The sequence below is a fragment of the Mesorhizobium sp. M0601 genome (assembly GCF_040320845.1).
Classification (GTDB): Bacteria; Pseudomonadota; Alphaproteobacteria; order Rhizobiales; family Rhizobiaceae; genus Mesorhizobium.
Genome location: NZ_JAMYQK010000040.1, coordinates 1 through 55,401, shown reverse-complemented (window position 1 = coordinate 55,401; position 55,401 = coordinate 1). Strand labels below are relative to the sequence as shown.

The 55,401-nt window shown below is 62.4% G+C and carries 56 protein-coding genes, 2 pseudogenes and 1 riboswitch (1 of these 59 only partly in view); of the genes and pseudogenes, 21 read left to right on the top strand and 37 right to left on the bottom strand.

Annotation, left to right across the window (positions count from 1 at the left end):
- A protein-coding gene (locus NKI41_RS26870) for a hypothetical protein (RefSeq protein ID WP_352542956.1) crosses the window boundary here: on the top strand, positions 1-16 show its end. The gene continues 302 nt to the left of window position 1, outside the view; 16 of the gene's 318 nt are visible here — the last part of the coding sequence; its start codon lies off the left edge, out of view; the stop codon is at positions 14-16.
- 143 nt (positions 17-159) lie between these two features.
- On the top strand, positions 160-402 hold the full coding sequence (locus NKI41_RS26865) for a hypothetical protein (protein ID WP_352542957.1): 243 nt from the start codon (positions 160-162) through the stop codon (positions 400-402).
- A 794-nt stretch (positions 403-1,196) separates the two neighbouring features.
- On the opposite strand, the gene NKI41_RS26860 is transcribed toward NKI41_RS26865, so the two are convergent.
- The 9 genes from NKI41_RS26860 to NKI41_RS26820 all read right to left on the bottom strand — a co-directional run bounded on the left by NKI41_RS26860 (position 1,197) and on the right by NKI41_RS26820 (position 11,771).
- Positions 1,197-2,210: an ABC transporter substrate-binding protein gene (locus tag NKI41_RS26860; RefSeq protein WP_352685829.1), complete on the bottom strand. Its 1,014-nt coding sequence runs from the start codon at positions 2,208-2,210 to the stop codon at positions 1,197-1,199.
- 687 nt (positions 2,211-2,897) lie between these two features.
- Positions 2,898-4,142: a response regulator gene (locus NKI41_RS26855; RefSeq protein ID WP_352685828.1), complete on the bottom strand. Its 1,245-nt coding sequence runs from the start codon at positions 4,140-4,142 to the stop codon at positions 2,898-2,900.
- On the bottom strand, positions 4,060-4,425 hold the full coding sequence (locus NKI41_RS26850; RefSeq protein ID WP_352685827.1) for a response regulator: 366 nt from the start codon (positions 4,423-4,425) through the stop codon (positions 4,060-4,062). Before NKI41_RS26850 ends, NKI41_RS26855 begins: the two co-directional genes overlap by 83 nt.
- Positions 4,422-7,076 (bottom strand): GAF domain-containing protein, encoded by a 2,655-nt coding sequence (locus tag NKI41_RS26845; protein WP_352685826.1) that lies wholly within the window; start codon positions 7,074-7,076, stop codon positions 4,422-4,424. The genes NKI41_RS26850 and NKI41_RS26845 overlap by 4 nt, the downstream gene beginning before the upstream one ends.
- Positions 7,042-7,626 carry an SCO family protein gene (locus NKI41_RS26840; protein WP_352542843.1) on the bottom strand — a complete coding sequence of 195 codons (585 nt, stop codon included), beginning with the start codon at positions 7,624-7,626 and terminating at the stop codon, positions 7,042-7,044. The genes NKI41_RS26845 and NKI41_RS26840 overlap by 35 nt, the downstream gene beginning before the upstream one ends.
- Entirely contained in the window at positions 7,623-8,633 is a 1,011-nt protein-coding gene (locus NKI41_RS26835) for an ABC transporter substrate-binding protein (protein WP_352685825.1), read from the bottom strand. Before NKI41_RS26835 ends, NKI41_RS26840 begins: the two co-directional genes overlap by 4 nt.
- Positions 8,634-8,666: 33 nt before the next feature.
- Complete coding sequence (locus tag NKI41_RS26830) at positions 8,667-9,674, bottom strand: ABC transporter substrate-binding protein (RefSeq protein ID WP_352542841.1); 1,008 nt, start codon at positions 9,672-9,674, stop codon at positions 8,667-8,669.
- A gap of 45 nt (positions 9,675-9,719) precedes the next feature.
- On the bottom strand, positions 9,720-10,727 hold the full coding sequence (locus tag NKI41_RS26825; protein ID WP_352542840.1) for an ABC transporter substrate-binding protein: 1,008 nt from the start codon (positions 10,725-10,727) through the stop codon (positions 9,720-9,722).
- 30 nt (positions 10,728-10,757) lie between these two features.
- Complete coding sequence (locus NKI41_RS26820) at positions 10,758-11,771, bottom strand: ABC transporter substrate-binding protein (RefSeq protein WP_352542839.1); 1,014 nt, start codon at positions 11,769-11,771, stop codon at positions 10,758-10,760.
- A gap of 1,151 nt (positions 11,772-12,922) precedes the next feature.
- On the opposite strand from NKI41_RS26820, the gene NKI41_RS26815 reads away from it, so the two are divergent.
- Positions 12,923-13,234, top strand: a complete 312-nt coding sequence (locus NKI41_RS26815; protein ID WP_352596123.1) for a DUF736 domain-containing protein — start codon at positions 12,923-12,925, stop codon at positions 13,232-13,234.
- Positions 13,235-13,316: 82 nt separating this feature from the next.
- On the opposite strand, the gene NKI41_RS26810 is transcribed toward NKI41_RS26815, so the two are convergent.
- The 3 genes from NKI41_RS26810 to NKI41_RS26800 form a co-directional block, all read right to left on the bottom strand.
- Positions 13,317-13,850, bottom strand: coding sequence for a Ros/MucR family transcriptional regulator (locus tag NKI41_RS26810; RefSeq protein ID WP_352685824.1), 534 nt, complete (start codon positions 13,848-13,850; stop codon positions 13,317-13,319).
- A gap of 324 nt (positions 13,851-14,174) precedes the next feature.
- Positions 14,175-14,942, bottom strand: a complete 768-nt coding sequence (locus tag NKI41_RS26805) for a transposase (RefSeq protein WP_352542836.1) — start codon at positions 14,940-14,942, stop codon at positions 14,175-14,177.
- 92 nt (positions 14,943-15,034) lie between these two features.
- Positions 15,035-15,343: a hypothetical protein gene (locus NKI41_RS26800; protein ID WP_352685823.1), complete on the bottom strand. Its 309-nt coding sequence runs from the start codon at positions 15,341-15,343 to the stop codon at positions 15,035-15,037.
- Between the two features lie 480 nt (positions 15,344-15,823).
- Here NKI41_RS26800 and NKI41_RS26795 point away from each other — a divergent pair, with 480 nt between their 5' ends.
- Entirely contained in the window at positions 15,824-17,941 is a 2,118-nt protein-coding gene (locus NKI41_RS26795; protein WP_352685822.1) for a DUF3363 domain-containing protein, read from the top strand.
- A gap of 268 nt (positions 17,942-18,209) precedes the next feature.
- On the opposite strand, the gene NKI41_RS26790 is transcribed toward NKI41_RS26795, so the two are convergent.
- A complete protein-coding gene (locus tag NKI41_RS26790; RefSeq protein WP_352685833.1) occupies positions 18,210-18,458 on the bottom strand; it encodes a helix-turn-helix domain-containing protein in 249 nt (82 codons plus the stop codon).
- Positions 18,459-18,605: 147 nt separating this feature from the next.
- On the opposite strand from NKI41_RS26790, the gene NKI41_RS26785 reads away from it, so the two are divergent.
- Positions 18,606-19,343 carry a hypothetical protein gene (locus NKI41_RS26785; RefSeq protein ID WP_352685820.1) on the top strand — a complete coding sequence of 246 codons (738 nt, stop codon included), beginning with the start codon at positions 18,606-18,608 and terminating at the stop codon, positions 19,341-19,343.
- 56 nt (positions 19,344-19,399) lie between these two features.
- Here the strand turns inward: NKI41_RS26785 and NKI41_RS26780 are convergent, their stop codons facing one another.
- The 15 genes and pseudogenes from NKI41_RS26780 to NKI41_RS26715 all read right to left on the bottom strand — a co-directional run bounded on the left by NKI41_RS26780 (position 19,400) and on the right by NKI41_RS26715 (position 32,732).
- Entirely contained in the window at positions 19,400-20,128 is a 729-nt protein-coding gene (locus tag NKI41_RS26780; protein WP_352685819.1) for a hypothetical protein, read from the bottom strand.
- A 212-nt stretch (positions 20,129-20,340) separates the two neighbouring features.
- Positions 20,341-20,537: pseudogene (locus tag NKI41_RS33360) on the bottom strand (hypothetical protein); the annotation flags it as partial.
- A gap of 128 nt (positions 20,538-20,665) precedes the next feature.
- A pseudogene (locus tag NKI41_RS26775) lies at positions 20,666-21,009 on the bottom strand (ATP-binding cassette domain-containing protein); the annotation flags it as partial.
- A gap of 7 nt (positions 21,010-21,016) precedes the next feature.
- Complete coding sequence (locus NKI41_RS26770) at positions 21,017-22,036, bottom strand: ROK family protein (RefSeq protein WP_352685817.1); 1,020 nt, start codon at positions 22,034-22,036, stop codon at positions 21,017-21,019.
- Positions 22,036-22,758 (bottom strand): ribulose-phosphate 3-epimerase, encoded by a 723-nt coding sequence (locus NKI41_RS26765; RefSeq protein ID WP_352587490.1) that lies wholly within the window; start codon positions 22,756-22,758, stop codon positions 22,036-22,038. Before NKI41_RS26765 ends, NKI41_RS26770 begins: the two co-directional genes overlap by 1 nt.
- A complete protein-coding gene (locus NKI41_RS26760; RefSeq protein ID WP_352685815.1) occupies positions 22,755-23,582 on the bottom strand; it encodes an alpha/beta fold hydrolase in 828 nt (275 codons plus the stop codon). Before NKI41_RS26760 ends, NKI41_RS26765 begins: the two co-directional genes overlap by 4 nt.
- Positions 23,582-24,400, bottom strand: a complete 819-nt coding sequence (locus tag NKI41_RS26755) for a sugar phosphate isomerase/epimerase family protein (RefSeq protein WP_352685814.1) — start codon at positions 24,398-24,400, stop codon at positions 23,582-23,584. Before NKI41_RS26755 ends, NKI41_RS26760 begins: the two co-directional genes overlap by 1 nt.
- On the bottom strand, positions 24,400-25,476 hold the full coding sequence (locus NKI41_RS26750) for a Gfo/Idh/MocA family protein (RefSeq protein ID WP_352685812.1): 1,077 nt from the start codon (positions 25,474-25,476) through the stop codon (positions 24,400-24,402). The genes NKI41_RS26755 and NKI41_RS26750 overlap by 1 nt, the downstream gene beginning before the upstream one ends.
- A 4-nt stretch (positions 25,477-25,480) precedes the next feature.
- Positions 25,481-26,302 carry a sugar phosphate isomerase/epimerase family protein gene (locus NKI41_RS26745; RefSeq protein ID WP_352685810.1) on the bottom strand — a complete coding sequence of 274 codons (822 nt, stop codon included), beginning with the start codon at positions 26,300-26,302 and terminating at the stop codon, positions 25,481-25,483.
- A gap of 188 nt (positions 26,303-26,490) precedes the next feature.
- On the bottom strand, positions 26,491-27,333 hold the full coding sequence (locus tag NKI41_RS26740) for a carbohydrate ABC transporter permease (RefSeq protein ID WP_352542658.1): 843 nt from the start codon (positions 27,331-27,333) through the stop codon (positions 26,491-26,493).
- Positions 27,334-27,338: 5 nt separating this feature from the next.
- Positions 27,339-28,238: a carbohydrate ABC transporter permease gene (locus NKI41_RS26735; RefSeq protein ID WP_352685808.1), complete on the bottom strand. Its 900-nt coding sequence runs from the start codon at positions 28,236-28,238 to the stop codon at positions 27,339-27,341.
- Positions 28,239-28,376: 138 nt separating this feature from the next.
- Entirely contained in the window at positions 28,377-29,624 is a 1,248-nt protein-coding gene (locus tag NKI41_RS26730; RefSeq protein WP_352685807.1) for an ABC transporter substrate-binding protein, read from the bottom strand.
- A 120-nt stretch (positions 29,625-29,744) separates the two neighbouring features.
- Positions 29,745-30,890, bottom strand: coding sequence for an ABC transporter ATP-binding protein (locus tag NKI41_RS26725; protein WP_352685805.1), 1,146 nt, complete (start codon positions 30,888-30,890; stop codon positions 29,745-29,747).
- Between the two features lie 90 nt (positions 30,891-30,980).
- The gene (locus NKI41_RS26720) at positions 30,981-31,928 is read right to left on the bottom strand and encodes a PfkB family carbohydrate kinase (protein WP_352685803.1); all 948 of its coding nucleotides are present in this window, start codon (positions 31,926-31,928) and stop codon (positions 30,981-30,983) included.
- Positions 31,929-31,931: 3 nt separating this feature from the next.
- Positions 31,932-32,732: a beta/alpha barrel domain-containing protein gene (locus NKI41_RS26715; protein WP_352685801.1), complete on the bottom strand. Its 801-nt coding sequence runs from the start codon at positions 32,730-32,732 to the stop codon at positions 31,932-31,934.
- A 161-nt stretch (positions 32,733-32,893) separates the two neighbouring features.
- Here NKI41_RS26715 and NKI41_RS26710 point away from each other — a divergent pair, with 161 nt between their 5' ends.
- The 3 genes from NKI41_RS26710 (at position 32,894) to NKI41_RS26700 (ending at position 36,062) form a co-directional block, all read left to right on the top strand.
- Complete coding sequence (locus NKI41_RS26710; RefSeq protein ID WP_352501408.1) at positions 32,894-33,655, top strand: DeoR/GlpR family DNA-binding transcription regulator; 762 nt, start codon at positions 32,894-32,896, stop codon at positions 33,653-33,655.
- Between the two features lie 253 nt (positions 33,656-33,908).
- Complete coding sequence (locus tag NKI41_RS26705; protein ID WP_352685800.1) at positions 33,909-35,057, top strand: Gfo/Idh/MocA family protein; 1,149 nt, start codon at positions 33,909-33,911, stop codon at positions 35,055-35,057.
- Positions 35,058-35,075: 18 nt separating this feature from the next.
- Positions 35,076-36,062, top strand: a complete 987-nt coding sequence (locus tag NKI41_RS26700; protein WP_352685798.1) for an alpha/beta hydrolase — start codon at positions 35,076-35,078, stop codon at positions 36,060-36,062.
- On the opposite strand, the gene NKI41_RS26695 is transcribed toward NKI41_RS26700, so the two are convergent.
- Positions 36,050-37,072: a LacI family DNA-binding transcriptional regulator gene (locus NKI41_RS26695; RefSeq protein WP_352685832.1), complete on the bottom strand. Its 1,023-nt coding sequence runs from the start codon at positions 37,070-37,072 to the stop codon at positions 36,050-36,052. The two genes, NKI41_RS26700 and NKI41_RS26695, sit on opposite strands and share 13 nt — an antisense overlap.
- 264 nt (positions 37,073-37,336) lie before the next feature.
- On the opposite strand from NKI41_RS26695, the gene NKI41_RS26690 reads away from it, so the two are divergent.
- Positions 37,337-38,287 (top strand): sugar kinase, encoded by a 951-nt coding sequence (locus NKI41_RS26690; protein ID WP_352501405.1) that lies wholly within the window; start codon positions 37,337-37,339, stop codon positions 38,285-38,287.
- 8 nt (positions 38,288-38,295) lie between these two features.
- Entirely contained in the window at positions 38,296-39,585 is a 1,290-nt protein-coding gene (locus tag NKI41_RS26685; RefSeq protein ID WP_352616385.1) for a D-tagatose-bisphosphate aldolase, class II, non-catalytic subunit, read from the top strand.
- 942 nt (positions 39,586-40,527) lie between these two features.
- On the opposite strand, the gene NKI41_RS26680 is transcribed toward NKI41_RS26685, so the two are convergent.
- From NKI41_RS26680 to NKI41_RS26655, 6 genes are read right to left on the bottom strand one after another with little or no spacing between them, the layout of a single operon-like run.
- Positions 40,528-41,121, bottom strand: coding sequence for a HupE/UreJ family protein (locus NKI41_RS26680; protein ID WP_352685796.1), 594 nt, complete (start codon positions 41,119-41,121; stop codon positions 40,528-40,530).
- A 47-nt stretch (positions 41,122-41,168) separates the two neighbouring features.
- Entirely contained in the window at positions 41,169-41,708 is a 540-nt protein-coding gene (locus NKI41_RS26675; RefSeq protein ID WP_352474461.1) for a hypothetical protein, read from the bottom strand.
- A gap of 2 nt (positions 41,709-41,710) precedes the next feature.
- Positions 41,711-42,919 carry an agmatinase family protein gene (locus tag NKI41_RS26670; protein WP_352542649.1) on the bottom strand — a complete coding sequence of 403 codons (1,209 nt, stop codon included), beginning with the start codon at positions 42,917-42,919 and terminating at the stop codon, positions 41,711-41,713.
- A 10-nt stretch (positions 42,920-42,929) separates the two neighbouring features.
- Complete coding sequence (locus NKI41_RS26665) at positions 42,930-43,739, bottom strand: ATP-binding cassette domain-containing protein (RefSeq protein ID WP_352685794.1); 810 nt, start codon at positions 43,737-43,739, stop codon at positions 42,930-42,932.
- A complete protein-coding gene (locus NKI41_RS26660) occupies positions 43,736-44,614 on the bottom strand; it encodes an ABC transporter permease (RefSeq protein ID WP_352685830.1) in 879 nt (292 codons plus the stop codon). The genes NKI41_RS26665 and NKI41_RS26660 overlap by 4 nt, the downstream gene beginning before the upstream one ends.
- Before the next feature lie 38 nt (positions 44,615-44,652).
- A complete protein-coding gene (locus NKI41_RS26655) occupies positions 44,653-45,717 on the bottom strand; it encodes a putative urea ABC transporter substrate-binding protein (RefSeq protein ID WP_352685792.1) in 1,065 nt (354 codons plus the stop codon).
- A 101-nt stretch (positions 45,718-45,818) separates the two neighbouring features.
- Positions 45,819-45,934, bottom strand: a riboswitch (guanidine-I (ykkC/yxkD leader).
- A gap of 381 nt (positions 45,935-46,315) precedes the next feature.
- Here NKI41_RS26655 and NKI41_RS26650 point away from each other — a divergent pair.
- From NKI41_RS26650 to NKI41_RS26615, 8 genes are all read left to right on the top strand, one after another.
- Complete coding sequence (locus tag NKI41_RS26650) at positions 46,316-46,708, top strand: NAD(P)-binding domain-containing protein (protein WP_352685791.1); 393 nt, start codon at positions 46,316-46,318, stop codon at positions 46,706-46,708.
- The gene (locus tag NKI41_RS26645) at positions 46,701-46,955 is read left to right on the top strand and encodes an NAD(P)-binding domain-containing protein (protein ID WP_352685789.1); all 255 of its coding nucleotides are present in this window, start codon (positions 46,701-46,703) and stop codon (positions 46,953-46,955) included. Before NKI41_RS26650 ends, NKI41_RS26645 begins: the two co-directional genes overlap by 8 nt.
- Entirely contained in the window at positions 46,952-48,451 is a 1,500-nt protein-coding gene (locus tag NKI41_RS26640; protein ID WP_352685788.1) for an aldehyde dehydrogenase family protein, read from the top strand. Before NKI41_RS26645 ends, NKI41_RS26640 begins: the two co-directional genes overlap by 4 nt.
- The gene (locus NKI41_RS26635) at positions 48,382-49,218 is read left to right on the top strand and encodes a type 1 glutamine amidotransferase domain-containing protein (protein ID WP_352685786.1); all 837 of its coding nucleotides are present in this window, start codon (positions 48,382-48,384) and stop codon (positions 49,216-49,218) included. Before NKI41_RS26640 ends, NKI41_RS26635 begins: the two co-directional genes overlap by 70 nt.
- 146 nt (positions 49,219-49,364) lie before the next feature.
- A complete protein-coding gene (locus NKI41_RS26630) occupies positions 49,365-49,709 on the top strand; it encodes a hypothetical protein (RefSeq protein WP_023679472.1) in 345 nt (114 codons plus the stop codon).
- A 75-nt stretch (positions 49,710-49,784) separates the two neighbouring features.
- On the top strand, positions 49,785-50,579 hold the full coding sequence (locus NKI41_RS26625) for a helix-turn-helix domain-containing protein (RefSeq protein WP_352685785.1): 795 nt from the start codon (positions 49,785-49,787) through the stop codon (positions 50,577-50,579).
- 63 nt (positions 50,580-50,642) lie between these two features.
- Positions 50,643-50,834 carry a YdeI/OmpD-associated family protein gene (locus NKI41_RS26620; RefSeq protein ID WP_352587523.1) on the top strand — a complete coding sequence of 64 codons (192 nt, stop codon included), beginning with the start codon at positions 50,643-50,645 and terminating at the stop codon, positions 50,832-50,834.
- Positions 50,835-51,019: 185 nt separating this feature from the next.
- The gene (locus NKI41_RS26615; RefSeq protein WP_352685783.1) at positions 51,020-51,820 is read left to right on the top strand and encodes an MBL fold metallo-hydrolase; all 801 of its coding nucleotides are present in this window, start codon (positions 51,020-51,022) and stop codon (positions 51,818-51,820) included.
- Positions 51,821-51,988: 168 nt separating this feature from the next.
- On the opposite strand, the gene NKI41_RS26610 is transcribed toward NKI41_RS26615, so the two are convergent.
- Complete coding sequence (locus NKI41_RS26610; protein WP_352501394.1) at positions 51,989-52,858, bottom strand: LysR family transcriptional regulator; 870 nt, start codon at positions 52,856-52,858, stop codon at positions 51,989-51,991.
- Positions 52,859-53,093: 235 nt separating this feature from the next.
- On the opposite strand from NKI41_RS26610, the gene NKI41_RS26605 reads away from it, so the two are divergent.
- Both NKI41_RS26605 and NKI41_RS26600 read left to right on the top strand, forming a co-directional pair.
- Positions 53,094-53,249 carry a YjiS-like domain-containing protein gene (locus NKI41_RS26605; protein WP_156937304.1) on the top strand — a complete coding sequence of 52 codons (156 nt, stop codon included), beginning with the start codon at positions 53,094-53,096 and terminating at the stop codon, positions 53,247-53,249.
- 10 nt (positions 53,250-53,259) lie between these two features.
- Positions 53,260-54,243: an aldo/keto reductase gene (locus tag NKI41_RS26600; protein ID WP_352685782.1), complete on the top strand. Its 984-nt coding sequence runs from the start codon at positions 53,260-53,262 to the stop codon at positions 54,241-54,243.
- 159 nt (positions 54,244-54,402) lie between these two features.
- On the opposite strand, the gene NKI41_RS26595 is transcribed toward NKI41_RS26600, so the two are convergent.
- Positions 54,403-54,951, bottom strand: coding sequence for a hypothetical protein (locus tag NKI41_RS26595; RefSeq protein WP_352685780.1), 549 nt, complete (start codon positions 54,949-54,951; stop codon positions 54,403-54,405).
- A 22-nt stretch (positions 54,952-54,973) separates the two neighbouring features.
- On the opposite strand from NKI41_RS26595, the gene NKI41_RS26590 reads away from it, so the two are divergent.
- A partial coding sequence (locus NKI41_RS26590) for a hypothetical protein (protein ID WP_352685778.1) occupies positions 54,974-55,401 on the top strand: 428 nt, incomplete at its 3' end.

Genomic DNA, 55,401 nt, shown 5'->3' with positions numbered 1-55,401 from the left:
GACAGAAATGGTTTAGCCGGAAGATCGGGAACCCGACGCAGGAGAAGGTCCCGCCCAAGCCTGAAAGCGTATTCGGCGCCCACACCAGAGTTGCAGCCGATATCAATGCCCTGCGCGGCAAGGGCAAGAACTGACGTAGCGACACGGGCACGGATGACGATGAAGATCGTGATCGAATTCTATCGCACCCGAACCTCGGACGATGCGCATGCCGTGGTCGGGCGCGAGACGGCGCAAGCGGCCAACCTCGACCATGCGCTCGAGATCGCCAGGCTTTTGGCCAAAACCTTGAACATGCCGCAGCGGCCGGACGCCATGACGATCGCCGACGCGAAGGGCGCAACGCTCTATTCCGGCGTTCTGGCCACGGAAGCGATCAATGAGGAAAGGCCAACGCCATGAGTGCCCGTAGCAACGAAACCGATCGGCAGTGCAACGCCGCCGGGCTTGCGGTCTAGGAAAATGAGGGTGGGACATCGGGACGCGACTTCGCGGACCGTCAATATGGCCGCCGCGTCGAGGCGGATCGGTCCTGGACCGTCTATCATGTCTTCAGCGGAATTCCGGCGCTGATCGACGTGGTGCCATGACCGGCCTCAGCCGGTCGGATGCGACGCGCAGCATGTTGTCCCTCAATCAGCGCAATGCCGAGTGCCAGAGGGCGTGGGTTGCGGCGCCGCCAATTGCCCCACACGAGGCAGCGGCGGGCCAATCATGACGCTCTCCTTCCCAAACCCCAGCCGCAGATTCGATGAAGTGTGCGATTTTCGGTAGGTAGGCCCCGAATCACGAACGTTCTGATAACACCGGAATGTCGCCTCCTGGAGCAAGCGACCAACGCAGTGCCGCAGTCGAGAACGGCTAGCACCGTCGTTGCGGCCAAGATGGAGGTCGCCAGCGGAATGGCGCTCACGTTTGCGACATTTGTTGCCGTGTGGTTGCTGTTGATGGAAACGGCTGCTCCCACGAAACAGCAGTCCTCCAGAGACAACTAATATCTGCAGGCTGGTTGCTGCCACCATCCGGCCGCGTTGGTCGCCGCGAAAATCGCGCAGCGACACGCGCGTCCCGTCCTGCGATGTCAACGTGATGTCCTGAGCCAGTCCGATTGTCGGCAGGCGCTCGTCCTTCGGCGCGTCGTGCTCACTCGCCCGCGCTATGACCAGCGCCAAGGCGTGACTGCGTCTGCTAGGGTCTCAGGCCTTCAACTCGCGTTTGAGCTCCTCGAGGAAACGCCAGTCCGTTCCGTTGGACAGGATTTGTTGCGGGCTCGACTTGATCATGCCGGTCTCCTGCATGCGCAGCGCATAGAAGCGCACGCTGTCTTCGGCGTCGAACACGCGCCACTTGTCGTGCTGAGCACCGTTCAGCGTCCCAAGCGCTTCGTCATAGTTGGGTAGAAAGCCTCGGTCGACGAGCTGCTGTGCCGCCAACGACGGATCAGAAGCGCACAGGTCAGCGGATTTGAGAATGGCGCGCAACACCCGCTTCGTCGCGACCGGGTATCTGCTCACGTAGTCCGCATTGCCGGCAACCATGCAGCAAAAGTATTGCGACCACGGGCGGTCGGTCCCGTTGTTGACGATCGTATGGCCGATCTTCCGGGCGTGCAGGATCTGCGGTTCGGGCGGACCTGCCATGTAGGCATCGACCTTGCCGTCGATGAACATTTGCATTGGGGCTTGTTCACCCTCCACCCACTCGATATCGTGCACGGGATCAAGCCCGACATAGTTGGCCATGAGAGCCGTCAGGATGTGAGGATGCGACTCCACCGACCCTCCCCCGACGCGCTTTCCACGCAGATCCCTGATGCTGCGGACGCTGTCGTTGCCGATCAACTCGAAGCAGCCGGAATGCACGCCGGTCAGCACTTTCACCGGCACGCCGGCGTCGATGGACCTAATGTGCATCGACGGCATGTTCATGTCGAAATCGATCAGGCCGGCGGAGAGCCACTTGGAATTGTCGAGGTGGGTGTCGCCTTCGACATATTGGATATCGGTGAAACCGTCGGCGCGCAGAAGTTCTCCGGCAAGGTAGATGGACGCCCAACAGTAAGCGCCTCCGACCCACTGCCCCAAGCGGACGGTTGTCGTTTCCAGAGCAGGCTCCCCGGCCGCACTGGATGTGCGAACATTGAAGAGCCCGGCACCGCCGATCGCCGACAGGCCGGTCAGGAATATGCGACGATTCTGCATTAGCTTCATCGGGACGCTCCTTTGGCAAATTGATCATCCCTAGGAATCGACCAAATGACCCCAATAGAGGACGGACAATGCGTGAGCGCGCCGAGTAATCGCGAGTTGGAGCACGCCCTGTTAAAGGCGGGAGTCTTCTCGTTCTTCAGTCGCTGGCCAAGAACGCTTTCAGCCAACGATTAACGACCATACGCCTTCTCAACGTTCGTGGCGAGGGCAATGCTCTCAGCCAAGGCCAAGCCCTTTTACGGAACCCTCGTACCTTCCAGGGCGCTGACAAAACGGATCCATCGGGTAATTGCCAAAAGGCGCCTTCTCGAACCAATTCGAGACGTTCGAGTTCATCCCACGTGACGACTGGATCGGGTCCAAAGTTCGCGTTGGCAGAGGGCTGGCTTGCGCCACGGACGCTGCACCCATCCGCTACGGCCATCTTGTCCAGGCGCTCTTCATAGGTTGGGCTGGACTTCCGGACACTCCTGTCGCGCCTTGTGGCGACCGGGCTTGAAAGAAGCCAACCAGGTATCTGTAACGTGCCTTGCGAGCTGACGTTGGGAAGTTTCCCCGAGCGAGGCGAATAGGGAGCAACGGCCATGGAGCTCAAGGCCGTCCGATCGCTGATCGGTCTAGCTGCCCGCATCATTGTATGGCCCATTCAGCGCAGGAGCCGATCTATCTCATTAGGCACAGTGATCCCTAGCTTGGCCGACCGATCCACCGCACAATTTCATAGGCAGGCATCGATCGGCGAAAGCCCTTCAGCGTCAGTTCGCCAACGGCGACGGACTCAACCAGGGATTCGACGGCACCAACGACCCGCTGGCTGACGAGAATCTGGCGTGGCCTGGCTTCCTCGCATAATCGGGCGGCGTGGTTCGACACTGTGCCTATCACTGCATAATCGGCGCGCTGATCGAAACCGATCCGCCCGATGGTTGCATGGCCTCGGGCGATGCCGATTCCGAAGCCGAGCAAGTGATCGCGCTTGCGCCATTGCTCCGAATGCTCGTCAATCGCATCACGCATCGCCGTAGCCATGCAGACGGCTCTCTCGGTATGGTCGGCGCAGGGCAGTGGATCGTTGAAAACCACAACGATACCGTCGCCCACGAACCGCTCAAGAGTTCCCTCGTGGCGGACGATTTGTTCACCAAGACAGGCGTGATATTCGCCAAGCACCGCCATCACCTCCTCGGGTTCGGCAGTTTCGGCGAAGGCTGTAAAGCCGCGTAGATCGCAAAAGACAACGGTCACCTCGCGACGGTGACTTTGCAGAAGCGCGTCGCCATTTCCCGCCGCAAGGATCAGGTCGGCGACTTGCTCGGGCAGGAAACGCCGGAGTCGGCCCATTCGCTCGATCTCGATCACCTGATCCGCCAGGGTCTGCTCGAGCGAGCGGTTCCAATTGGAAAGCTGTGCGGCCTGTTCCTGGAGGAGTTGGGCCTGACTTGCGACGGTATCGTGAAGCGCCTTCTGGCGAAGCATCGAGCGCACCCGCGCCAACAGCGCCCTGTGCTCGAAGGGCTTTGTCAGGTAGTCGTCACCCCCGGCGTCCAGCCCCTCGACAAGATCACGCGTATCGGCCTTCGCGGTGACGAGGATGACCGGAATCGCCTGCAGCGAGATGTCCTGCTTGAGCAGGCGAACCACGCTGATACCGTCGAGCTTCGGCATCATGATGTCGAGCAGGATCAGATCCGGCGTGAGTTCGCGAGCTTTTGCAAACCCCTCTTCACCATCGGCGGCGGTCGCCACTTCGTAGCCATTCGCCTCGAGGCGCATGCGCAGGATCTCGAGGTTTTCCGGAGTATCGTCGACCGCGAGAATTCGGGGCGGATCATGCAAGACGTTGTCTCCTTCAGGAAAGGAACTGCCGAACCATTGCGAGCAGCTCGCGCGGACTGAAGGGCTTGGCAATGTAGCCATCGCAACCTGCAGCAAGGGCTTTCGCCTCATCACCCGACAGCGCGTAGGAGGTGACGGCGATGATCGGGATGTGCCGCACCGTTGGGTCAGCCTTGATGCGGCGGGCCGCTTCATACCCGTCGATCACCGGGAGCTGAATGTCCATAAGGATCAGGTCTGGCCTGTGCGCTCCCGCTGCAGCGATGCCGGCGGCGCCGTCCGCCGCCTCGATCAGTTCGTATTCGGTGGTGGCAATGAGATCGCGGATGATCTGGCGGTTGTCCTCGGTGTCTTCCACCATCAGGATTCGTTTGCTCATGCGGCCCTCACTTCCTCATTCACCCGGATTGGTATCTTCAGCCGGAATGTCGATCCTGACCCGAGCACGGACTCGACGTCTATGGTCCCACCATGCATTTCGACGATGCGCTTCGAGATCGCCAGGCCGAGACCTGTGCCACCCTTCTGCCTGGTGCTGCTGTTGTCGACCTGCTGGAATTCTTCGAAGATGAGACCCTGGTCCTTGGACGCGATGCCGGGACCTGTATCCCGGACGGTGATCTCGAAATGTCCGTCTACCGCGCCGGCAAGAATGTCGACCGCACCCGTTTCGGTGAACTTGACGGCATTGCCTGCAAGATTGAGCAGGACCTGCGTCAAACGGCGTTCGTCCCCGCGGCCGATTGGAAGGTTCTCGGCAACAGTCGTTGAAAGCTCAAGACCCTTCGCTCGTGCCAGCGGCTCGACAGCCGTAACGGCCAATCGAACAACCTGCGCGACCGAGTAGTCCTCGATCGCCAGCGTGAGCTGGCCGGCTTCGATCTTCGAAAGGTCGAGTACGTCGTTGATGAGCCCGAGGAGGTGGCGGCCGTTTGCCTGCACGCGCGCGACGGTCGTCTTCGCCTTGTCCGGGAGTTCGCCGTAGATGCCGTCGACCAGCAGTTCTGTGAAGCCCAAGACCGAATTGAGCGGTGTCCTGAGCTCGTGGCTCATATTCGCGAGGAACTGGGACTTGTGGCGGCTGGCGGTCTCCAGCTCCCGGCCTTTCTCCTCGATCTCGCGGAACAGCATGGCATTCTGGATCGCGAGCACCGATTGGGCTGCGAAGGTCTCCAGCAGGTGGACGACTTGCTCATGGAAGGCACCTGGCTTGTGGCGCCTGACGACCAGTGCACCGACGATCTTGTTGGGCCTCAGCAGCGGAACGATCAGGATACCGCGATATCCGGCATCGACGATCGTCTTTCTTACAAGGAAGGATGAGGTCTCCTGGCCGAGGTCGGGAAACTGCACCGGCATGCAGCGCCCGGGTGCGTCGCCGATCCCCATGTCGGCCAGCCCGATCGTCTGGTGTGAGACTGCGGCGATAAGCTCATCGCTCATACCGAAGTTTGCGCGCGGACGGAATTGCTGCCGCGTGCTGCTGAACACGTAGATGGTGCCAGCATCCGTCTCCGACAACTGGACCGCTTTGGCGACGATTGTTTTCAGCACCGTGTCGAGATCCAGCGTCGAATTGACCGCCTTGCTCACCTCACCAAGCGCCTCGAGCTCACCAACAGACGCGGCAAGCTCGCGCGTTCGTGACTGCACCGCCTCGAAGAGCCGCGCATTCTCGATGGCGATCACCGCCTGGTCGGCGAATGTCTCGACGAGCGCGATCTCCTTGGGATTGAAAGATTGCGGCTCAACCCTCGTCATGACGAATACGCCAACGAGATCACCTTCCCGTAACAGCGGAGCAGCGAGGACGGTGCGGAATCCGCCGGCCTCAGCGATCAGGGCAACGCGGTAGTCCGGATCAGCGGTCACGTCTTCGATTTGCACCATCCGCCGTTCTTCGATTACGCGCCCCACGGCGGAGCCCCGGCCTGCGGCAAGCGCTGGAAGTGGATTGGCGTCGACATAGGCGCTGAAACTGGGCGGGTAGCCATGCGTCGACACATAGCGGAATACGCCATCCAACAACTGCACGATACCACCCTTGTCGGCACGGCAGAGCCTGACAGCCGATTCCACCAACGTATCGAGCACAACCTGCAGATCGAAGGTAGAGCGGCTGATGACCTTCAGAACGTCTGCAGTGGCTGTCTGCTGCTGAAGGGCTTCATCGAGCTGCTGGGTGCGCGTCTCAATCTCCTGATACAAGCGCCCCAGCTGGTCGGAGGTCTGGTTGACGTTAGCGGCGAGCACTCCAAGTTCGTCGCGATTGGCGACGGCAACGTGTTGGGCGAAGTCGCCGGCCGCTATCTGACTGAGACGCGTCTCGATCTTCTTGACCGGTTCGATCAACGACCAGGAGATGATGTAGCCAAGCGCAAGCGCGAGCAGGATGCTGCCCACCGCAAACGAGACTACGATCAGTCTGGACGTGCCGTACGCACCCTCGCTCGCTTCGATGGCCGCCACCATGTCGGCTTCGGCCATGTTGACCAGCTGGTCTGTCAGCCGCTCGAGGCGGTCGGCCGACGGCATGATCTCGTCCAGCTGAACCTTGCGCGCTTCGTCCGTGCGACCGGCGCGGACGAGCTCTGCCACGTGCGTCACCCCGGCCGTCAGCCGTTCGTACTCTTGCCTGACCTGGCCAAGCACTTCCACTTCGGCTTTGGCGACGAACTCCATGCGGTCGAGGTCATAGCCAAACTGGTTGAGCTGGCGCAGCGCCCCATCCAGCATCCGGTTGTCCTGAAGCAACAGGGCGGTGGAGATGCCGTAGAGCTGGGTGGTCGTATCGTGCTGCACCTGGCGATAGGCCGCGATCCTGCGCTGCAGCTTGATCAGCTCGTTGGTCTGATCGTTGACCCCACTCAGCACCTGCAACCCGACGGCCCCGAGCACGATCAGCAGGCCGACGATCGACAGGAACGCGATCAAGAGCTTGGTCTGGACGCGCGCCGGCAGCCGGGCAACCCAGCCAACGAGCCGGTTCGTTATGCTATTTGGATTCGTCCAAGAGGCTGACAAGGTCATCCCGGAACTCCTCCAAGTCGAACCGGACGCCAAGATACTGTACTCGCAAGATGCCATTGGGGTCTACGAGCGACGTCAGCAAGGTATGGTCGACATCTCCGTCCACCGTTTTCTTCGCGATGACGCCGTATTTCCGTCCAACCTCATGGACAATCGCCGGATCACCGGTAAGAAACGACCAGCCCTTCAGATCGGCGCCAAAATTCTGTGCATATTCCTTCAAAACATCGGGCGTGTCGCGCTCCGGGTCGACGGTGATCGAAACGAAGGCGATTTGGGGTCCGAACGCATTACCCAACTCCTCCTGCACGCTGGCCATATGGGCGGTCAGCATGGGGCAGACGTCGGTACAGTGCGTATAGATGAATGAGACGGCGACCACCTTGCCGCGAAAGTCGTGCAGCGACACGCGCACACTATCCTGCGATACCAAGGTAAAGTCCGGCGCCTGTCCGATCGTCGGCAGGCGCTCGTCGTGCCGCGCGTCGTGCGCGTGTGCCGGCCCGGCCATCAGCGCCAGCACCAAGATGCGCGCCGGCCACTCGCTCACGTTTTCATCTCGCGCTTGATCTCGTTGAGGAGGCGCCAATCCGTGCCGTTGGCGATAATCTTGTTAGGGCCGGCCTCAATGAAGCCGACTTCGTTCATCCGCAGTGCGTAGAAGCGCATCGTGTCTTCGGGGTCGAACTCCCGCCACACGTCGTAGCGCGCTCCGCGCAAGCCCTCCAATGCATAGTCGTATCGATCGGTGAACTTGCCGTCGACCGATAGTTGCGCAGCCAGTTGCGGATCCGACACGCAGATGTCGGCGCCCTTGAGGATGGCTCGCAGCACGCGTTTGGTCGCCACCGGGTGTCTGTCGACATAGTCCGCGCGGCCGGCAAGCATGCAGCAGTAGTGTTGCGACCATGGCCGGTCGACGGTCGTATTAAGGATCGTGTGGCCGACCTTCCGGACGCGCTGCTCCTGCGGCTCGGGTGGCACCGCCAGAAAGGCATCGACCTTTCCTTCGTTAAAGAGTTGCATCGAGCTGACGTCCGGGTTCGCGACCCACTTGAGATCGGTGGCGGGATCGAGACCGACATAGGCGGCCATGAGGGTCACGAGCACGTGCGGAGCTGACGTCAGCGCGAACACGCCCACCCTCTTGCCCTTGAGGTCGGAGATGCTGTTAATGCTTTCGTTGACGATCAGTTCGAGGCAGCCGGAGTGCAGGCCGGTGACCACCTTTATCGGCATGCCGGCTTCGATCGCCATGATGTGCGCTGGCGGAAAGTCGGTGGCGAAATCCAGTTCGCCGTTTGCGAGCATCGCGAACGGATCGGAGTCGACGGCCAAGTCTATGTAGCGTACATCGGTGAACCCTTCGGCGCGCAATAGCTCCCCGGCGATATTCTTGGGTGCTTCGCAAAGGGCGCGGAACGTCCTTGGCAAACGCACTGTCGTGGTCTCTGGCGCCGGCTCGGCATGAGCCAATGTCGGCACTTTGACGAGGACCGCGGCGCCGACCGCCGACAGGCCCATCATGAAGTGGCGGCGGCGCTGGACAATCTCCATGTCACGTCTCCTCTCCCCTCGGCACGAGCAGACTCAGCCTTTCAACTCGCGCTTGACCTCGTTGAAAAAGCGCCAATCCGTGCCGTTCGCGATGATCTCGTTTGGGCTCGACTTGACAATCCCAGCTTCATGCAGCCGCAGCGAGAAGAACCTCATCGTGTCCTCGGGATCGAAGTCGCGCCAATTAGAGTATGGGAGCTCGCGGAGCGACTGCACAGCGTAGTCGTATTGTTCCGTGTGTCCGCGATCCACCAGAAGGCGTGCCACCCGTTCCGGTTCAGCCGCGCAGATGTCGGCCGATTTGATGATCGCCCGGATGACCCGCTTGGTGGCGGCTGGATTTTTCTCGGCATACGCGGCGTTGACCGCCAGCATGCAGCAGTAATATTGCGACCACGGTCGGTCCTTGGAACTGTCGAGGATGACGTGGCCGACTTTGCGGGCGCGGAGGTCTTGAGCCTCAGGCGGAAAAGCCAGGAAGGCGTCGACCTTGCCATCGGCGAAGAGCTCGGCCGGCTTTGCCTCGCCGACGATCCATTCGATGTCGCGTTGCGGATCGAGGCCGACATAGGTCGCCATGGCGCTGACGAAGATATGTGGATCCGACGATAGATTGCCGCCGACGCCGACCTTGCGGCCCTTGAGATCCGCGATGCTCTTGATGTCCTCGCGTCCGAACAACTCGTAGCAGCCGACATGCACTCCGGAGATCACCTTGATCGGTGCGCCAGTGTCGACCGGAATGATTAGGGCCGTGGCAAAGTCAATGCCGAAGTCGATGTCCCCGCGCGCCAGCATCTCGGTCTGGGCGATACCGGCCTCGGCGGCCACGAAGCCGAAATCTGAGAACCCCTCTGCGCGGATCAGATCCTCGGCGACGTACTGCGGAGCGATGCAGATACCAGGCGCCGCCGCAAAGCGGGCGGTCGTGGTTTCAGGTGCCGCTTCGGCGGCGGCCGCGTTGCGGCCCTTTGCAAGACCCGCGGCTGCGAGCGCAGACAGGCCTGTAAGGAAACGGCGACGGTTCTGGACAATCTGCACGAGTCTCTCCTTCCCTTGAAAAGGCAACGCGTATTGGCGATAGGTCTACGTCTTCAGCTCTCGCTTTAGCTCATTGAGGAAGCGCCAGTCTGTTCCGTTGGCGATGATCCTGTCGGGTGTGGACCCGATCAGCCCGATTTCCTTCAGCCGCAGCGCATAGAAGCGGACGGTGTCAGTTGAATCGTAGTCCCGCCATTTCCGGTAGGGCAACTCGCTGATCGCTGCGAACGCGTCATCGTAGCGGCTGGCGAATCCGCCCGCGACCAAGCGCTCGGCAACCAAGGCCGGCGCGGCGGTGCATAGATCCGCGGCCTTGAGGATGGCGCGCAGCACCCGCTTGGTAGCAACCGGATGCGCGGCCACAAAATCGCTGTTGCCGGACAGCATGCAGCAAAAATATTGCGACCAAGGTCGGTCCACTGTGCTGTTGACGATCACGTGCCCGACCTTGCTGCGCCGCAATTCCTGCGGGTCCGGCGGAAAGCCCAGGAATGCATCGATTTCGCCCCGCGCGAACAGCTCCTTGGGCTTGACCGCCGGGTCCACCACCCAGTTGATGTCGCGCGCCGGATCGAGCCCGACATAGGCGGCGATGCTGGCGAGGAACAGATGCGGCCCCGAACCGAGCCCCTGGACGCCGACGTTCCGGCCTTTCAGATCGACGACGCTGTCGATCCCGTGCTTGGCAAACAGCTCGAAGCAACCGGGATGGACGCCCCCGAGCAGAGTGAGCCGCGCACCGGAGTCCAAGGCGACGATCGAATTTGTCACGAAGTTGAGGCTAAAGTCGATCTCGCCATTCGCCACCGCGGAGGCCGTGGCCGCACCGGGGCCTGCCGCGACATAGGCAACCTCGGTGAAGCCCTCAGCGCGCAGCAGGTCCTCTACAACATACTGTGGCGCCACGCAGATGCTAGGGATCTTGGCCAAGCGAATGCGTGTGGTCTCCGGCCCTGGCTCGGCAAGAACTCGAGTTGGAGCGCCGACGAGGCTTGCGGTGCCGGCAGCCGTCAGGCCGGCCAGGAAGCGCCTGCGGCTCTGAATGATTTGCATGTCTACGTCTCCCCTCGAGACCAGATGGGATCAGGTTTTCAGCTCACGCTTCAACTCGTCGAGGAAGCGCCAGTCCGTTCCGTTGGCGATGATCTGTTGTGGGCTGGACCTGATCATGCCGGTCTCCTGCATGCGCAGTGCGTAGAACCGCAAGGAGTCTTCGGGATCGAATTCCCGCCAGCGGTCGTACCGAATGTCCTTCAGAGTTTGGAGCGCGTAGTCATAGCTGGTCTCAAAATCGCGATCGACCATCTGCTGGGCCACACTTTCGGGATCTGACACGCAGAGGTCGGCGGCCTTGAGGATGGATCGCAAGACCCGCTTGGTCGCCACCGGGTATCTTGTCACATAGTCCGTCGTGGCCGAGATCATGCAGCAGAAATACTGCGACCACGGGCGGTCGACGGCATTGTTGAGGATCGTGTGGCCGATCTTCTTGGCGCGCAGCTCCTGCGGCTGGGGCGGCGTCCCGAGGAATGCGTCGATCTTCCCTTCGACGAAGAGTTCCGTCGGCTTGACGTCGTTAGTCAAGACCCATTGGATATCGTTCACTGGATCGAGTCCGACATAAGCGGACATGAGGGACAGCCACACGTGCCGCGAGTTGTTGAAACCGTTCACGCCCACTCTCTTGCCCCGCAGATCCGTGACGCTGCGAATGCTCTCCTTGGCGATCAGTTCGAGGCATCCCGAGTGCAAGCCGGTCAGCACCTTGATCGGCACGCCGGCGGCGATCGACGCGACCTGGTTCGGCGCAAAGTTCACGGAGAAATCGGTCTCACCGCGTGCGATCCATACCGATTGGTTGACGCTTCTGTCGCCTTCTATGTAGCGGACATCGGTAAGACCCTCGGCGCGCATCAGTTCTCCGGCGATGTACGCACCTGCCCAACAGTAGGAACTACCGACCCACAGCGGCAGACGAACCGTGGTCGTTTCCAACGGCGGTTCCGCGTGGAGTGACCCTGGAACACCGACGATACCGGCAGCGCCTGCCATTGCAGCGCCGGCTAGGAACCGGCGGCGGGTTTGGATGATCTGCATCAGAACGCTCCTCTTCCGATTGGCAAAAGCAATACTGGCCGGAACCGAGGAAAAGAGGTTTCAGCAGAGGCAGATGGTCTGGTGAGCGCGACGAGTAGTCGTGGAACCTAGCGCGCCTAGTCCGATGCGAGAGTCTTGCGCTCTCAGTCGCCGGCTCATTTATTAGCAACAGACGATATGCCACGATACGCCCAATTTGCGTAGGTAGCGAGCGCAAAACTTGCTACGCCGAACGTCCCGCCAGCGCCTCGCTGTCATGGAGACTGTTTACGGGATTGCGAATGGCCAGTTCAAGTTTGCTGCGGCCGGACCCACCCGCTGAACGTCCGCTATCGTTCTTCGGACGCCAAAAGCCGCCATTCCGCTGTCGGCCCCAAAATATCGAGACGTTCGTACATCGGCGCACTGCGTCAGCAAGTGGCGCGTTGTGCCGTTTGGAATGGATGCCTTGGGGCAAGATCGCTGATCAATATAGGGTCAAGCAGCATAGGATTGCAGTCTGGAACGCGGATTTCGGATCATTGACGAAGCATAAGGCAAATGAGCCGCCGATGGAGAAATGGCTTTGGCCATCGCTCGCACAAATACAATCTGTACCAGAGCGTGGCCGCCCACTCGCAATGGAGCGCGTCACCCACCTCCTGAACTGAACTGAACTGATCCGGTCCGCCCAGCTTCACGGCGCGGCCCAGCTCCGCTCGCCGGCCATCTTGGCGCGGGTACCTGGAGCGGCATCATCATTCTCATGGTTGAGGTGTGGGTTAGCTGTATTGACCGCCAAAGCGCTCATGACGGGGCTGGGAAGCGGGTGACTGATCGCGGTCGCCGTTGTGACTGTCTGTCCATCCTAGCTACGCCCAAGGCGCCCTCGAATGGATTGGGTCTGACCGAAGACCGTTTTCGCTTGGCTCAACCTCGATCGTCTTCCCGCAACGACGGCGCTTCGTTTTCTTCCCCTGGCCGTACCACCCCACCCGGCACACCTGGCGGGGACCCCGGTTTGCGTCCATTCCTCGCGGCCCAAGAAAGTCTCGCGGCGCCGTCTTCCACTTCGTTTCAGCTGCTTTGGGTGCGGCCCGATCGCCCCCGGTCTCAAGACCACCATCGAGGCCGCGATAGGCGCGGCCCGAGAAACAGAAGGAACCATCACAATGGCGACGATCGGCACATTCTCCCGCACCGCGAACGGCTTCTCCGGCTCAGTCAAAACCCTGAACCTCAACGTCAAGTCGGTGACGTTCACGCCAGCCGAAGGCGACAATGAAAAAGGTCCGGACTTCCGCATTTTCGCCGGCGCCATCGAGTTCGGGGCGGCATGGAAGAAGACCTCGCGCGAGGGCCGCGACTACCACTCGGTCAAGCTCGACGATCCGAGCTTCCCCGCTCCGATCTATGCGAGCCTGGTCGAGACCGCCACCGAGGGCGAGTTGTCGCTCATCTGGTCCCGCCGCACCGCAGAGTGATCCGACTAAACACGCAGCCCCGCGCAAGGCGGGGCTTCGCCATGGTTCAGGTTCACCATGCACCTCTATCTGGTGCAGCACGCTATGCTTTGACGGGTGTCTTGCGCGCGTTCTTGACCGGCGACGTGATTGCCGTGGCAATTGCTGCCGCCGCTGCCGCGCGAGCAACTCGTTTTGGTTTTTCTGCCGCAGCTTTTGCTGGCGCTGTCGCCTTGCGTCCCAAACCTGTTGATTTCGCCAGGGCCGAGCGGGTGGCCGCGTAATTTGGCGCCACCATCGGATAGTCGGAGGGCAGGTTCCATTTCAGACGGTATTCGTCCGGACTCAGATTGTAATGCGTTCCGATATGCCGCTTCAAGGATTTGAACTTTTTCCCGTCTTCCAGGCATATGATGAAATCAGGTGACACTGACTTCTTGATCGACACCGCCGGCTCCAGCTTGGCTGCGGTCGCAGCCACAGGTCTGCCGATCCCTTGCAAAGCGACATAGACATCCCCGATCAACTTCGACAACTCGCCGACCGGCAGCGGATTGTTCGAAACGTAGGCGGAAACGATGTCGGCGGTGATTGATACGAGATCAGCCTGGTCGCTTGGGTCTGGAGAAACGGTCATCGAGTTTTCCTCTTGTCTGACGGCTCTAATAGCGCGCGTTGAAACGGATGGGCTGTTTATTGCCAATCAGGCAAATAATTCGTTGTTCCGCAACAAACCTCATTCGTCGCAAATATCAAGCCGGCAAGCTTTCGCTTCCATCGTTCTGCCCGGCTGCGGACAGAGTTGCTGATAAACCGGTGAAAGCTGCTGCACCGCAGATCGAGCGATGAACATGCGCGTACAATCTTTATCCTCTCGGCACTTGGCGGCGCGGTCCTCCTCGCGGCGGCGGCGGTGAATTGGAGCTTCGGGCGCAATTCATCTGGAACGCGTCGGCGACGTTCAAGTTGCCTGAACTTGTTCGGGCCAACGGGTCCGGCAGGCACATTTCGGGCGGCGTGGCGCTACATCTAAACCGCGCCTGGGTATAGTCGAGGATCTCGCTAATGCTCTCGCAGATGCTGGGCAGGGTGCCGCCGCAACAACGCGCGGCGGATGATCGGGCAGCGGCCCGCGCTTTGGTTGCGCTTTTCCGGGTTCGCTACGGCGCGGAGTGATGTTCGCGCCTTCGCTGATATCGCGTTCGATGTGGTCGGGGTCCATTGCGCTCGGAATCCGAGAAGGGATCCATCTTTCAGCTGCTCCTGGATCAGTATGGCGAGCCCGTCGAGCCTCTTGACGGTCGGTATGACCGAGCGCCAGATGCATCTTCACACCCGCCGCAACGACGATCATGATGCGTTCTCCCTTACCGCGAGATGCCGCTTGACTGCATCCGCATTGCTGCCGACGGACGCAAAGACGCGCCGCCCGTTGTCCAGTCGGACTGCCACCATGCCGTCCGGCGGCCGCACGAGATTGCACAGGGGAGCCGTCGCCGGCGTTCGTTTTTTCGCCCCATGGATGAGCGCAACAGTTGCCAATTGCGGCGTCTTGCGAGCGGTCAGGCCGAAACTCGACACGCCAGCGGAAGGCCGTGCTGGTGGCGACTCCATGGCGGCGGCAACCTCCGCCACTGACACCAGGCTTCTCCGTCTCCTGCACAATCGCCTGCTTCTGCGCGTCGCTGAAGCGGCGCCGGTCCGACCGCCCGTCAACCCGCAGTCTCAAGCGATTGGCGCCGCACGCAATCAGCGCTGCTTAATCGAGCCCGGGCACTCGGATGCAACAGAGATCGCCAGTCCACTTCGAATTCGAATTCCTCAAGACGAGCGCGCCATTTGCGCAGCGCATGGGGGCGAAAGCCCGAGCGCCACGGCATATTCGGCAGGCCCCAATCCGCTCCAGTTCATCGCCTCCACATGCATGCCCCAGAACGCCTGCAGGGCAAATCGGATCGTGTCCGTACGCACGCTGTAGCAGTAGCGGCGCGGGCTCTTGCGTCGCTTCGGCGGCCCTTTCTTGCCCCGCTTTTGCGGCTTTCCCCGGCGCAATTTCCGCAGATATTCCGCACGTTTGCGCCGATCTTCCGCGCTCACCAGATGACGCACCCACAGCTCGAAAGTCGTCATCGAAAGCTTGCGCCGGCGGCAATATTCCTCCACCTCAAAACGGCCCCCGATACCAGGTCGCGACATGCGTCGACCAGTACGAGTTGTCGGCCTTGTCCCAGGAACGTCGAGGCACCGCCGAAGATCCTCCTCGATAAGAAGGAACCCCACACGTTGCGAGATTGCACTAGGTGTGCAGGATCCGGACGGTTACAGAGTGCGGAGAGGGACAGCAAGATAAAGCGAGCTGGCGCTCGCCTCGCTTCGCTCGTAAGTGCTTGTCTGCACATTGTTTTTCCTGCCCGTGCCGACCTCAGGCAGAATGACGTGAGGTGCGGGGCTGACAGGCTATGGCTATGCTGTTGATCCGAAACGCAAAACTATCGTGCCGCAGCGATGTGCGATCCGCCGCTTTACGCCACAGCAAGTCTTTGCGCGCCGTAGCACGCTCGGTGCTCCAGCCATCTTGAAGCAGGGAATCTGATTCCCGATCCTGTCGTCATGGCAGATCGTGAAACCGATAGATTCCAGGTTCGCACCGGCCGGATGCGGCATGGCGGCGCGCCGGTCAATTCACGGAGGCTGCCCTTTGTGCGCCAGGTCGAGATTGCGATCCGCAAGCAAGGCGGCAATCCCTATCGCCTCGGAGCAAGCAGCAGCGGCGGGAAGGGAAGTGGCCGCTTCAACGCCCGTGGTCGCGGCGGCAAGGTGGTGGCAGGGTTGCCAAACGACGGTGGCGGGTGGAAGCAGGACTCCAATGGCGTCCGCTTTCGCTCCCGCCGCGTCGTGGTGAAGGCGCGCGTCGTCAAGCTGCCGGGGCGAGGCAAGGCGAGCGGGCGCGGCCAAAAGTTTGTGACGACCAGCAAGGCCGTCGATGCGCATCTGCGCTATCTCCAGCGCGACGGCGTCACCAGGGACGGCGAGAAGGGGAAGGTATACTCGGCCTTCGACGACGAGGCCGACGGCAAGGCCTTCGTCGAGCGCGGGCGCGGCGACCGGCATCAGTTCCGCTTCATCGTCGCGCCGGAGGATGCCGCCGAGATGGAAGACCTGCGCTCCTTCACCCGCGACCTCATGCGACAGATGGAGACCGACCTCAGCACGCGCCTCGACTGGATCGCCGTCGACCATCACAACACCGGCCATCCGCACACCCACGTCCTGGTGCGCGGCATCACCGACGACGGCAAGACCCTGAACATCGCCGGCGACTACATCGCCCATGGCATCCGCCACCGGGCAGGCGAGCTGGTCGAACGGGAACTCGGGCTGCAAAGCGAGATCGAAGTCGCCCGCAAGCTGGCCAACGAGGTGGACGCAGAACGGCTGACAAGACTCGACCGCATGCTGATCGCCGAACAGCAGGAGCACGATCTTGTCGACCTCCGTCCCAATGCCAGCGACAGCTACACCATTTCCAGCAACCGCTATCTGCTGATCGATAGGGCGAAGACACTGCAACACTTCGGCCTGGCGAGCGAGATCGAGCCCGGCCGATGGGTGATCTCCGACCGAGCCGAAAGCACGCTGCGGGCACTTGGCGAGCGCAACGACATCATCAAGACCATGCACCGGGCACTCGAGGAGCACGGCCTCGCTGATGAGCGGGGCGCGGCTCAATATGTCATGCACCGGCAGACCATCACCGAACCGGTCGTCGGCCGTGTGCTCGCCAAGGGCCTTGCCGGCGACGAGATGAGCGATAAGCTGTCGCTCGTCATCGATGGCGTCGACGGACGCACCCATTATGTCGAGACCGCGGATACGGCAAAGCTCGACGACATCCAGCGCGGCCATATCGTGGCACTCGAACCGATCCTGCCGAAGGAGGGGCCGCGTGCGGCCGACCGCAACATCAGTGTCGTGGCGGGCGAGGATGGCATCTATCGCCCGAGCAGACACCTGGAGGCAATCCGCGAGAGATTTTTGCAGCAGGGCAAGGACCCGGACGCCTTCGTCCGCTTCCATGTCCGCCGTCTCGAAGCGCTGCGCCGGGCCGGCCATGTCGAACGCATCGACGACGACCACTGGCGCGTTCCAAATGACCTGTCCGAGCGCGGCATCGCTTACGATGGCCACAACCGCGGCAAGGACTTCTCCGTCCGCCTGCTCTCGACGCTTGACCTCGACGCGCAGATCGGCAGTGACGGCGCCACCTGGCTCGATCGGGAGCTTGTGGCTAGGAACCCCGTCTCGCTGGTCCGGTCAGGCTTTGGTCTCGAAGTCGACAACGCGCTCGACAAACGGGCTGCCCAACTCGTCAGGCTGGGCCATGCCGAACGCGATGCGACCAGTGGGACGATCACCTTCGCGCGCGATCTTGTTGCCACGCTGGAGCGCCGGGAGGTCGCGCGCGTCGGCAAGGAAATGGCCGCTGCGCGCGGCCTCACCTTCGTGCCCGTCCAGCCCGGCAACCACGTCGGCGGCACGCTGCTTGGCTCGGTCCGCCTTGCCAGCGGGCGTTTTGCCATGCTGGACGACGGGCTCGGGCTTCAGCTCGTTCCCTGGCAGCCGATGCTCGACAAGCGCGTCGGCCAGCACATCAGCGGGCTCGTGCAAGACAGCGGGGGCATCGACTGGACCTTCGGCAGAAAGCGTGGGCTGGGGATCGGGATGTGAGGGCCGGTCCATCCGAAACTCACTTCAGGTCCGCTGCCGTTCTATACGATGAATTCTGTTCCTGCATCTGTCAGGCACTCACGGCGCCCTCCAGAGCGGAGCCGTCTTCGGCCTCCCGACGAGGTATGTTGACTCAGAATCGAAGCGTGGCGCGCTAGGTCTGCCCGAGATCACCCCACGCGCGTCCGCTCCACAGGCCGGACACCTATGTGCGACTTCCGTTATCGCTGCACGCCTCAGGCGAAAGGTAGCCGGTTAATCCAAAGGGTCACAGTTTGCCCTTTGTGCCGTCTGATCCACGCGCCAGGCGAACACCAGCACCGCCTCCGTTCTCCGGGATGAATTCGATCCCGGCCGCTTCGAAGACTGCACGAATTTCGGCGAGGGTTGAATTCTTTAACTGCTCGCCTCTTTCTAACCGGGCGATGGTATCAGGAGATACGTTAGCGTTTATAGCTAGTTCTCGAGTTCCCCAGCCCAATGCGACGCGTGCCATCTTGCATTGAACTGCATTCATTTCGTAACCGTGATACGATTCTTGTTGATCCATCGTGACATTTTCATTATCGTACCGCTGATACGATTTCGCTTGAAAGCGGCTGCTGTTGGTGTGCAACCACCCTCAGCAGCCTGACCACAACCAAGCTGTTCAGGAGCTCGGATCATGGCTGATTCCGACAATAGCATGACTCTGCCTTTGGTCACTCGCCGACAAGTGCTTACGGGAGGAATGATCACGTCCACCGCATTGATGCTTGAGAAGAATGCGCTTCCCGGGGATGTAGCAGCAACCAGCATACCCCCCGACCCAGCGCTGGCGCTTTGGCGGGAATGGGAGATGACCCGCGGGTCGGCCGAGCGGCATTGCCGCCGGCAGCAGCGCCTGGAGACGAGGCTTGTTGAGAGCGTCGGCTTTCCATGTGTGACCGTCCGCCTGCCGGAGGGAGAGGACGTGACCATCCACTCGATCGGGGCGGTCAATGATGTACTCGGCAAAGGGCCCGACATGGCGGCTCTCCGCGAGAAGGCCGAAGCTGATTTGGCGGCACATCAGGCCCGCTGGGACGCGGCTGCCGAGGAGGGCGGCTACACCGCAGCGCTCAGGGACGAGCGCGAGGCTGGCGACCGGGCGGAGGATCTGCTTGAAGCGTTCTCAACCACCCCCGCCAAGACGCTCGCCGGTGTGGCGGGCAAGCTCGATGCCGTATTGCGCGAGGGCGAAGCCTGGGAGGGATCCTCCGAATTCCCTTGGCCGCAAATCCGTTCGGCGCTCAGCGATCTGATACGGATCGCCCAGCAGACGGCGGACGACAAACCGCCCGCACCTGGCGGGCTGGCACCCGTCTCCGCGAGAAACGGCTTAAGAGCCGGTTGGCCTCGTAACGGCGGCTTGCTTGACTGAGATACGCGGCTGATCTCTTCCGGTCGAGTGGCTGCGCGGAAATAAGCCACCCATTTTCATGACTTACGTCGTGGCAGGCCATTTTGTTTTGGGACGCAATTCTCGGGGAGCGGCTGTCTTTTGCAGAATTGGGGATCGGTGAAATCCAACTCTTCGACTGAGCCGGTGATCAAGCCCCAACTGCGCTGCCGATCGATCGGGACTTCATAAAAGTCGTCGCCGCCATGCTTGAAAGCCTCATCCTCCAGCGCGACGGCTACGCCCATTTCCCGGAGATATTGCTTCTTCTCCAGGTGAGCATTGGCTAGAACCTTGGCAACCCTCTTGGCGGATTTTATTTGAGTGAAGGTCCTGTCGCCATTTGAGTACAGGACGGCTTGTCCCTTGTGGACCGCGATAAAGTTGCGGTCGCTGTTGAGCCTTTTGACGCCACCAGCAAGGAACAAGGGGCAGGCAGACAGGCAGTTGGCTTCTTCGAATCGACCTTGGCCGTCAATCTCTGGCATCGTGCGACAGACCGAGGCTTTGTCTTTGCAAACTACGGGTGAAGTCCCAATAGCGATTGTCAGCTTGTTCTTTCTGGCGATCCTGCCGAGTTCCTGGGCGGACTGACGGTCACCACCATTCGATGCCAAGACGATGGGAAGGTGAACTGCGCCGAGGCGCTTCAGCAGCTTGCGCAAAGCCGATGGGGACGAGGTTTCAATTGAACCTGCAGCGTAGATCCACGCAGGGCAGGTTGGTTCACATGCGGGGTCCGAGTTCCGGATCACCTGGAAGGTCATGACAGTATCCGGGGCCCATGCCAGTGCCGGCATCGTCGGCAGTGCTGCAAAAAAGGCCACGGTCAAGAGCACAGCACGGCAGAGAGATCGACAGAAAAGCAAAGCCGCCCCCCGGAAGCATTGTTAGAGAGCAATGAGGTGACGCTGCACGATGGTTTTGTCAACTCGGCCGATTCATCCGTCGCTCGCGCGCCGTCTTCCGAGCCAAAGGAAGCTGTGATTGCGGCGGTATATATGCCGGCGCTGACATTCGTGTCGCCCGCCTCGACCCGTTGCAGGGTCGAGCGCGAGGTAAAGGCGCGCTCGCCACCAGCGCCATTGGGAGCCGCCGCCGGGCATCGTGGATATTCGCTCCCAGCCTGCGCAGGGCGCGTCTGACCGCGGCCGGAGGATTGTTGGGAGTGGGCATTTGACACCTTTGCACTACAGATTACGCCTTGAGACTCTTGAGATGGACATTCTCGCAAACGGCTACCGATCCGCGCGTTGTCGATCCTCCGCAGAGCGCAGGCTGCCGCCAGGGGCCACCACTCCGGATACGTCGGCCGCCTCCTTCACCTTGCGCTCCCGCTCCTGCGGCGGCACCCCAGTGATCTTCAGTGCGAAGCCCCCTATTCTCGGCCACACTCAAATGCGGATAGGCCGCATAGGACTGGAACACCATGGCCAGCCCACGCGCGGACGGGTCGATGTCGTTGGCGCGCACCGTCGATCATGAGGTCGCCTGCGCTGATCCTTTCCAGCCCGGCGATCATGCGCGGCAGCGTGGACTTCCCTCAACCGAACGGGTCGACGAAGACGATGAATTCGCGGTCCTCGACGTCGAGCTCGATACCCTTGATGATCTCGGCGGCTCCATAGGATTTGCGCGCGCCGCGCAGCTTGAGCTCAGCCTTGGCTTGCCTCCCTGGCGCCGGTTGTCGTCTCCTCGTTCTGCACCATCGCCAGCGCCGTGCCGGGCTCGCCATCCCATAGGATCAGGCTCGCCGCGCCGACCAGGCCCGCCCGGTCGCCAAGTTCGGCCGGAACGATCGGCACGTCGCGATAGGCTTCCATGGCGCGGTGCTCGACGGTCGCCCTGATGGTCGGTGCCAGGAGGTCGAAGCCGTTGGAAAGGCCGCCGCCCATGACGATCAGGTCGGGCGAGTAGAGATGCAGGAGGTTGGTGAAGCCGATGCCCAGCCACCGCGCCTCGGCCTCGACCAGTGGGCGAGCCGCCACATCACCCGCCCGCGCGGCCTCGACGACGTGTCGCGCCGAGACGTCGCCATTGTTGGACAGCCGCCGGAGCAGCGAGCCGTCGCCCGGCGCGGTCAGCCGTGTCGCCCGGCGTCCGAGCGCCGTACCGGAGGCGACCGCCTCGAAGCAGCCGACGGCGCCGCAGAAGCAGCGGTCGCCTTCGCCGGTGATGGTCATGTGGCCGATCTCGGCCGCCAACCCGCGCCTGCCGTGATAGATGTGGCCGTCGGCGATGACGCCGCCGCCAATGCCGGTCGACACGGTCACGAATACCAGCGATCCGGTGCCGCGGCCGGCGCCGAAGCGCCATTCGCCGAGGGCCGCCGCATTGGCGTCGTTCTCCAGCCGCACCGGCAGGCCGAACTGCCGGCTGAGGATGTCGATCAGCGGCACATTGTGCCAGCCGGCCAGTGTCGGCGGCCCGATGACGATGCCCGCCTTGGGGTCGAGCGGGCCGGGCGCACACATGCCGATACCGGTGACTTTCGCTTGTGGGTGCTCCTTGAGCAACATGGCCGCCAGCGTGATGATTTGGCCGATCACCGCCTCCGATCCTGCGACGGCAAGCGTCGGCGCCGAGACGCGGGCGACGACGTCGCCACCGCGCTCGACCAGCGCGCCGCGCAGCTCCGTGCCGCCAAGATCGAAGGCAAGCGCAAGCGTGCTCATCAGGCGGCTGCTTTCAGCCCGTGCAGCCAGGCGATGCGTTGCGCAAGGTCAGGGTCACCGAAGGCGAGCGAGCCCAGCACCACGGTGTCGGCGCCGGCGGCGCGCAGCAGCGGCACCGTCTCATGGCGGATGCCGCCATCGGCGGCGAGCACGATATCGGCCTCGCGGCCGGCTTTCCTGATCAGCGCGCGCGCCTCGATGAGACGCGGGCAGGCCTGCTCGGACAGGCTCTGGCCCTTGACGCCGATCAAAGTGCCGAGAAGCGTGACGAACGCGACCTCGGGCAAGAAAGGCACGATTGCCGCGACCGGCGTCTCCAGCCTGAGCACGACACCGGCCTCGGCGCCGAGCTCATGCGCCAGCTTGACGGCGCGCAAGCCCGCCTCGCCATTCTCGGCATGGATGGTGATGAGGTCGGCGCCGGCCTCGATGAACTGCCGCGTCTGCGCCTCGACGATTTCGGCCTCGACCATCAGATGCACATGGATCGGCTTCGCCGTCAGCTTGGCGATGCGCGCCACCAGATCCGGGAAGAACAGCAAGCCGGGGGTGAAGCGGGCGTCGGCGACGTCGACGTGATGCAGATCGGCATGGGCCTCGATGCGCTTCAGGTCGCGCTCCATATTGGCGAGATCGGCCGACCACAGCGAGAATTCGCCGAGCAGCCGGTTGCGCGGCAGAGCGGCTATCGCGGCGGGGCCTGAGAGAGATTTGCTGGTCATGACGGAATGAGGCTCCGGACGTTCGAGTGGGCGTGAAGGAAGGCCGAGATCTCGGCGTGTAATTCGGTGAAATGCCTGGCGCTGTCGAGCGCCTTGGGGGTGATCTCGGCGAAGATCGCATTGGGGATGACTGCGGCGAGCGTATAGGCGGCCGACAGCGGGTGGACCGCGTCGCTGGCGTTGCCAATGGCCAGCGTCGGGATGCGCAGGGCGGCGGCGTCGCGCTCGGAAATCCCGGGCCCGTCGGCGGCGATGTTGGCGAGCACCTGCGCAAAGGCGTGGGCGTCCGGCCGGTCGAAATAGCCGAACAGCGAGGACAGGTTGTCGGGCGCCTCGCGGTAAAGCCGCGTCGCCGTCTCGGATTGCGCGAAGATACTCCGCGCGCTCTCGGCGCCACGGTCGAGGATGAGTTCGGCGACCTCGGTTATAGGCTGCATGTTCACCGGTGCTGCCGTGAACGTCCACGCCGGCCGCACCAGCACCATCGCGGCGACGCGGTCGGGATGGCGGCAGGCGAGGCGGAGCGCGATCGCGGCACCCATCGAGACGCCGCCGGCAACGAAGCGGTCGAGGCCGGCCTGGTCGGCGGCCGCGAGCACATCGTCGGCGAACATCTCGAACGAAAATGGCCGTCGCTCGCCAAGGCCGGAGCCGCCATGGCCGCGGCATTCGAGCGTGATGCGACGAAAGCCTGTGGGGAAGGTCTGCGCAACCTGCGCCTCGCCGCCACCCAGCCCGTGCTGAACGACGACCGCCAGCCCGTCGCCCGTATCGGAAACCCGAAGCGCGGCGCCATCGCGGAGCAGGATCGTCGGGCGCGCCATCACAGCAGCCCCTTGAGGAAACGGGCGACGCCGGGCGCTTCCCCGGCCGAAAGCCCATGCGTCACCAACGGCCCGTCGAAACCTGTCGCCTTCAGCCGGGCGATGAAGTCGGCGAAGTCGACGACGCCTTGCCCGGCGGTGGCAAACCGGCCGTCGGCGAAACGGTCCTTGGCATGGGCCATGGCGACATGGCTTGCCGTGCGCTCGACTGCAGCCGCAACCATGGCGCGCGCCTGCGCGGCATCCGCCTGTTCGAACAGGTTTGCCGGATCGAGCACGATGCGCAGCCGCTTCGAACCCATCTCGGCGATGAGCCGCATCGCGTCAGGAGCGGAGGTGACGATATTGGTCTGTTCGGGCTCGATCCCAAGATTGACACCGTGACGCTCGGCGAGTTCGAGCGCCTTTTCCATCTCGACCGCCATGTCGGTCCATGCCGAGGGATCGGCATTGTCAGGATGGTGCGCCCATTGGTCGTCACGATTGCGCGTTCCGGTGCAGAGCGTGACGAGCGGCGTGGAAAGCCTTGCGGCGGCTTCGATCACCATCGCCAGCCGACGCAAGCCATCGTCGCGTACCTGCTTGTCCGGATGCGCCATGTTGTAGGTGCCGGACAGCGCCACGAGACCGACGCCGGAGCTGTCGACTGCGGCATTGATTGCCCAGATCGCCGCTGCGGGAACATCATCCGGCATCGATGGCAGGCCGGCGCATGCGAGATTGAATTGGGTGACCGCAAAACCCGCGTCACGGACCGACGCCAGCACGCCGGCCGGCTCGCTGCCCGGGAAGGTCTTGGCGAACACCCCGATCTGCATCAGACCGCTCCCGTCACGCCAGCAATCTCGACGCGTTCGCCGCTCTCGACCGAGCGCGCGATCGCCACCATGGCGCGGATTGAGGCGAGCCCGTCGTCGACATTGGCGCCGCGCATCGGCTTGCCGTCGAGCACCGTCTCAGCGAGGCCTTCGAGCTGGCGGCGGAAGAAATGGCCGTCTGCGCCAAGCGGCTTGCGCGACGTCGCATCCTTCTCATGGAAGATGTCGACCTCGCTTGCGCGGAAATACCAGGGATTGAAGGTCTTCGCGATCACCGAGCCGTTTTCGCCATAGAGCTGGAAACCTTCATGCCAGTCCATGCGCACGGCAACCGTGAGGTCGAGATGGCCGAGCGCGCCATTGGCGAACTCGGTCTCGACGAACCAGCAATAGGCGCCGAATTTCTCGTTGAGGCGGGCTCGTACAGCGGTGATCTCGCCGCACAGGAAGCGCGCCGTGTCGACGAGATGCGAGCCATGCGCCAGCATGAAGTATTGCCTGAGATCGGCCTTCGGATTGCCGGCCGGCTTCCTCGCCAGCTTGCTGGTAATGGGCAGAGGTTGGATCGCGTCGGTGTTGGTGTAGCGATGGGTGGAATCGCAATACCAGGCCTTCAGCGCCAGGATCTCGCCCATCTCGTCGCGCACGAAATCGCGCGCCGCTTCGAGAGCCGGGTCGAAGCGCTTCATGTGGCCGACCTGCAGCACCTTGCCGGAGCGCTTGACCGCGTCGGCAAGCTTCTGGCCTTCCTCGACCGAGACGCCGATCGGCTTTTCGCAGAGAACGTGCTTGCCCGCCTCGAGCGCCTTGATCGACATCGGCACGTGATAGGCGTCCGAGGTGGCGACGATCACCGCCTCCAGCGCAGGGTCGGCGAGCATCGCGTCATAGTCGCCATACATCTTCTGCGGCTCGTAGGTCGCGCCCATACGTGCGAGCAGATCGGGTGCTGCGTCGCAGATCGCGTAGAGATCGGCATTGCTCGCCTTCACGCAGGATTCCAGATGCGCGAATTGAGCGATCGGCCCGCAGCCGAGCACACCGACACGAAGACGACGGTCTTTCTTGCGGATCATCGTCTCAGGCTCCGTAGCCGCGCATGGTCTGGCGGTTGGTCTTGACCGCGCCGGCCGGATCGGCGGCGGCGGTCTCGGACTCTTCCTCCAGCACCAGCCAGCCATTGAAGTTGGGTGCCGCACTGGCGATCTCGATCACCTTCGCGGTGTCGCAGACGCCCTTGCCGAGCATCGCCCAGGTGCCGCTCGCGTCGACATCCTTCAGGTGCACGTAGCAGATGCGATCGCGATAGGTGGTGAGCGTGTCGGCCATATCCTTGTGGCCGCGCAGGATGTGACCGGTGTCCGGCACCCAGCCGACCAGCGAGGCATCGAGCAGCCCGAAGATGCGGTCGCAATCGAGGCGGTCGTAGAGCAGCGTGCTGTGATGCGAGCTCGGGTGCACCGCGACCTGGACGCCGGCCCTGCGGCCGAGTTCACCAGCCTTGTTGTAGACCTCGGCCGCAATGGCGAACTTGTCGTCGCGCGGACCGTCCGACACGACGGTGGCCGAGCCCATGGAGACCAGCGCGCCCGGAAAGGCGGCGGCGAAATCGATCCAGCGCTTGGCGGTCTCGAGGTCGGCGCCGATCTTCTCCTTGAGTGTGAAGCCGCTGTCCGAACCGAAGGCGAAGGAGACCAGCGTCAGGCCGGATGTCTTCAGCGCCGCAGCGAACTCCGCCGGCTTGCCGGCATAGCGGCCGATCATCGTGTCGGTGATCTCGATGCCGGCATAGCCGCCATCGGCGATCGCTTTGAGCAGGTCGTCGGGGCCGCCGGCAAAACGGTCTCCGAGCATTTCCCAGGTGAAGGTCTGGCAGCCGACTTTGAGGTCTTTCACGTTCATCCTTTCATTCCTTGATTCCACCTGCATAGGCCCTTCGATGATGTGGCGCTGGAAGAACGGCTCCAGCACGATCAGCGGCGCTATGACGACGCTTGAGGCCGCGGCGATATCGCCTGCCAGCAGAGAAGGTCCAATCCATCGATTTCGATGCGCGGCCTACTCCATCAGTTCTCCGTGGGAGGGACATCCTACTTGACCGAGCCCGCGGTCATGCCGGCGAGGAAGAACCTCTGGGCAACGAGGTAGATGAGCAAGAGCGGTAGCGAGCCGAGCACGCTCATCGCCATCATCTGGTTCCATTCGAAGGCGTGCTGCCCCATCAACAGCTGGATGCCGATCGGGACGGTGCGCATGGACGTTGACTTCGTCAGCGTCAGCGCAAACAGAAATTCGTTCCAGCACAACAGGAAGGTGTAGACCGACGTCGCCACGATACCAGGCAGTGAAATCGGGACGATCACCCGCCAGAGTGCGGTCCAGCTGCTGCCGCCGTCGACAGCCACCGCTTCATCGAGATCGCGGGGCAAGGTGTTCAGATATCCCGTCATCAGCAGGATCGCGTAGGGCAGCGTAAACACCAGGTAAGTCAGGATCAGTGCGACGTAGGTGTCGAAGATGCCATACGAGACGACAAGCCCGAAGAAGGGGATCAAAAGCGTGATCGGCGGGATCGTCTGCGTGCTGATGATGAGTGTGTTGAGGCTGCCCTTGCCGCGGAAATTGAAACGGCTGAACCCATAAGCCGCCAGCAAGGCGATCAGCACCGTCAGCACGGTCACCGCTCCGGCCACGAAGTAGCTGTTGAAGAAGAAGCGCAGCTTTACCGGGTCGCCAAGGATGGCCGCATACGCTTCCAGCGTGAAGACCTTCGGCAGGACGGTTGGTGGCAGGGCAAAGATTTCGGTATTCGACTTGAACGAGCTGCTCAGCATCCAGTAGATCGGGAAGGCCGCGAAAAAGAGCCCTGCGGCAAGCGCGACATGCAGCGCGACGGTGATCAGCCTGTCTTTCGGCGTGTGCCTTTTCCTCATGGTGACTACCGAGCCTTTTGATAGCGGATGTAGAACAGCGTCAGGCCGAGGGAGATCAGCAGGATGACCACGGCGCTCGCCGAAGCCTGCGACAGGTTGTAGCTCGAAAACGCCAGCTTGTACGTGTAGGTGCTGAGGACCTCGGTCGAGTAAATCGGACCGCCGCCCGTCGTTATCCAGATCAATGGAAAGACCTGCATGGTCCAGATGAAATCCAGCAGCGAGATGCTGATGATGATCGGCATCAGCTGCGGGATCGTGATGAAGATCAGCTTCTGGTAGGCCTTCGCCCCGTCGATATCGGCGGCCTCGTAGAAATCCTTGGGAATGCCCTGCAAGCCTGCGAGCAGGCTGACCATGAAAAGCGGGTAGCCCGCCCAGATATTGGCGAAGGTGACGGCGTGCAGCGCGGTCTCGGGCGAGGAAAACCACTCGACCTTGGAACCGATGATGCCCATCTGCATGAGAACGCTGTTCACGACACCGTTCGGCTCGAGCAGGAGGCGCCAGATCACGGCGATAATCACCGCGGTGAACAGCCAGGGCAGAATATAGAGCACGCGCAGGATATTGCGCAGCGTCGGATTGATGCGCTCGCTGTTCAGCATGAGCGCGAAGATCATGCCGATGGTCATGTGGAAAACCACACTCATGCATGTGAAGTAGAGCGTGTGCCACAGCGAAGCCCAGAACACCGGATCGTTAAAAATCGCTTGGTAGTGTTTCAGTCCGGCAAAAGACGGGTCGCGACGCAGCACTGCGCTGTTCTGGAACGAATAGCCAATCACCGTCACCATCGGCAGCAGCATCAGCAGGCCGATTATGAGGAGCGAGGGCGACAGGTAGAGATACGGTGCGACCGCTCGTTTCAGTCTATGGTGGCGGGAGCGCTTCTGCCGGGTCATATGCCAACCTTGGGATACGCCTTCAAGAGAAGGGGCTTCGGAAACAGGTCCGTCTCACATTGCCGATCCGTTGTTGCCGGGAGGCCTGCCCGAAGTCAGGCCCCCCGGTCGAAGATCGAAAACGAAGAAACAGGCCGATCAGAATTTCGCCATCCAGCCCTTCTGAGCGGTGGCTGCAGCTTGTTCCGGAGACTGCTCGCCGGCGAGCATCTTCTGGGCTTGAACGTCGAACTGGGTCATCAGGTCTTCAGCCACCGGCAGGCCCGTGAACTCATTGGCGAGATAACCGGTCTTGAAGATTTCGAAAGCCTTGCCGAAAGCTTTGTCCGAGGTCACGAAATCGGGTTTGGCGTTGACGTTGCCCGGGAAGGCGTTTGCAAGCGACACCAGCTTGGCGTTCACCTTTTCACTCATTAGATATTGGACGAGTTTCCAGGCTTCCTCCTGATGTTTCGAGGCAGCAGAGATGCCGATGCCCCAGGAGGCATAGGGAAGGCCGCGCTTGCCGGTATAGTTTTCTACGACCGGGACCGGGATGAGGTCGAAGTTCAGCTTGGGGTTGCGTTTGCGGATGAGGTTCACATGCGCGAGCGAGTCGATCATCATCCCGACGCGGTCGTTGACGAATTCCTCGACCTTTTCCTGCTCGGTCTTGGTGGCGATTCCGGGCGAGATGGTGCCGGCGTCGTTGAGTGATTTGACGAAGGTGAGCATATCCACCACCGGCTTGCCCTCGAGAGCGGGCTTGCCGTTCGCCATCATCGACTGACCCGAAGCCCAAACCCAAGACATCATGTCGTTCTGGACGCCGGATGGCGTTTGCAGCGACAGGGGCAACACCCAGCCATACTGGTTCTTGTCGGCGTGCGTCATCTTCTTGGCGGCTTCGAGAAACTCCGCGCGGGTCGACGGCAGCTTGGTCACGCCTGCCTGGGCGGCGAGGTCCAAATTCACGAAGACCGGATAAACGAAGGAAGCCACGGGAAACATCACCGCCTTGCCGTCCACCTTGATGATGTCCGCGACCTGGCTCTTGTCGAAACCACTCGCATCCATCATCGGATTCATGTCGGCGAGTGCGTTCTGCGCATTCAGATTGTTCACCCAGGCGCCGTCGAGACCGACGACGTCGCTGAGCGTTCCGGTTGCGGCACCCACCGAGATCTGGTCTCGCGTGGTCGCGTAGGGGCCGCTGACCAATGTCACCTTGATTCCGGGGTTTGCGGCCTCGAAGTCATCCATGATTGCCCTGAGCGAGCCAGCCGGCAATTCAGGCTCCCACCATTGGGTGAATTCCAGCGTCGTGTCCGCCATGGCGCTGGTTGCGCCAAGCAACCATGCGGCCGCGGCTATTTTCAGCATCGCGGATTGCATCCGAAACATCATTTTCTCCTCCTTCTACAAGATCGACCGCACAATGCGGACGATCGTCTGGTTTATTCAGAAGCCTTCTTGCGAGTATCTTTCGCAGGCGCCTCCCTCTCGCCTGCGGTCTGCTGCAGATCTTCAGATCGCTAGATGCGTCTCAGGATTGAAGAAGTGGAACTTGGCCTCATCCACGGCCAACCGGATTTCCGAGTCGGAGTGGATGGCGCTGGCCGGTTCGAATCTCGCCACCGCGTTCGATGCCAGGCCAAAATCCTCCGCTGCGTCCGGATCGCCGGAGTCCACCCGGACCGCGTCGATGTTCAGGTGGACGATATGTTCAGAGCCGAGCTCTTCGATCGAAGTCACCTTTGCCGGTATCGTCTGATAATTGCGGCCGGATTCGAGGCTGCTGTCATAAAGATCCTCGGGCCGTATGCCGAACACGATCTTGCGCCCCTCATAGGACCTCAGAGCGGGCCTGCCGACGAAAGCTGCATCCTGCAATCGGATGGCGAAGTCGCGAAAACCGAGCTCGCCGCCCTTTAGGGTCGCTTCGAAAAGGTTCATCGACGGAGAACCGATGAAGCCGGCGACGAAGGCATTCACCGGCGACTCATACAGTCTCTTGGGTGTGTCGACCTGCTGCAGCACGCCGCCCTTCAACACCGCGACCCTGTCGCCCATCGTCATCGCTTCGATTTGGTCGTGGGTCACGTATATGGTCGTTACGCCGAGCTGCTTTTGCAGGCTGGTGATTTCGGCGCGCAGTTGAACACGCAGTTTAGCATCCAGGTTGGAAAGGGGTTCGTCCATGAGAAAGGCGGCCGGCTCGCGTACCATGGCGCGGCCCATGGCAACCCGTTGGCGCTGTCCGCCTGACAGGTTCGCGGGTTTGCTGTCCAGCAAAGACGTCAGCTGAAGGGTTTTGGCGATCTCGTCCACGCGCTTCTTGCGCTCGGCCTTCGGCTTGCCTGCCAGCCGCATCGAAAAGGCGATGTTTTCGAACACCGTCATATGCGGGTAGAGCGCGTAGCTCTGGAAGACCATCGCGATGTCGCGGTCCTTGGGCGGCATGTCGACGACGTCGACTCCGCCGATCCGAAGGCTGCCGCTTGTGATGTCCTCCAATCCCGCGATCATTCGCAACGCGGTGGATTTGCCGCAGCCGGACGGCCCGACGAGAATCAAGAACTCGCCGTCCTCGACCGATAGGTTCAATTGGTCGATTGCGCGAAAATTGTTCCCGTAAGTTTTGCAGATATTCTCTAGAATGACTTCTGCCATCTTCCTCCCTCCACAAGTACAAGCCAATGATTCTTATAATTTTGCTCGGCTTATGTTCACCTGCGAAATGTTTCCTCGGATAGTTTCAGGCTATGTTCCAGTATCGACATACGCATTTTTCAGTTCGACTGCTGACGGCGCGTTCGTCGATGCCAGGAGTTCCGTGACCTGGTCGTCGGTCGGAAGCGCCTCGCGCCCGCCACGCCCCGTTATCGAGAGGGCCGCCGCCGCGGCCGCGAATGCCACCCGGCCTGCGGTGTCGGCTCCGCGCATCAACGCGTGGGCGTAGGCGCCATGAAAGCAGTCACCCGCGCCGGTCGAGTCGACGACCACAACCCGGTGCGGGGGCAGATGCCAGAGACCTGTCTCTTCACGCCCGCGATAGTACACGCCCCTGCCGCCATCGGTCAGAACCACGGCGGACCGCGACGGCGACCACAATGCATCGAGCATCTCGGCGGGCGATCGGCGCCCTGTGGCAGTCCGCGCAAAGCCGAGGGGAAGAATGAGATGGTCGCAGAGCGCGATCAGCCGCTCCGTGGCTGGGCCGCAGCTCCATTCGATATCGCCGAGGATAGCAAGGCCGAGATCGCGAGCGCGAGCCACGACATCCAGCGACCGGATCGCGTAGCTATCGATGATCAGGACAGTCGCGCGGCTGAGGACCTCGTCCGGGAAGTCCGACGCGGTGCCCAGCATCGCGTCGTCGTCATACGCGATGAACCGTTCCCCGTCCGAGCCGACGGTAATGTGCGAGCGCACCGGGCGCGCGTCCGGGTGGCGCGGCGCGAATTCGGTTTCAACACCGCTCGCAACGAGATCGCGCAGCACGGCGTCGTCAGCGGCGCTGCCCAGCCATCCGACGAACCCGGCGCTTCCGCCGAGCCGCGCGACGGCGGCTAGCGCCGTCGCGACATTTCCCCCGAAAGACCGGGCACTATGCAGAACCTTCCCCTTGCCCGCCGACAACGGCTGATCGACATAGACGATGTCGTCGATCGCAATAGCGCCGAAGCCGAGGATTGAAGGGAAGGGCATCGTTCAGGCACCCGCCTTCGCCAGGGCGTCTTGCGCCGAAAGGCCGTCATGGATGACGCCCCGAAAGGCAAGCGCAGCCTTCTCCGGATCGCCATGCCCCCAAAGATTGCGGCCTACCACGGCACCGCGTGCGCCGGCACGGATGGCGTCCGCCGTCTGCTTAAGCGCGCCGAGCAGCGTATCGGTTTTCGGACCACCCGCGATCACAACCGGCACGGGGCAGGTCCGGACGGTCTCTCGGAACGACTCGAAATCGCCCGTGTAGCCGATCTTGATGACGTCGACGCCGGACTCGTAGCCGATGCGCGCCGCATAGGCGATCTCGTCGGGGGTGAAGACGATTTTTGCTCCGTCGGTGAAATCGCGTGGGTAGATATGCGCCACCACAGGCATGCCGTAGCGCGCCGCCGCATTTACCGAATCGGTGAGCCAGCGTATGTATTTGCCCTCGGTCGCGCCGCGCACCGGAATGGCCACGGCCAACGCATCGGCCCCGGCGCGCACCGCATCCTCGGGCGTTGCGATCAACTCGCTGATGCGATCGTCCGGAGTGAAGCAGCCCGCCTGAATCACCAGGGAAGCCTTGCCCGCATATTGCGGCCACAGATGGCGCGCGGTGCCAGGCTGGATGCTGACGTAGTCGGGTTTGCCCGCCATGACGCGGGCAAGCGCACCCGGCAGGTCGGCAAGGCCGCCTTTGCGCACGTCGCCATAGCCGACGAAGTGGTCGACCGCGCCGCCAAAAAGGTTTCCCGATGGATGCGAGAAGAGGCGCGCAAGACGCACCTTGGTTCCTAGGCTCATGAGTTCAAAATTCCCCAATCGTTTGATTTCAAAATCCTGGACCCAGTGTTTCCGAAAGAAATAAGAAAAACAATCTTTCGAAAGCTTTCGAATTTGCGTATTTTTGCTAAGGTGAGCCGAGGCCAGAGCGGTTGCTTGGCGTAGGGAGGCAAGGCAGGGCAATGTTGTCGGAGCAGAGACGCCAATCGATCCTGGGTGAGGTGCAACGCAGCGGACAGGTTCGCACGAAGGACCTGTCAGACGGGTTTGGCGTGTCGGAAGTCACGGTGCGCTCCGACCTCGAGATACTGGACCGAAAGGGACTACTGACCAAGACCCGTGGAGGGGCGGTGACCCGTACCACCGATTCGACTACGGCCGCGTTCGCCCGGCGGATGCAAGCGAACCTCGACGCAAAGAAGCGCATCGCGCGGGCGGCGGTAGACCTCTTCGAGGACAACCAATCGGTCATCTTCGACGGCGGCTCGACATTGATGCAGCTTGCCATGCAGTTACCGCCGCTCAGCAATGTCGTGGTCGCGGCCACGGCCATGAATATCGTGCAGCACCTTATGCATCGTCCCGGGCTCGACGTTCATATGATCGGCGGCCGGGTCTATCCCGACACGGTGAGCACACTGATCACCGATGCCGATACGGCTCTCGGCGGCTTGGTAGCGCATCAGGTCTTTGTTGGAGCGCATGCGATAGACTCGTCACTGGATGTGGTCGACGTGAACGAAGACATGGCGCGAACGAAGCGAAACCTCGTTCGCATGGCCCGGCGCGTTGTCCTCCTCGCCGATTCGAGCAAATGGGGCGTCAGCGGGACCTCCAAGGCATTTTCGCTGTCGGCCGTCGATGTGGTGATCACCGACGATGGCCTGCCCGGTCCAATACGCAGCCAGCTTGATAGGATCAGGGCCAAGGTGATCTATGCCTGAACCCGTCTCGGTTCCTACCGCGACGGAAAGATCCAGTGCGCGCATGACCCACGGGATTCGCATCGGCCGTTGGCCGTTTTTCATGTCAGTCATGTTCTCCTCCTCAAGGCTGGCGGCCTCCAATGCTGCGCCAGCGTTTTCACATGCTCTATAAAAATTTTACGCGCGTCAATATTTAAAATGTTATATAGCGGCTTTCGACTATGAACCTTGCCGTAGCCAGGCCATGACCGCGTTAGAGGTACGATCTGAAATGCACAGAAAATCAAAGACAAAGCTCGGCGTCGGCGTCATCGGATGCGGCAACATCTCGATGACCTATTTGCGCAATGCGGCTCTGTTCGGCGGGGTAGAGCTCAGCGCCTGCGCCGACATTTCGGCCGATATGGCTGCGCTGCGCGCCAGGGAGTATGGCATCCGCGCACTCGGCGTCGACGCGCTGCTGGCCGACCCGGACATCGATCTTGTTCTCAATTTGACGATACCGGCAGCGCATTTCGACATTTCGCTTTCGGCGCTTTCGGCGGGAAAGCACGTCTTTACCGAAAAGCCTTTGGCGACATCGGCCGCCGACGGCCGCCGGCTGGTCGAAGAGGCGAGGGCGCGCGGGTTGCAGCTCGGCTCGGCTCCCGACACCTTCCTCGGCGCTGCCGGACGGCGGGCGCGCCGGCTGATGGATGAGGGTGCGATCGGCCGCGCTGTGACCGGCACCGCCTTCATGATGGGGCGCGGCATGGAGCACTGGCATCCCAATCCGCAATTCTATTATCAGCCAGGCGGCGGCCCGGTCTTCGACATGGGCCCTTACTACCTGACGATGCTGGTCAACCTGCTCGGCCCGGTCGAGCGCGTCATGGCGATGGCGACGCGCGGCCAGGAGGAACGGCTGATATCAGCCGAAGGTCCTTACAAGAACACCAGCTTCAAGGTCGGCACGCCGACCACCATCCTGTCCCTGCTGGAGTTCCGCTCTGGCGCCACCATCACCTTCGGCGCGTCCTGGGACGTGTTCAAGCACTCCAACCATCCGATCGAACTGCACGGCACTGAAGGCTCGCTGCGATTGCCCGATCCCGACACATTCGGCGGCACAGTTTCGCTCTCGGCGCGCGGCGACGACTGGGCCGATTTCGCCAGCGAGGCCGAACTCTACGGTGCGCGCAACTGGCCCTATGTCGCACCCGACCGCGCCAACTACCGCATGCTAGGCGTCGCCGATCTTGCGCGGGCGCTGGCCGATGGGCGCAAGCCCCGCGCCTCCGGCGATCTGGCGCTGCATGTTCTGGAGATCATGGAGGCGATCCTGGCTTCGGGCGAAAGCCGCGGCTCAATTGCCGTCAATGGGACCGTCGACCAGCCGCCGCTGCTCGGCGAGGACGAGGCGGCAGGTCTGCTTGCCTGACGGGGAGGGAGATCCATGATGACATCGCCTTCAGCGCCGTCCCTGTCCCCACTCGACCCGGAAGCCCGGCATGTGCTCGAGCTCGGCCGGCAGGCCGACGCCTTGCCATTCGAGACCGGTACACCGCAACAGGCACGCCGTGCCTACGAAGAAGGCCTTCCGGACCAGCAGGGTGAGCGCGAGCCGGTGGCTTCGGTCACTGAGCGCGCCATCCTTGGACCCGGCGGTTCGCTGACGCTCAGGATCTATCGCGGGCAGGACGCGCCTGATGCAACCGCCCCGGCGCTGCTTTACCTGCATGGCGGCGGCTGGGTGATCGGCAATCTCGATTCCCATGACGAGATCTGCCGCTGGTTCGCCAATATGGCGGCTTGCGTCGTCGTTTCGCCCGCCTACCGGCTGGCGCCGGAGCACAAATTCCCAGCCGCGGTCGAGGATTGCCGCGCCGTGCTCTCCTTCATGCAAGAGGCACTTGGCGATCTCGGCATCGACGCTCGGCGCATTGCCGTTGCCGGTGACAGCGCCGGCGGCAATCTCGCCACGGTGCTTAGTCTTCTCGCGCGGGGCGATCCTATTCCGTTGACCGCGCAGCTGCTGTTCTATCCCAACACTGATGCCGCGCAGACGGCGGACAGCTATCGCCGCTTCGCCGAAGGTTTTGGCCTGACCGCCTCGACCATGGCCTGGTTTCGCGATCACTATGTCCGCTATGCCGCCGACATCGACGACTGGCGCGCCTCGCCACTCAGGGCGGAGAGCCTCGCCGGCGCGGCGCCAGCCTTCGTCGCCATCGCCGGTCACGACATCCTCGCTGATGAAGGCGAGGCCTACGCCGGGCGTCTGCAAGATGACGGTGTGCCGGTCGTGCTGCGGCGTTGGCCAGGCCAGATCCATGGTTTTGTTTCCATGGGCCGCCATGGCACGGCAGCGCGACAGGCCGTTGGCGCTGCGGTCGCCGCATGGCGCGGCTTCGATTCGGCTTTTGGGAAAGATCAGGCCGACTGACGCATCACCAGCGTCGCATCGAGACTGACTTTGGGTGCGACCGCCGTATCGTCCTCCTCAAGCACCGCCAGCAGCATCTCGACGCTGCGCCCGGCCATCGAGGCGAAGTCCTGCGCCATGGTGGTGAGACCGGGGCAGGTGTAGCGGCTGAGTGGATGATCGTCATGGGCGGCTACCCGCAGGTCGCAATCGCCCTTGCGGCCGATCTTGAGTCCGCGCGCATAGGCGGCGGCCATCACGCCAAAGGCCAAGCGGTCGTTGTTGCACAGGATGGTCTTTCCCGCCAGGCCGCCATTGTCGAGCATCGTTTCCGTCTGCTCGTAGCCGATCCGTTCGAAATCCCAAGTGTAGTCCTCGGTGTTGCCGATGACGACCGGCTCATGCCCGAGCCGCTTCATCGAGGCGACATAGCTCTCCAGCCGTTCCGGCGAGTTGTGGTTGACATGCGGGATGTCGAAATAGACCGGGGCGCCGCCGGACCGGCAAAGATAATCGACGATCGTCGAGACGCTCTGTGCGTTGTTGTTGCCGACGAACGGCGTCCGGCCTTCGAGATAGGTGTCGAAATAGACGACCGGGATCGCCTGCGTCAGCTTTTCCAGCGTGCGGTGGTCCGAGCGCACGCCGAGCGGTGCGATCAGCGCGCCGGAGACTTTCAGCGACAGGATCGTTCGCGTTGCCTCCACTTCGAGTTCGCGCGAGCCGTGCGAGGAGATCACGATCGGCCAGTAGCCCTCGTCGCGCAGCCTGAGTTCTATGCGGCTGACCATCTCCGAATAGAAGGGATCGGCTACCGTCGGCACCATGATGCCGATGCTGCGGGTACGCTTGCGGTTGAGGTTGCGCGCGAACAAATTGGGCTGGTAGTCGGACGAGCGCAGCGCTTCCTCGATGCGCTTTCGCGTCGCCGGCTTGACGCTGGTCGGATCGTCGAAATATTTCGACAAGGTCGGCCTGGAGACGCCACAGGAGCGGGCGAAATCCTCCATCGTCTTGTGCTTCATCGCCAGCGATTCCCCGCCTTCCGGAAACCTCGTTCCTTGTGCTGTCCGGCACCTACTTACGGTGCGCCGGCGTGCAACCGCAAGGCAAAATTTTACAGAAAACCGTAGCTGTTTTAACGCGTATAATAAAATTATTCCACGCGTAAATTTATTAATTGGCGCAAAAAGTGCAAGCCGTATTGACTCTGGATGTCGGTTGCCGCCAGGCACAATTGTGCGCGACTGAAGTCCGCAGTCGGACTGGAGCGAAACGCCGGGAGGAATTCCGCGATGAAGAAGCTGGTCTCAGCCGGCGAGATCCTCGTCGAGATCATGGCCGAGCGTATCGGCCAGAGCTTTCTCGAACCGGGCCCGCTGCTGGGGCCTTATCCGTCCGGCGCGCCCGCCATCTTCATCGGCCAGGCCGCAGCGCTCGGCCAACCCGCCGGCCTGATCGGCGCGGTCGGCGAGGACGATTTCGGCCAGTTGAACATCGAGCGGCTGCGGACCCTGGGAGCTGACGTGTCGGCGATCGCGGTTCACAAGGGCCACGCGACGGGCACCGCCTTCGTCACCTACCGGGCGGATGGCAGCCGGCACTTTGTCTTCAACATCCGCAACAGCGCCGCCGGCCTGGTCGGGATCGATGCCGCTGCGACAAGCATGCTGGCCGGCGCCGACCATGTCCATATCATGGGCTCGTCACTGTTCTCCGACCGCGCCACCGATGTCGCGTTGTCGGCGATCCAAACGGTGAAGGCCAAGGGCGGGACGGTGTCCTTCGACCCCAACATTCGCCGCGAGATCATGCAGGCCTCCGGCATGCGCGAAGCGCTCGACCAAGTGCTCAAGCAAACCGATGTCTTCCTGCCGAGCGGCAACGAACTGTTCCTGTTTTCGTCGGCCGGCGACGAAAAGGGCGCGGTCGACGACCTCCTGCAGCGCGGCGTTTCCTGCGTCGTCCTCAAGAAGGGCGCCGACGGCGCCGCCTTCCACGACCGTCACGGCACGGTGGCCTTGCCGGGCTTTGCCATCAACGAGGTCGATCCGACCGGCGCCGGTGACTGTTTCGGCGCTGCCTTCGTCTCATTCTGGCTTCGTGGTGCGGCACCCGCCCAGGCGCTCAGGATCGCCAATGCGTGTGGCGCGCTAGCCGTTACTCGCAAGGGGCCGATGGAAGGTATCTTTCCGCTGGCCGAGGTTGAGGCTTTCGCAACCACCGCCGGGAAGGGCCAGCCGTGAGGGCCGCGATGCAGAGATTTGCCAGCATCGCGGTGAAGCGCGCCGCGGGTGAGAAAGGCGGCATCGCCTCGATCTGTTCGGCGCATCCGCTGGTGATCGAGGCCGCGCTCCGCCACGGCGCGTCGCGCGGTTCCGATGTGCTGATCGAGGCGACCTGCAACCAGGTCAATCACGAGGGCGGCTACACCGGCATGACGCCCGCCGGCTTCCGCAGCTTCGTCGAGGGCCATGCGCAAAGGGCCGGCTTTCCGCTCGATCGCCTGATCCTCGGCGGCGACCATCTCGGTCCCAATCCGTGGAAGCATCTTCCTTCCGCCGAGGCGATGACGAAGGCGAAGGCGATGATCGACGCCTACGCCGGCGCCGGCTTCACCAAGCTGCATCTCGACACCAGCATGGCTTGCGCCGACGATCCAGCCGCGCTTGCCGACGAGACCATCGCGGCACGCGCCGCCGCGCTTGCGGCCGTCGCCGAGGCGGCGGTCGAACGCATTGGCGGCGAGAAACCGGTCTACATCATCGGCACCGAAGTTCCGGTGCCGGGCGGCGCGCTCGAAGCGCTCGATCATATGCATGTCACCGAACCCGATGACGCCCTGCGCACCGTCGAGATCCACCGACAGGCATTTTCGCGCGCCGGCCTCGATGCTGCCTTTGCGCGTGCGGTCGGCGTCGTCGTCCAGCCGGGCGTCGAATTCGGTAATGCCGAGATCATCGCCTACGCGCCGCGGAAGGCGACGCAGCTGGTCGCCGTGCTCGGGCGCATGCCGCAATTCGTCTTCGAGGCGCATTCGACCGACTACCAGCCAAACGAGGCCCTTGGGGCTCTGGTGCGCGACGGCTTCGCCATCCTCAAGGTTGGACCCTGGCTCACCTTCGCGCTGCGCGAGGCGTTGTACGGGCTGAGCCACATCGCCGACGTGCTTGCGCCAGACCCGTCTCGTGAAAGCCTACCGGCGGCGATGGAGCGCGTCATGCTTGCCTCGCCGGACAATTGGCAGAAATACTATCCGGGTACGCCGGACGAGCAGCGCGTGCAGCGGCACTTCTCCTTCAGCGACCGCATCCGTTACTACTGGCCGACGCCCGACGCACAGCACGCGGCACAGACGCTGCTGGATTTTCTGGGCGACAGGGACATTCCCCGCCCTTTGATCAGCCAGTATCTGGGGCAACTCGATGCCGAGGTTGCGGCAGGTCGGATCGAGCCCGTCGCGTATGACCTGCTGATTGGCAGCATCACCCGTGTCCTCGATTCCTATGGGCGTGCGACGTTACAGCAGCGCGGATCGTCCTAGATTCGCCGTTGCAGGGCCGAGCCGCGCCGGAGGACGCGCGTGATCTAAGATGTGCGCTCAGCCGACACACGCGGAGGCTATGCCGGACCTTCGAAGTTGGGCTGCTGTTGGACTAATATAAGCAGGGCACGGCCAATTCGATGGTGAGAGCATCGCGGAACCATACGGAACGATACGGGAATACTTCTGATTTTGGCCCACGAAAAACCCAATCAAATTGACGTTTCTAGCACATCCTCCGGGCCCACCATTATCGTTATCTTTCAATGATTTAGAGGCATTGTTGCACTTGGCTAGCCAAGTCAAGGCAGGCGAACCGCCGTCCATAGCGTTTGATTTTATTGACTTATGGTGGGCCTCTGGAGGCCGCAGATGTGTTGCCAACCGCCGGTGGAGTGTCAGGATCGTTTATCAAGTGCTTGAACGACGCCGGCACGGTGTTCGGAATAGAAAGCCGCGCATAGTCCCCTACGCAATCGACCTCGAATTACTGTCTGGATGCTACATCGGCCATCGCCGCACCCCAGGCGATCTCGTAGCCCATGCGTGAGAAGCCGAATTCGCGATCGAATGTGTTCGGCGCTTTGACACGCCAGTTCTTCATGACCTCGCCCGGGAGGCCGCCAGCAGCGGTGACGACCAAGTCACGCTCGCCGGCGCGGAGTTCACGACGGCGATCATTTGGCGTAGCTGGGAACAGGCCGGCTACGTCAGGCAAGACCGTCCGGCTGCAGCTAGGAAGTTAATCGCAACCCACGGCGGACGGCTCCGTACGCGCGCGCGGCGTACGGCAAGCTGCTAGCCTCAATCTCCGGATGAGATCAGAGTCGCTCAGACCGGGTCTTCAGGATCTGGTACAGCACGTTTCGGATGCGCTGCCCAACGGTTAGCCGGTTGATCACGCCTTCGCCTCCTGTTCATCGCAGATGAATGGGCTGCGGTTCAGATGATCTGTGCCGCCAGCGCCACGCCGACCAACGACGTGCCGACCCCTGCCGTGCGGATGGCTCGCGGCCAGCGCCGAAGTGTTAGGGCGGCTAACGCGCCGGTCGCGTGAAGAGCCGAAGTAGCGACCACGAAGCCGACCGCATAAGCGATGCCGCTGGCCGTCTCGGGAATTTCGAGGCCATGGGCATTGCCGTGGAAGAGGGCGAAGAGAGCAGTCAGCGAGGCGGCCACAGCGAGCGGAAGCGGCTTGGCAAGCGCCATCATGGCGCCGAAGACCACCAGCGATAGCGTTATGCCGGTTTCCAGTGAGGGCAGGCCGATGCCGGCGATACCGAGCAGGGCGCCAGCGAGCATCGCCGAGACAAAGCACGACGGCACGATGATGATCCCCTTGCCGCCGGCGCGAGCGGCAATGATGCCTACAGCCATCATGGCAAGCAGGTGGTCCATACCGGTCAGCGGGTGCTGAATGCCGTCTACAAACCCGTGGGCATGAAAACCGCCGCTATGGGCGAAGGCCAATGAGGGGATGAGGGTTGTGGCGGCTGCCAGGGCGAGTCTACCGAAGAATGAAAGCGTTCTGTTCATGGTTCTGGACCTGTTTGATAGGGGTGCGATCGGTTCAAGGCCGGTGCTCATTGTCCGGCCCCTGGCATGGTGAATTGTGCGGCGCCGGACCTGTCGGCCAGAAGTCGGGCCTCGCCGAAGTCAAGGGGCGTTTGTGCCTTGCCGTTATGGTAGACGAAGGCCAGGCGGCGCCGGCGCGACGTCAGTTTCGCGGGCAGCGGGTGATAGGTGACGCCGGCGCCGCCAATCAGCGGCATGACGGCGCCGACATCGACCATGTCCTGCGTCTCGACGCGCAGAAGATGCAGCCGCACGCCGTCGGCGGTCTCGCCGACGAACGGAATCCCGGCGAGGCGCAGGAAACTGGACGGGTCGGGCGCCCGCGAAAACCCTTCGAGAAACGCGATCTCGACGAGATCGAGATCGGTCGCCCGCGCGTCGGCGGGTTCGGGCGCATGGTCGTGCGGTAGATGCGGTGTCTGCCATTGCAACGGCTTGCCGGCCGGCCCGTTGTGGCCGACGGGGTGGGGATGGTGATGATGACCGTTCGGCCCGTGATGGTGACCGTCGCCATGATCATGGCTGTGGTGGTGATGATCATCGTGCATGGTCAAAAGCTCGTCGGCTTGTCGATGATGGATTTGTGTTTGCCGAGATTGCCGTGCGCGACCATCGAGCCGAGCGCCTCGACGACAACCCGCACGCCAAACAGCGCCGTGATGTCTGACGTGTCGTAGGGCGGCGACACCTCGACCACTTCCAGTCCGCAGATGCCGGGCGCCGACACTAGCCCGAGCAGCTTCAGTGCCTCGCGCGGCAGGAAGCCACCGGGCTCCGGCCAGCCCGTACCCGGCACGAAACCGCAATCGATGCTGTCGACATCGAAGGAGATGTATACGGCGTCGGTGTCCTTCCATGCGATCTCGAGCGCGATCTCGGCCGCCTTCTCCAGCCCCATCTGTTCGATATCGGAGATCGTCAGCACGTTGGTTCCGCGCTTTCTCGCCTCGGCCACGCCGTAGCGGGGCACCTGCCAGCCGCCGATACCGAGCTGCACCAGATTGGTGGCCGAGACGTTCGGCAGGTTGGTCGCCCAATACCAGGGCGTCGTGTGCATACGTTCGTCGAGATCCTTTTCCTGGATGTCGATGTGGCGGTCGAAATGGATGATGCCGATTCGCTTGGAGGTCACGTCGGCGATGCCGCGCACGCACGGAAACCCGATCGAATGGTCGCCGCCGAGCATGATCGGCAGCGCGCCGGACGAGGCGACATGGCTGACGCCCTTGGTGATCTGGTCGAAGCTCTTTTCGAGATTGGCGGGGATGGTGAAGACGTCGCCGGCGTCGCAAAGCGTCATCTGCTCGCGCAGGTCGACACCGAGCTCGTAATTGTAAGGCGTGTAGAGCGCCGAGATGCGGCGCATGCCTTGCGGCCCGAAGCGGGTTCCGGGCCGGTAAGTGGTGCCGCTGTCGAAAGGAATGCCCATGACGGCAGCGTCATATCTGCCGACATCGCGGACGTTCTCGACATAGGGCGCCTTGAGGAAGGTGTTGATGCCGGCGAAGTGCGGCAACTCGCCTCGCGCGAATGTCGGGATCGACTTGTCGATGATCGAATCCGATCCGGGCAGGCCCATGTCGAGTGCCCATTTCTGTTCCTTGCGCCAGCCGTCCTCGGGCAGCTTTCCTTCCGCCTCGATAGACTTCCAGCCCTGCATGTCGCGGATCTCGAAGTTCGGATGGTGGAAGCGTTGGCGTGGCTGGTGGTCGGTGAGCCCGGCGCGACGATGCCGGCGTTCTGGACTATCTCTGTGCATGAAACCTCCTTCACGACGCCGTCGTCGCGATTGCGCTATCCAGTCGGGTCGTCCCGACCATCGCGGCCACTTCGGCCACGTCTCGTGCGGAAGCCCGGTGCTTGCGGTCGAGCTTCAGATCGTAGGTGATCGTCGCGCCATAGGCGGACGGGAACTGGGGGTCATGGCGCACCTTGTCGAAGACCAGCACGCGGGTGCCGAGCTTGAATGCCTCGCCGATATCGTGGGTGACCATGACCACGGTCATGCCGTGCTCGGTCCAGAGCTCGGTGAGCAGCTCATGCATCTCGATGCGAATACCGGGATCGAGTGCGCCGAAGGGCTCGTCGAGAAGCAGGATCTGCGGCCGGCCGAGCAAGGTCTGCGCGATCGCCAGCCGCTGCTGCATGCCGCCAGAAAGCATGGCCGGATAGAGGTCGCGCGCATGGCCAAGCCCGACCCGTTCCAGCATGGTTTCGGCTTCTTGCCTGGCGCTTTTGCGCCTGGCGCCGAAGACGCGGCCGAACGGTCCGCCCGAACGGAAGTCCTCGACCAGCAGCAAGTTCTGCAGCGCGGTGAGATGCGGAAACACGGAATAGCGCTGGAAGACGATGCCGCGCTGCGGCGTCGGCTCCGGCACGATCGGCTGGTCGCCGACGACGACCAGGCCGCCACTTTGCTGTTCCTGGCCAAGCAGGATGCGCAGGAACGTCGATTTTCCACAACCGCTGGCGCCAACCAGCGACAGGAATTCACCCGCTTCGGCGAAGACATTGACCCGTTCCAGTACGCGGGCGTCGCCGTAGCTCTTCTCCAGCCCATGGACGAGGATCCGGCTCATCTGGTCCGCACCGGATGCGCCCAGGGCGAGATGATGTGAGAGAGCCGCACGAGTAGCCAGTCGGTCATCACCGCAAGCAGCGTGATCCAGGCGACGTAAGGCAGGATGACGTCCATCGACAGGTAGCGACGAACGAGGAAGATGCGGTAGCCGAGCCCCTCGGTGGAGGCGATGGCTTCTGCCGCGATCAGGAACAGCCAGGCCGGCCCAAGCGCCAGCCGTACGCAAGTGATGAGGCGCGGCATGACCTGTGGCAGCACCAGCCTGAGCACCATGGTCCAGCTGTTGCCGCCGAGCGTCTGTGCCTTGGCGACGAGCTCCGGCGGCAATTCCATCACCCGGTTGGCGATGTCGCGCACCATGACCGGTGCGACGCCGAGAGCGATCAAGGTGATCTTGGCCGTTTCGCCGAGGCCGAGCGCAATGAACAGGATCGGCAGCAGCGCCAGTGGCGGGATGACGCAGACAACTGTGACCAAGGGCAGCAGAAAGGCCCTGACGCGCGGGATGATACCTATGGCGACGCCGAGGCTGAGCGCCACCAGCGTGGCCATGCCGACTCCGGCGAACAGCCTGATCAGGCTGGCATAGGTGTCGGCCCACAGGATCAGGTCGCCGGAGCGCTTGTCCGGCACTGTCGCTAGGTCTGAAAATGCCGACCACATCTGTGCAGGGGAGGGCAGCAGCTTGTCGCTGGGATTGACCGCCAGCCTTTGCGACGAAGCGAAGAGATAGGCGATTGCCACGGCGGCAAACGGCAGCGTCCCAAGCAGCAACGCTCCGCCGCGCGAGACCGTCACGTTGATGAGGCGAAGCCGCGCTTTCGGCCTGCTACGTTGCAGGCGCGCGACTTCGGGGCCTGCCGCGGCCTGCATGATGCCGGTTCCTCTGGCTAGCATGTCGCGCTCCCGCGTCAGAGCGTTCCGCCCGCCGCCTCTGCCATAAAGGCCGGATCGAAGCGCAGCTTGACGTTGTTGACATCGCCCAGCGTCGAGCCATCGGGAAAGCTCATGCCGATCACGTCGACGCTCGGCGCGTTGGTACCAAGAATGCCGTGGCTGAACAGGAAGTTGCGCACCAGATCCATGGTCTTCGGCAGTTCGGCGCCGTTGGTGAATGCGACCGCCTTGGCCGGCTCGAAGAACATCGCCGTTGATGCAAGCTGAGCGTCGAAACCGGCAAGATCCGTCCCCGACGCCTTGGCCATCTCTTCCTTGGCCGCCTTGCCTTCGGGCGTGCCCGACGTCATCAGCGCCATGGCTTCATACCATGCACCGACAAGCGCCTTGCCCAAGGCCGGATTGTCCTTCAGCGTCGCGGTGTTGACGACCATCATGTCGATGATCTCGCCGGGGATCTCAGTCGAATCGAATACCTTGTGGGCGCCCGGCATGGCAGCGATTTCCGAGACTAGCGGATTCCAGGTGACGACGGAGGTGACGTCGCTGGTGCCGTAGGCAGCGACCATGTCGGCATCGGAGGTGTTCACCACCGTAATGTCCTTTTCGGCCAACCCCACCGTCTCCAGTGCGCGCGCAAGTAGGTAATGTGAGACGGAAAGCTCGACGAGATTGACCTTCTGGCCGGCAATATCCTTGAGCGTGGTCTTGTTCTTGAGGATGACCGCGTCGTTGCCGTTGGAGAAATCGCCGACGATCAAGGCCGTCGTGTCGACACCGCCGCCGGCCGGGATCGAAAGCGCATCCATGTTGGTCATCGAACAGCCGTCAAAGCCGCCGGCCGTGTACTGATTGATGCTTTCGACATAGTCATTGATGCGGGTGATCTCGACATTGATGCCGTATTTATCGGCCCACTTCTTCATGATGCCGCTATCGGAAAGATAGCCCCACGGCATCCAGCTGACGTAGATCGACCAGCAAATCTTGAAGTCTTTCTTGGGCGCCGCTTGCGCGGCTGAGATGAAGGGGAGGCTGAGTGATGCGGCTAGGATGATTGTGGCCAGTTTGCGAAGCATTACATACCCCTGTTTGCGATCCGGATTGCGTCCGAACGTCTGTTGGGGGGTTCACGGAGCGCGCATCCGGGAGAGGTTCGCGCCAGCAAACCCGTGCAGGGTTCTCCCGGGATTTTGGCCCGCCGTGTTCCGCCAGATGCCTCAATGCATCTCAAGCGGTCGCGTCTCTTGGACCAGCACCGTGATCGACACGGCCGGAACCCTAGACGCTCTGCACGTGAATAACGAAGCAAGGGGCGTGCCAGTCCGGAAAGCCGTCCTGAGGCGGCCTTTCCCCGGATTTGCAGGCAATCGCGTTATGCTGATGCCACAAAAGTCATCGCAACGCCGACGGATTAGGCAAGGAAAATCTAGCGTCAACCAATATGAGCAGGCTTGTGCCCTGGGGACCTCCGCTGATCGCACCCTGCTCTATGGTCGCCGACACATACATGCCCAATAGGGACACGTTCGGGAAGGGCGTGAGCGCGCGGCGGATCCGGATGCCAATTGGCGCCGACCCATGTGACGAGTGCGCCCGATCGTGCAAGGGCAATTCGTGAAATAAGCGCGACTGCAATGATGCTAGGCAAGCCCGATCGCGTGTCGGGAGGCAGTTGTGAAAGTTGCGATCATCGGACCAGGCTCGCTCGGGAAGGCCTTGGCGAAATGTCTTGGCCTCGCCGGGTACGAAATTCGCCTCAGCTTCAGTCGTGACGAAGGCAAGTTGCGCGCAATCGCGGCAACCCTCCGTGTTGGCTTCGGTGCCCCTGACGAAGTAGCGAGATGGGCCGACGTAATTGCCCTGGCGACGCCATGGCCGGCTCTCGAGCTGGCGATGGACGCGCTTGGCGATTTGTCGGGCAAGATCGTCTGGGACAATACCAATGCAATCGCGCCTGACCTTTCCACGATGCTGCTAGGCACTACTACGTCTGTAGGCGAGGAGGTTCAGAGGCGCGCGGGGCGCCCTTGTCGTCAAGTGCATTCCGACCTTTGCCGAATTGCTTGACAGGGATGATCCGCGTCTCAACGGCGATCCGGTGACGAGCTATGTCGCCGGCAATGACGCAGATGCCAAGGCGGCGGTTTGCCGGCTTCTCGCCGATCTGCCGACAATGCCGGTCGATGTCGGCGATCTCACGGCCTCGCGCCTGATCGAGCCGATGATGCTGCTATTGGTCCAGCTCGCCTATCGGCGCGGGATGGGGCCGACAATTTCCTTCAATCTCATTCGACAGGACGGAACCGGTTCATGACTGATTATCTACCCGCGCGGCGCAAGGCGATTCCAGTAGGACGTCTGCTGATCGATGGCCAATGGCGCGATGCCGTCAGCGGCGAGACTTCGACGACTTTTGATCCGACCACGGAGGCGGCGATCACCGATATTGCGAAGGCGGACGTCACCGACACGAGCGATGCCGTCGCGGCCGCGCAGCGGGCTTTCGAGCAAGGACCCTGGGCGCGGATGCATCATGAGGAGCGCACCAAGATCCTGTTTCGCATCGCCGATCTAATGGACGAGCGGGCCGAGGATTTCGCGGTGCGCGAGGCGATGGATATGGGTATGCCCTATCGCGATTTCCGCGATATCATCATGCCGCACTGCTCAGGACTGTTCCGCTTTCATGGCGGGCTCGCCATGAGCGCGATGGACGGCGCCTATCGTACCAGCTACGAACCAAATATCAGGATCCTGACGCGGCGCGAGCCGCTCGGCGTGGTCGCTGCGATCACCCCGTTCAATTTTCCCCTCGCGCTGTCCTGTTCGAAAATCGCGCCGGCACTCGCGGCGGGTAACACGGTCGTTCACAAGCCTGCGACCGACACGCCCCTGACGGCCCTCGCCTTGGCGCAAGTGATCCTCGACGCGGGCGTGCCGCCAGGCGTCTACAATCTCGTCACCGGCCCGGGCGCCACCATCGGCGACGCGCTGGTCAACGATGCCCGCGTCGACAAGATCGCCTTTACCGGGTCGACCACCGTCGGCCAGGGCATCATGCGCAACGGTGCCGGGACGATGAAACACCTGACCATGGAGCTCGGCGGCAAGAGTCCCAATATCGTTTTCGCCGATGCTGATATCGATGTCGCGATACAGGCAGCCTTCTGGGGCATCTTCTGGAACAAGGGCGAAGTCTGCGTCGCCGGATCGCGCCTGCTGGTTGAACGCGCCTGCTATGACGAGGCCGTCGAGAAGCTGAGCGCCATGGCGAAGTCGGCGACACTCGGCGATCCGCTGGACCCTGCGACGATGATCGGGCCGATCGCATCGCGGGGCGAGTATGACAAGGTCTTGAGCTATGTCGAAGAGGGCAAGCGCACCGCGCGACTGGCCGCGGGCGGCGGCACCCGCCAGGTCAACGGCAAGGGCCTCTTCATCGAGCCGACCATCTTCGCCGATGCGACCAACGACCTAAGGATATCGCGCGAAGAGATTTTCGGTCCTGTCCTGCCGGTGATTCCATTCGACAGCGAGGAGGACGCGATCCGGATCGCCAACGATACGAGCTACGGGCTCGCCTCGGGCATCCAGACCAGCGATCTCGGCCGCGCCTTGCGGCTCGCCGACCGGATCAAGGCAGGCACGATCTGGCTGAACTGCTGGCACAAGTACCATCCTAATGCGCCGTTCGGAGGTTTCAAGATGAGCGGCTATGGCCGCGAGCAGGGCCGCGAGGCATGGGAAAGCTACACCCAATACAAGACGATTTGGGCGAATCTTGGCGAACCAGTCGAGATGGCGCGATGAGCGTGCGCGATTCCAACCCACTCGACCCGCGGCATCCTAAACGCGTCGCGATGGTCCTTTCAAACCCGGCTGTATCGATCACCACCGGCTGGCCTGTCGGGTTTTGGTGGAGCGAGTTGACCCATCCCTGGCTCGCCTTCACCGACCGCGGATACGAAGTCGCGATCTTCTCGCCTGAGGGCGGCAAATGCGAGGCGGATGCATTGAGCGACCCGCGCGATCCGTCCGGCTATTCGGATACGGATCTGATCTCGCTCGGTTTCCTGTCGACGCCGAAACTGGCGGCGCTGGTGGAGACGACCCGGCCCATCGCAGAGCTGTCGGTCGACGCGTTCGACGCGATCGTCGTCGCTGGCGGCCAGGCGCCGATGTTCACCTTCGAAGGCGCAACTGAGCTGCAGCGGCTGTTCGTCAACTTTTTCGCGGCCGGCAAGGTCGCGGCCGCCTTGTGTCATGGCGTCGCGCTGCTGCGCTACGCGCGCCTCTTAACCGGCGAGCTGCTGGCCAAAGGGCGCACTGTTACGGGGTTCGCCAATGTCGAGGAGGACTTCGCCGACAATGCCGTCTGGGAGATGGGCGCGCTGCCGCACGGTACGCATCTGATGCCATGGCGGATCGAGGATGAGATGCGTGCGCTCGGCGCGAACTATATTCAGGCCGGGCTGTGGCGCGATTTTGCGGTGCGCGATGGCAATTTGATCACCGGCCAGCAGAACTTCTCCGGAGCGGCGACCGCCCGTCTTGTCATCGAGGCGCTCGGTGGCTGAGGACCAAAGACCGCTCCTGTCGGTGAAGTTCGGGAGACAAACTCGCCGTCAGGGCGGGCGATGCCAAACGACATCGGCCCAATAGGATCCGGGGTCCGTCCAAGAACTCCACCTCAAACAACCACTATCAGCAGCGAGGATGAACCATGGCCGTAGTGACGACACTTGATATTGCCGGCCTGACGGCCGAAGATTATAGCCGCATCCTCGATCGGATCGGCGTGGAGAAACGGCCCGCTGGCGGCATCTACCAGCACATCGCGCATGCCACAGACGATGGTTATCGCATCATCGAGATATGGGACGACAAGGCAGGCCTGGAGCTCTTCTTGCAGGACACATTGTTTCCCGCCGCACAGGAACTGCAAGTTCAGCGTGAAATGACCATTATGACCCAGACACTGCACAACATCTTTGTGCCCCGGATTGGTGAACTGACTGCCCTGGCAAATGATGCGCCTGGTGGACCAGTCAAACGGGCAAAAGTGTAGGCATCAAGGATCGAGGATGCGGCGATCGATCATCGAAGTCCTGGAGGAACTTGCGTCCGGACGCCCGGTACAACGATGGTGACCGCGGCAAGTGCAAAGAGGTTGTTCTTTCCTGCCGGCGACTATCGCCATGCGCCGGCCGGAGTCGTTCAGCTGCGTGTGATTCGCAGCGGTTCATCCTATGCAGAGATCGATCTTGGCCGCGGGCTGCGGCGCGTCTTCACCCGCCCCGGCGACCTGCTGCTCAGTCTTCCCGAGCGTGCCACGCGGTTCAAGATCGAGGAGCCGCGAGAGCTGACGATGATCACCGTTGACTCCGCGCTGGCGTCAAGGCTCCTGGTATCCGCAGGCGGGACCCCCGAGGACCTGGTAATCCTGACCGATCGACCGATACGCGATTCGCTGGTGGCCGAGTTGTGCCGACGCCTCGAAGGCGACCCGCCAGTCAACCCGATCGTCCGCGAATGGACGCTGGGCCTGGTTTTCGCGAACCTGCTCCGTCTCGGGCATGCACGCCAGCGGCAGCAGAAGTCTCCGGTCCTAACCTCGCAGCGGTTCGACCGGGTCCTCGCTGCGATTGACGGCGATCTGGAAAAGGGGGTGTCGATCGACCATCTTGCCGGAATCGCGGGAATACCACGACGCGCCTTCACCGCCGCCTTTCGCGAGGCGACGCAATTGCCGGTACATCAATTCATTTTACGCCGCCGCGTTGATCGCGCGGTCGAGCTTTTGGAAAATAGCAATCTGCCGCTGGCCGAGATTGCTCAGCACGCGGGTTTCACTCACCAGGCCCATATGAATCGCGTCGTGACCCGATTGAAAGGGCTGTCGCCAGGCCGGCTGCGGTCTCGCAGGCGCGACGGCTGACTTGTGATCTATTCCAGCATCGAATGGCGGAGATGTGAGTTGCTGAAACGTCCGTTGGCTAAGATGCCCGACAGTTTGCGTGCAGAGCTCGAGGCCGCAAATCTGATAACTGCTTTCGAGCAACGGCCTCCCTATCAGCGCAATGATTACTTGCATTGGATCGAGCGCGCCCGTCACCCGGAAACACGCCGAAAGCGCATAAATCAGATGATTGACGAGCTTACGAAGGGAGGAATCTACATGGGAATGCAATAAGAGTTGGCATCGCCGCGAAGCTACCAGATCCGTCAACGATCATCTTCCGATCCGTGGCCTATCGAGATCGGGTGCTTTCCGCATTGATCTTCATCGATTTCCCCACGTTTTTGCGCAGAGGATGCAGAGAGCCAAATAGTGACAATCGAACCTATCCTCCATTTTCGTTTGCGGCAGGTGGCCATATGATCGTGACATCGCAAACTAATAACGTGCTCGGCAGCACGTCGGGAAGGTGGCGCGTCTGGTCGCTCTCGGACGGTTACATCGAGATGCCGGCGGACCTTCTGCGGGACCCGCAGGATAATCCGGTGCCGCAAGCTGCGTTGGCAGGGGCGCTTCGCCTGTCTGTCAATTGCTTCGCCCTCGCAGGTCCAGGCGTTGACGGCGTTCTGATCGACAGCGGAGGAGGGGGCTGGGCCCCGACAGTGGGGCGTCTTGAGCAGGCCATGGCGGAAGCCAAGATCGACCCGGCTTCGATCACGGTCTTGGCGCTCACCCACGCCCATCAGGATCATGTGCACGGACTTTTGACCCCCGACGGCCGAGTGCTCTTTCCAAACTTGAAGGCGATCGTAATTCCCGAAGCGGCTGTGCAGAGCTTTTTCGCTTACGCGCACCTTGCGCAGTTCCGGCCCCTGCTGAAGGCTGTCCAGAATGGCGACCACGTGGGTGAGCGATTGAGGGCGGTCGCCTTGCCCGGTCATGCTGCCGGTCATACCGGCTACACGTTCGACACGGACGAGGACCGTTTCCTATTCTTCGGGGACATCGTTCATGTGCCGGCCTTGCAGTTCGGCACTCCCGCGTTCAGTTGGGGCTATGACGACGATCAGCTGACCGCGCGCGCAACCCGCCTAAAGGTTTTCAGTGACGCGGCCGAGGGGGGACGTGGATCGCCGGCGGGCACCTTGGCTGGCCGGGCATCGGTCGCGTGGTGCGTAAGGGCGAAGCATACGGCTATGAGCCGGCAGGAGGACGAGTGACCGGATAGGCGGCCCCGTGCTGGTCGGTTTATACCGCTCTCTTCGCCCAAGGCAAGGATCTCGACGAGCAGCGCGCCGCACTCCGGCGTCCTCAACGGCGGCGGTACCATCGTCCGGCCCACCAAAATATCTGATTCTTGATCCACTGGCGGCCGATCTGCCTGAGGCTTACCGGATCGGCGTCTCGCCGCGAAACAGCGGCTGGTGCGCCCGCATCAAGGCGGCAATCCGGTCGGCGACTTTCCGTACCGGCGGGGAGTGACGTTCCTCGTGATGGGTGACGATCCATTGGTCGGTTTCAAGTTCGGGGATAGGCTGAGCAACGCGAACCAGCCGCGGATCGCCGTCACCGACGAAGCACGGAAAGACCGAAAGGCCGGCGCCGGCGGCCACCAGTTCGCGCACCGAATGGGTGTTGTTGCCGCGTACGGCGATGCGGTCGCCGTGATGGGCTTGCAGCCAGCGCGCCGAGGCAATGTTTGCGCCTTCGCCGGTGACGCCGACGAACAATCCGGCGGCGATGCCATTGATCAGGTGACGTCCGGAATAAATGGCGTGGGCGACCTTGCCGCTCTGACGGCCGGCCAGCCACTGCTCGGTCGGGCGCTCGCTGCGGATGCCGATGTCGGCGGCACGGCGGCCGATGTCGACCCGGTCGGTAGTGGTGACAAGCTCTACCCTTATGCCGTCATCGACCGTCCAGATCTCGCCGATATGGGCGGAAACGAAGGCCGAGGTCCATGGCCCGGCCGAGACGCGGACAATGCGGTCGGGCAGGTTTCCCTCGCGCCAGCGGGTCAGCGACTGCATTGCCGCCTCGACGTCTTCGGCGCGCCGCAGCAGTTCCTCGCCGACCGGGGTCAGCCGGTAGCCGGTCTGCTGGCGCACGAATAGAGGTTCGCCGATCTGCTTTTCGAGCGCGGTGACGCGTCGTCCAAGGGTGGCTGCGCTGAGGCGCGTGGTTCCCGTCGCTGCGCTCAAGCCACCCAGCCGCGCAACGTCGAGAAACAACCTCAGATCGTCCCAGCCGATATCCATTTTGCAGAAATGAAAAACTCCTTGCGACCGTGGCTGTAGCGCAAAGCGGGCATCGTGCGCAAGTATGCAGGCATTGGAGGCGTTGGACAATCCTGCCTGGCCGGACAGGGACAAGCGCCTCGGCTGGCCAAGAAGCGAACTGAACCCTTTCGATCGCGCATGCGATTGGCGCAGAGGTTTTGCGCTTCCGACCAACCCAGGCGCGCAGGCATTCTGCGTACCAAAGGAGACGATCATGTTGGATGAACTTCGATACCGTTTCGCCCGCTGGATTGCCTATCGCCAGACGCTTGCGAGCTTGAGGCAGGCCCGGGACAGCACACTGGCGGATGCCGGCATTTCTCGCGAAGAGATCCGCGAGCGTGCCCGCCACGCCAGCTTGCGCCGTTGAGGAGCCGGGCATGCAGATGATGATGCTTTGGGATGGCCGCTCGGTACCGCGCCTCGGCATCGGCACCTGGGCGGCGGGTGGCCCCGCGCGTTGGCGTGACACGGCGACAATCTATGGCGAGGTCGACGATATCAGGTCGCAAGCCGCGCTGGCGATGGCTTATGAGATCGGCGCGCGGGTGTTCGACACGGCTGCCGCCTACGGCGCCGGCAATGCCGAACTGATCCTCGGGCGGGCGTTGAGGGGTAAGGACGAAGCCGTCATCGTCACCAAGGTCGGCTATTTCGGCGATCCCGAAACGCGTAAGATCGCACCCGGGGATGCCTCTGCCGCGGCAATCCGGACATCGATCGACAATTCGCGGCAGCGCCTGCAGCGGGATTGTATCGACGTCGTGCTGCTACATATCAACGAGTATCCGATCGAGCGCGCCGGCGAGGTGTTCGATACGCTCGGCCTGTTGCGCCAGGAGGGCAAGATCGGCGGCTTCGGCTGGAGCACCGATCACCGCGAACGGCTTGCCGCCTACGCGACGCGCGAGGGGTTCGTCGCCGTAGAGAACGACTTCAATGTGTTTACCCCGGCGAACGAGCTGATGGCCGTTGCGGCGCGCGAGAACCTCGTCTCGTTCAGCCGGCTGCCGCTGGCAATGGGGCTGCTCACCGGCAAATACACGCCGGCCATGCGGCTGCCCACCAACGATGTGCGCGGCGGGAATGCCGAATGGATGGTGTTTTTCAGGGATGGAGCCGCCAACCCGGACTATCTGTCAAGGCTCTCGGCAATCCGCGACCTGCTCACCTCGGGCGGACGCACGCTTGCGCAAGGCGCGCTCGGCTGGATACTCGCCAAGTCGGCAATCGCCCTGCCGGTTCCCGGCTTCACGCGGCCCGAGCAGGTCGAGGACAATCTCGGTGCGCTGGAGAAAGGGCCGCTGCCGGCAACGGTGATGGCCGAGATCGACACAGTGCTGAAAATTGCCGAGACTTCGTAGGGTGTGGTGAATCCGGAATTCGCATTGGCGATAATACGACCAACTTCGATCCCTCTGCTGTCTGCCGATATCGCATTTTTCTCAGTCAAGCTTCCGTGGCGCAATTGAACACGGACGGAGCGGCGGACACGCTCGAGTTGAAGGTCCGCCGCTCCGGTTTCAGATCAAGGAGTGATGCTGCAACGGGAGATGGGTAGCGAGCTGCGCTTGAGCTGCGCCGCCGACCGCGTCGCTGTCGAGAGAGAGCGACCCGGTTGAGCTGTCAAAGATGATGTGGTGGGAACCGTCATCTGTGGCCGTAACAGCAGGGGACGTATGCAATGAAAGCCCTCCCGACTTGAGGTCGGCAAGCGCGGAGTGGTCGAGCTGGACTTTGTCCTGAAGCTTGCTGAAGTCGAAGGCATCGTTGCCGTGACCGGATGTCAGGTCGGCGACGGCGCTCTTGTGGACACCGGCGCCGGCATTTTCGTTGCCCTGGAGCAGTTGGGCGAACCCGTGGCCGGTCAGGCTGGTTGCCGTTTTCTCGGATGGGCTGCTGGTCGCGGCAAGCTCCGAGCCGGACGAAAGCGCGGGGCTCAACGCGGCCAGCACCCGGTCAACGCTGCTGCCTCCCTTGTCGCCGGCAGTATCATGGCTGGTGTCGTTGCTGCCGAACAGATCGGTCAGAGCGTGAAAACCGCCGCGGTCGGAGGGGGAAGCGGCGGTCACAGTCGAACTGCCATCGCTTGCGATGGGGTGCGAAGGCGCCGTCGCGGTCGAGCTGCCATCGCTGGTGCTATCGCCGGTGGAAGGGGCGGTCGCAGTCGAGCTGCCATCGCTCGTGGTGGCGCCGGCGGCGGTCGCAGTCGAACTGCCATCGCTGGTGCTATCGCCGGTGGCGGCATGGGAAGGGGCGGTCGCAGTCGAGCTGCCATCGCTCGTGGTGGCGCTGGCGGCGGCGGTCGCAGTCGAACTGCCATCGCTTGCGATGAGGTGCGAAGGCGCCGTCGCGGTCGAGCTGCCATCGCTGGTGCTATCGCCGGTGGCGGCATGGGAAGGGACGGCAGTCGAGCTGCCATCGCTCGTGGTGGCGCCGGCGGCGGTCGCAGTCGAACTGCCATCGCTTGCGATGAGGTGCGAAGGCGCCGTCGCGGTCGAGCTGCCATCGCTGGTGCTATC

Bases quoted from the DNA above. Each gene is read 5' to 3' on its own strand.
- NKI41_RS26845 (WP_352685826.1), bottom strand. From the start codon at position 7,076: ATGACCTTGTCAGCCTCTTGGACGAATCCAAATAGCATAACGAACCGG.
- NKI41_RS26765 (WP_352587490.1), bottom strand. From the start codon at position 22,758: ATGACCAGCAAATCTCTCTCAGGCCCCGCCGCGATAGCCGCTCTGCCG.
- NKI41_RS26670 (WP_352542649.1), bottom strand. From the start codon at position 42,919: ATGCACAGAGATAGTCCAGAACGCCGGCATCGTCGCGCCGGGCTCACC.
- NKI41_RS26700 (WP_352685798.1), top strand. From the start codon at position 35,076: ATGACATCGCCTTCAGCGCCGTCCCTGTCCCCACTCGACCCGGAAGCC.
- NKI41_RS26860 (WP_352685829.1), bottom strand. From the start codon at position 2,210: ATGAAGCTAATGCAGAATCGTCGCATATTCCTGACCGGCCTGTCGGCG.
- NKI41_RS26755 (WP_352685814.1), bottom strand. From the start codon at position 24,400: ATGCAGATCGGGGTGTTCGCCAAGACCTTCCCGGGCAGCGAGCCGGCC.
- NKI41_RS26665 (WP_352685794.1), bottom strand. From the start codon at position 43,739: ATGAGCCGGATCCTCGTCCATGGGCTGGAGAAGAGCTACGGCGACGCC.
- NKI41_RS26615 (WP_352685783.1), top strand. From the start codon at position 51,020: ATGATCGTGACATCGCAAACTAATAACGTGCTCGGCAGCACGTCGGGA.
- NKI41_RS26655 (WP_352685792.1), bottom strand. From the start codon at position 45,717: ATGCTTCGCAAACTGGCCACAATCATCCTAGCCGCATCACTCAGCCTC.
- NKI41_RS26735 (WP_352685808.1), bottom strand. From the start codon at position 28,238: ATGACCCGGCAGAAGCGCTCCCGCCACCATAGACTGAAACGAGCGGTC.
- NKI41_RS26625 (WP_352685785.1), top strand. From the start codon at position 49,785: ATGGTGACCGCGGCAAGTGCAAAGAGGTTGTTCTTTCCTGCCGGCGAC.
- NKI41_RS26630 (WP_023679472.1), top strand. From the start codon at position 49,365: ATGGCCGTAGTGACGACACTTGATATTGCCGGCCTGACGGCCGAAGAT.
- NKI41_RS26810 (WP_352685824.1), bottom strand. From the start codon at position 13,850: ATGACCGTTTCTCCAGACCCAAGCGACCAGGCTGATCTCGTATCAATC.
- NKI41_RS26710 (WP_352501408.1), top strand. From the start codon at position 32,894: ATGTTGTCGGAGCAGAGACGCCAATCGATCCTGGGTGAGGTGCAACGC.
- NKI41_RS26825 (WP_352542840.1), bottom strand. From the start codon at position 10,727: ATGCAAATCATTCAGAGCCGCAGGCGCTTCCTGGCCGGCCTGACGGCT.
- NKI41_RS26680 (WP_352685796.1), bottom strand. From the start codon at position 41,121: ATGAACAGAACGCTTTCATTCTTCGGTAGACTCGCCCTGGCAGCCGCC.
- NKI41_RS26740 (WP_352542658.1), bottom strand. From the start codon at position 27,333: ATGAGGAAAAGGCACACGCCGAAAGACAGGCTGATCACCGTCGCGCTG.
- NKI41_RS26730 (WP_352685807.1), bottom strand. From the start codon at position 29,624: ATGATGTTTCGGATGCAATCCGCGATGCTGAAAATAGCCGCGGCCGCA.
- NKI41_RS26705 (WP_352685800.1), top strand. From the start codon at position 33,909: ATGCACAGAAAATCAAAGACAAAGCTCGGCGTCGGCGTCATCGGATGC.
- NKI41_RS26790 (WP_352685833.1), bottom strand. From the start codon at position 18,458: ATGAATGCAGTTCAATGCAAGATGGCACGCGTCGCATTGGGCTGGGGA.
- NKI41_RS26660 (WP_352685830.1), bottom strand. From the start codon at position 44,614: ATGCAGGCCGCGGCAGGCCCCGAAGTCGCGCGCCTGCAACGTAGCAGG.
- NKI41_RS26815 (WP_352596123.1), top strand. From the start codon at position 12,923: ATGGCGACGATCGGCACATTCTCCCGCACCGCGAACGGCTTCTCCGGC.
- NKI41_RS26720 (WP_352685803.1), bottom strand. From the start codon at position 31,928: ATGCCCTTCCCTTCAATCCTCGGCTTCGGCGCTATTGCGATCGACGAC.
- NKI41_RS26715 (WP_352685801.1), bottom strand. From the start codon at position 32,732: ATGAGCCTAGGAACCAAGGTGCGTCTTGCGCGCCTCTTCTCGCATCCA.
- NKI41_RS26685 (WP_352616385.1), top strand. From the start codon at position 38,296: ATGCAGAGATTTGCCAGCATCGCGGTGAAGCGCGCCGCGGGTGAGAAA.
- NKI41_RS26745 (WP_352685810.1), bottom strand. From the start codon at position 26,302: ATGAACGTGAAAGACCTCAAAGTCGGCTGCCAGACCTTCACCTGGGAA.
- NKI41_RS26800 (WP_352685823.1), bottom strand. From the start codon at position 15,343: ATGACGACTTTCGAGCTGTGGGTGCGTCATCTGGTGAGCGCGGAAGAT.
- NKI41_RS26780 (WP_352685819.1), bottom strand. From the start codon at position 20,128: ATGACCTTCCAGGTGATCCGGAACTCGGACCCCGCATGTGAACCAACC.
- NKI41_RS26795 (WP_352685822.1), top strand. From the start codon at position 15,824: ATGGCAGATCGTGAAACCGATAGATTCCAGGTTCGCACCGGCCGGATG.
- NKI41_RS26610 (WP_352501394.1), bottom strand. From the start codon at position 52,858: ATGGATATCGGCTGGGACGATCTGAGGTTGTTTCTCGACGTTGCGCGG.
- NKI41_RS26620 (WP_352587523.1), top strand. From the start codon at position 50,643: ATGCCCGACAGTTTGCGTGCAGAGCTCGAGGCCGCAAATCTGATAACT.
- NKI41_RS26675 (WP_352474461.1), bottom strand. From the start codon at position 41,708: ATGCACGATGATCATCACCACCACAGCCATGATCATGGCGACGGTCAC.
- NKI41_RS26725 (WP_352685805.1), bottom strand. From the start codon at position 30,890: ATGGCAGAAGTCATTCTAGAGAATATCTGCAAAACTTACGGGAACAAT.
- NKI41_RS26635 (WP_352685786.1), top strand. From the start codon at position 48,382: ATGGGAAAGCTACACCCAATACAAGACGATTTGGGCGAATCTTGGCGA.
- NKI41_RS26605 (WP_156937304.1), top strand. From the start codon at position 53,094: ATGTTGGATGAACTTCGATACCGTTTCGCCCGCTGGATTGCCTATCGC.
- NKI41_RS26750 (WP_352685812.1), bottom strand. From the start codon at position 25,476: ATGATCCGCAAGAAAGACCGTCGTCTTCGTGTCGGTGTGCTCGGCTGC.
- NKI41_RS26820 (WP_352542839.1), bottom strand. From the start codon at position 11,771: ATGCAGATCATCCAAACCCGCCGCCGGTTCCTAGCCGGCGCTGCAATG.
- NKI41_RS26640 (WP_352685788.1), top strand. From the start codon at position 46,952: ATGACTGATTATCTACCCGCGCGGCGCAAGGCGATTCCAGTAGGACGT.
- NKI41_RS26850 (WP_352685827.1), bottom strand. From the start codon at position 4,425: ATGAGCAAACGAATCCTGATGGTGGAAGACACCGAGGACAACCGCCAG.
- NKI41_RS26785 (WP_352685820.1), top strand. From the start codon at position 18,606: ATGGCTGATTCCGACAATAGCATGACTCTGCCTTTGGTCACTCGCCGA.
- NKI41_RS26600 (WP_352685782.1), top strand. From the start codon at position 53,260: ATGCAGATGATGATGCTTTGGGATGGCCGCTCGGTACCGCGCCTCGGC.
- NKI41_RS26690 (WP_352501405.1), top strand. From the start codon at position 37,337: ATGAAGAAGCTGGTCTCAGCCGGCGAGATCCTCGTCGAGATCATGGCC.
- NKI41_RS26770 (WP_352685817.1), bottom strand. From the start codon at position 22,036: ATGAGCACGCTTGCGCTTGCCTTCGATCTTGGCGGCACGGAGCTGCGC.
- NKI41_RS26835 (WP_352685825.1), bottom strand. From the start codon at position 8,633: ATGGAGATTGTCCAGCGCCGCCGCCACTTCATGATGGGCCTGTCGGCG.
- NKI41_RS26760 (WP_352685815.1), bottom strand. From the start codon at position 23,582: ATGGCGCGCCCGACGATCCTGCTCCGCGATGGCGCCGCGCTTCGGGTT.
- NKI41_RS26865 (WP_352542957.1), top strand. From the start codon at position 160: ATGAAGATCGTGATCGAATTCTATCGCACCCGAACCTCGGACGATGCG.